Consider the following 55,238-nt stretch of genomic DNA (forward strand, 5'->3'; position numbering starts at 1 on the left):
TCAAAAGGTTAGGGGTTCGACTCCTCTCGGGCGCGCCATTAAGATCGGGAAGTAGCTCAGCTTGGTAGAGCACTTGGTTTGGGACCAAGGGGTCGCAGGTTCGAATCCTGTCTTCCCGACCATCTTTATGGGGCCTTAGCTCAGCTGGGAGAGCGCCTGCCTTGCACGCAGGAGGTCAGCGGTTCGATCCCGCTAGGCTCCACTTTTTAAAAGATTATTTTGATCATGGCGGTGTAGCTCAGCTGGCTAGAGCGTACGGTTCATACCCGTGAGGTCGGGGGTTCGATCCCCTCCGCCGCTATAAAGGACCTTTAGCTCAGTTGGTTAGAGCAGACGGCTCATAACCGTCCGGTCGTAGGTTCGAGTCCTACAAGGTCCACCATCTATACGGAGGAATACCCAAGTCCGGCTGAAGGGATCGGTCTTGAAAACCGACAGGGGTGTCAAAGCCCGCGGGGGTTCGAATCCCTCTTCCTCCGCCATATTTTTTAATACCCATATCATCGCGGGGTGGAGCAGTTCGGTAGCTCGTCGGGCTCATAACCCGAAGGTCGCAGGTTCAAATCCTGCCCCCGCAACCAAAATGGTCCGGTAGTTCAGTTGGTTAGAATGCCTGCCTGTCACGCAGGAGGTCGCGGGTTCGAGTCCCGTCCGGACCGCCATTTTCAAAAAGAATACTTGGCTCGGTAGCTCAGTTGGTAGAGCAACGGACTGAAAATCCGTGTGTCGGCGGTTCGATTCCGTCCCGAGCCACTTTTATAAAAAAATATTGACAGTATGGCGGTTGTGGCGAAGTGGTTAACGCACCAGATTGTGGCTCTGGCACTCGTGGGTTCGATTCCCATCAATCGCCCCATACATATTTTTGCGGGTGTAGTTTAGTGGTAAAACCTCAGCCTTCCAAGCTGATGTCGTGGGTTCGATTCCCATCACCCGCTCCATTTGTATATCCGTTCATGGGCCTGTAGCTCAGCTGGTTAGAGCGCACGCCTGATAAGCGTGAGGTCGGTGGTTCGAGTCCACTCAGGCCCACCATGATATTCCGCAGTAGCTCAGTGGTAGAGCTATCGGCTGTTAACCGATCGGTCGTAGGTTCGAGTCCTACCTGCGGAGCCAAATGGAGAAGTACTCAAGTGGCTGAAGAGGCGCCCCTGCTAAGGGTGTAGGTCGCGCAAGCGGCGCGAGGGTTCAAATCCCTCCTTCTCCGCCATTTATCTGGCCCGTTGGTCAAGCGGTTAAGACACCGCCCTTTCACGGCGGTAACACGGGTTCGAATCCCGTACGGGTCATGTTTAAAAGAGGTCTTGTCAAAGATCTCTTTTTTATTTTCTTCAAAAGGAAAGACCGCCATCATAGCGGTCTTTTTTTACATATTCATGGAATAGATCGTATAAGACAAGTATGTCGCAAAGAAGCCCCATAAGACATAAGGGATCAGTAAAATTGGAACGACTTTGCTTAGTTTACGCGAGACGATGACAAGTGCAAGTGCTGTCAGTGCTACAAGCAGGCAGTCGATCGTAGCGGCAAATAAATCTTTTTGTGTAAATTGAAAAAAGCTAAAGGCTTGATTAAATACGTAATTTAAAAGAAAAAGAATCCAAAATGGTAAAGTGATTTTTTGAAATCCGTACTTTCCATAAATGATCGCTGCAGACAACGAGATCAGAGCAAATAAGACAGCCCACACAGCACCAATTACACCACCACTTGGTGTCCATTCCGGTTTATTCAGTGCATCATACCACTCTCTGTCAATCGGAAACAAGAATCCGGCAATAGAGAATAATGCATATGTAATAAAGAAGACAACCACTGCCCAAATGATACTTTTTCTTGCCATTAAGAATCTCCTCCAATCAAATTCACTCTTAAAGTGATTTCCCAATCATTACATGATATAAACATAAAGCCCCCAATATGAGGGGACTAATGATTTTCTTCTGTATAAGGTTCTTCTTCGTACGGCTTCAAGTCACCAAATACCGTCATGACACCTTCTTCGTCTAATGCCTCTTCATAGGCTTCGTGGGCTTTATTTGGATATACCTTGCTTGCCTTGCCCTCAATATCAGCTGCTGCGAATCCTTCATAGTCCTCCACATAATCTTCATCTTCTGATTGCGTATACACATCATCGTATGTCAATGGAGGGAATTCCATATCGGACGGGGTATCAGAGTTTCCATAGCGTTCTACGTCTTGATATGCATCCTCTCCATCGTAGGCTGCGCTTTCTTCATTTTCAAATTGACCTGATGGCGGACTTAATAAATCCTCTTCAATCGGACGGTTTTGTGAAACGGTTTGTTCTTTTGAATGCTCTGTGCATGTGACGGCACTAGGCAAGGCTTCTAAGCGTTTCTTTGGAATAGGGGCCTTACAGACCTTGCACAGGCCATAAGAGCCGTCTGTGATGGCTTGAAGTGCCTCATTGATGTCTAACAAATGTTCATGTTCCAAACTGTTTAACGCAATATCTTTCCCGCGTTCGAATAGCTCTGTCCCTTGATCACCTGGGTGGTTATCATAGGCTGACAGTTCTCCGAGCGAATCATAAGGAAATGATACTTTTTGTTCATCGTCATGGCTTTTAGCTTCGAGTTCTTGCTTTTCATCGAGAAGTCGCTGCTTCAAATGATGTAATTCGTCTTTAGACAACAAAGCGATCATCCTTTCATATCAAACATAATGTTAGTATGAGCAATTTTGTCTGCAAGACTAGTTCCAATTTGAAGCAATTCCTCATGAAAAAACGCCTGCGGCTGCAGGCGTTCTTTGTTACGCAATATAGTATTGTAAGATCAAAGCGATTGTCAGCAGGAAACCGAAAAATGTATTGGTTTGAGCTGTAGATTTCATGGCATTCATTAATTCAATTGGTTTTTCTTTTTGCTTAAATTCTTTGATAGCTGTATATGCTTTTGGCACACTGAGTAAAACAAGAAGACTCCAAAGGCCGACAATATCTGTGAAGATATAAACAAAAATAAGTACATATGAGACCAAAAACATGGAAAGTAAAATGTTCACTGCAGCTTTTCGCCCAGCAAGGATTGCAAGTGTTTTTCGTCCATTTTCTTTATCGCCGTCTAAATCGCGGATATTGTTCGATAGTAAGATGGCACCAACTAAAATAGAAATTGGTAGTGAAACGAGAAAAGCTTTAGATGTCAGTGTGCCTGTTTGGATATAGAAACTAATCAAGATGATTCCTAGTCCCATAAAAGCACCTGACACAAGTTCTCCAAACGGCGTATATGCAATGGGTACAGGGCCGCCGGTATAGAAATAGCCTGCTGCCATACAAATGAGTCCTATCAGTGCAATCCACCAGCTAGACATCATGCAAATATACACCCCTAGTAGTAAAGAAAGCGCAAATAGTGCATAAGCGAGGCCGAGGACTGTTTTTGGCTTCACACCGTTTCTTACAATGGCTCCACCGATGCCAACAGATTTCTCATTGTCCAATCCGCGAACATAATCAAAGTACTCATTAAACATGTTCGTTGCGATTTGGATAAACATAGATGCCAACAGCATAGCTAAAAATAGCCCAACATGTATTTGACCACTTGGAAGTGCTAGAACAGTTCCTAAAGTAACGGGAATAAATGCCGCTGTTAATGTATGCGGTCGTAGTAAATTCCACCAAATCCGCCAGTTCTTATCAGGCTTAATCGGTGAAAGCTGATCTGATATCGATTGATGCTGCATAAAATATACTCCTTTAAATAAAAAAATACGTACACGTCCAAATTCCAGTTTAGCAAAGTTCAAAAAGGTGTCAATATATTGATGCGATGAAACCGGAAAAAGATGTTTGCTAATCGTTGCCATATCGAGAGAAAGCTTGATCTTAGAACAGGACTTGCCATTTTTCCTTTAGATGCTCTCGTTTCAAGAAGCAGGAGCGAAAAAATCTAGAAAGCGTGATATAATAAGGATTCGAGGTTTTAAAAGCTGTTTTCTTTACTAAGTTCATCTGTTAAGGTTTATAATAGAAAAGCAGGCCATTCGACATACTCGAATGTTCATGTATTTTTTCATTATGGTTTTATTTTTTTATGTTATTTCATGGATTTTGGAGGAATGTATCATGGTGACAACAGTGCAAAGTACTTTCCGGCAGGAAGCGCTTGCGACATTAGAAGAAGCGAATAACGTCAACCATGCTGTTTTGATAAGCTACTCCAGAAGAGTTGACGATCTGGATCCTCTTGCCTTTTTCCAAAGCGGCGAAGCGGATTTTTTAGGCGAGCGGTTTTTTTGGTCTGATCCAGAAAGCCAAATGATATTTTCTGGACTTGGCAGAGCGGCCGTCATTAAATCAACTGAGCAAGGCAAGGAACGATTTGATATAGTCCATCAAGAATGGGAACAGTTGAAGCAGCACATGTTCCATTTTCATGATGAGAAGGATTTAAGGCAAGCGGCTGTTGGTCCGCTTTTATTTGGAGGATTCTCATTTGATCCGTATGAAGAGAAGGCGCGTCACTGGGAAGCTTTTGGCGAGGCTCATTTTTTTGTGCCATCGATGATGCTCACTGTCTCGAAAGAAGGCACGTTTCTTACGATCAATGAATGGAAGCAGGTGGACGGGAATGTTCATCAGCTCATTCAAGAATTAGAACAAAAAGCCTCTCATTTCGAAACATTACCGCTCAGACATGATGGACAAGCTGAACTTGTTCATATGGAAGAACTAGATGTGAAGGAATGGATGAAGGCGATCCAAGAAGCGACAGACCGCATTCGTGCAAACGAATATGAAAAGGTTGTTTTAGCAAGAGAAGTCTTGCTTCACTATAAAAATCAAATTGAACTTGCTCCACTGTTAGCAGAATTATTAAAGCATCAAACAACGAGTTATGTATTTGCGGTTGAACAAGGAAGACAAGCATTTGTTGGAGCTACGCCGGAACGCTTAGTAAAAAAAAGCGGCGGCGAGGTCTTTTCATCTTGTTTAGCAGGTTCGATTGTTCGAGGAAAAGATGAAGCGGAAGATCGAGCATTAGGCGAGGAACTGCTGCATGATGAGAAGAATTTGATTGAACATCAAATTGTCGTCAATATGATTCAGCAAGCATTTGAGGCCAATTGCCTTCACGTGCACAAACCAAATCAACCTAGTCTTTATAAAACAAAAAACATTCAGCATTTGTTTACACCGATTGTGGGAGAAATTAAAAGCAGCTGTTCCCTCTTTTCATTAATTGAACAGCTCCATCCGACGCCAGCATTAGGCGGATATCCGAAGGAAAAAGCGGTTGAGGTCATTCGTGAAATCGAACCGTTGAAGCGTGGCTGGTACGCGGCGCCGGTGGGCTGGATTGACTCTCAGGATAATGGAGAATTTGCTGTCGCCATTCGGTCAGGTCTTATTGAGGAAGACCATGTTCGTTTATTCGCTGGCTGCGGCATTGTAGAGGATTCCCTTGCAAAGCAGGAGTACGAGGAAACGCAAGTGAAATTAAGACCAATGCTATCTGCTCTTGGAGGTCGTCCGATTGAATAATCAAATCATGACAACATATATTGGCAGATTGATGGATGAATTTGTACAAGGTGGTGTGAAGGAAGCGGTTGTCTGTCCTGGTTCCCGTTCAACCCCGCTTGCGATGCTGGCTCTTGCCCATCAAGACATCAATGTTCATGTATTAGTGGATGAACGGTCTGCTGCTTTTTATGCGCTTGGTCTTGCAAAAGCAAGTCAAGCACCAGTGCTGCTTATTTGTACATCAGGTACGGCAGCTGCTAACTTTTACCCAGCCATTGTAGAGGCACATTATTCCCGTGTACCACTTATTGTTTTAACTGCTGATCGGCCGCACGAATTGAGGGAAGTTGGGGCACCTCAAGCGATTGATCAGCAATTCTTATTCGGTAAGTTTGTTAAATGGTTCACAGACTTAGCATTGCCAGAAGAAAGTCAGACGATGTTACGCTATGTTCAGACGGCTGCGGCAAGAGCAAATCATATGTCAATGCAAGAGCCGAAGGGACCTGTTCAGATCAATGTCCCTCTGAGAGAACCATTGCTTCCTGATTTGTCTATTGATCCTTTTGAGCGAGAAGAAACAGGCCGAAAAAAGGTCATAGCTGCAGGACAGGCTTTCCCAAATGATGATGTGATGTCTGAAATCGTGACGGTCATGAACCATTCCAAAAAGGGACTGATTGTGTGTGGTGAACTTCATACGCAGGAAGAGAAAGAGGCAGTGTTACGTCTTTCGAAAGCCTTGCATATTCCGATTTTAGCGGACCCGCTTTCTCATTTGCGAAATGGTCATGAACATGCAGATCTTATTATTGATGCGTATGATTCATTATTGAAAGATGAAGCATTGCAGCAGCATCTATTGCCGGATATGGTCATTCGTTTTGGACCGATGCCTGTGTCCAAACCTTTATTCAAGTGGCTGGAAAAACATGTGGAAGTGAATCAGATTGTCGTTGATGCTGCCGGAGGTTTTCGAGATCCTGGATTGAGTGCTTCATACGTCATTGAAAGTGATGTGGCAACTTTTGTAGATGAAGTATTCAAGAGAGCGGATCAACGTGAGGATACAAGTTTTCTAAAACGCTGGCAGAATGTTAATTCTTCATTCAGAACGCATGCATCCCATTATTCTGATGAGAATCTGTCATTTGAGGGAAATGTGTACCGTCAGCTTCAGCATCTCTTGCCGAAGGAGAGTGTCCTTTTTATCGGAAACAGTATGCCGATTCGTGATGTGGATACATTTTTTGAAGCGCAATCGAAGCCTTTTCGGATGATGGCGAATCGAGGAGCCAATGGCATTGATGGCGTTGTGTCTACAGCACTTGGCACGTATGCGGCTTTGAAACAGCCAGTCACCTTAGTGATTGGAGATTTATCATTTTATCATGATATGAACGGTTTGCTTGCAGCTAAGCTGCTGGACATTCCGCTGACGGTTGTGTTGTTAAACAATGATGGGGGAGGCATCTTTTCTTTCCTTCCACAGGCGTCTGATGAACCGTATTATGAAAAACTCTTCGGAACGCCGACTGGACTGAATTTTGAGTATGCTTCGAAGCTGTATGGGGGAACCTATTCGAAACCGTCAACGAAACAAGAATTACATGATGTCTACATGGCGCATATAGAAGAGCCTGGACTTCATTTAATTGAAATTGAAACTGATCGGCATTCTCGTGTAAGCAAACATCGTCAAATGATGGATGACATATTGGAAGAAGTGAAAAAAGAATGTCTTCTTTCATAATACGGATGCGTGATGGTGTGGCGTACGAGGTGGTGGATCAGAATCCATTGGCTGAGAATGCCACGCTATGCTTACATGGCTTCACTGGAAGCGCGGCTTCTTGGACGTTCTTGAATGGTTATATGGTGAATACAAGATTGATTCAAGTCAACTTGCTTGGACATGGCCGCACGGACTCACCAGAAAGTATGAGAAGATATGCGATGTCGCATCAGCTGGCAGATCTTGCAGAGATTTTAAACCAATTAAAGCTTCACAAAGTGAATATTCTCGGATATTCTATGGGAGGACGTATTGCTTTATCATTTGCCTCTCGTTATCCAGATCGTGTCAACAAATTGGTCCTTGAGAGTACCTCTCCAGGGCTTCGCACTTTTAAAGAGCGGATGGCAAGACTCAAACACGATCATCAACTCGCTCAGAAACTTAGACATGAAGGTTTAGTGAAGTTTGTGGATTTTTGGGAGAGTATTCCACTGTTTGCTTCGCAGAAAACTTTATCAGCTGAAACGCAGGCTCAACTGAGAGAGGGAAGGCTGAAAGCCAATCCACTTGGACTGGCTCGCAGCTTAGAAGGCCTAGGAACAGGTTCGCAGCCCTCTGTTTGGAAGGCTTTAAAGCATATGAATTTACCTGTTTTGTTGATTTGCGGAGCGCTTGATGAAAAGTTCTGCAATATCGCCAAACGTATGCAGCAGGAGCTTGAAGGCAGTCAATTCATATTGGCTGAGCAGGCTGGGCATACAGTTCATGTGGAACAACCACATTTTTTTGGTAAAATAGTAAGTGAGTTTATTACGCAAGATTAGAGGAGGAACTATTGATGGCTATTGAATGGCAAACTGAGCGTCAATATGACGAAATTTTATATGAAACGTACAATGGGATCGCAAAGATCACGATTAATCGTCCACATGTACATAACGCGTTTACACCAAAGACTGTGAGTGAATTAATTGATGCATTTTCACGTGCTCGTGATAATTCAAATGTTGGTGTAATCGTACTTGCAGGAGCTGGCGGCAAAGCATTCTGTTCTGGTGGGGATCAAAAAGTACGCGGCCATGGCGGCTATGTAGGAGACGATCAAATTCCGCGTCTAAATGTATTAGACTTACAGCGTTTGATTCGTGTGATTCCAAAACCGGTGATTGCAATGGTTGCTGGTTATGCAATCGGCGGCGGGCACGTTCTTCACGTTGTATGTGACCTGACAATTGCAGCAGATAATGCGATTTTTGGACAAACTGGTCCAAAAGTAGGCAGCTTTGATGCTGGTTATGGTTCAGGCTACCTTGCACGTATTGTTGGTCATAAGAAAGCGAGAGAAATCTGGTACTTATGCCGTCAATACAATGCACAAGAAGCGCTTGATATGGGACTTGTCAATACAGTTGTACCATTAGAGCAGCTTGAAGAAGAAACTGTGAAGTGGTGTGAGGAGATGCTAGAAAAGAGCCCGACTGCTTTACGATTCTTGAAGGCTGCATTTAATGCAGATACGGATGGATTAGCTGGAATTCAACAATTTGCAGGAGATGCGACACTTCTTTATTACACAACAGATGAAGCAAAAGAAGGACGCGATTCCTTTAAGGAAAAACGCAAGCCTGACTTCGGTCAGTTCCCGCGTTTCCCTTGATTCAATCATATCGATGAAAAACAGCTTAGTGCATCAGACTAAGCTGTTTTCTTTTAAGAAGAGGAGGTGTCATGATGAAGCAACCTAATTGGCTGCTGTACCGTGCTTATTTAACGCCAGAAAGAGTCGCGCTCATTTATCAGGATAAAAAGTGGACATTTCGCGATTTAGCTGATGAAGTAAATGAGCTTTCTAATAGACTTGCAGATGCATCATTGAAAAAAGGGGAAACGGTTGGGCTTTTGATGAACAATCAGCCTCAAATGGTGATGCTTGTTCATGCTTGTTTTTCATTAGGATTAAAAATCGTGCTATTGAACAATAAGTTAACAAAAGCTGAGAGGCGCTATCAGCTTGAAGATGCAAAAGCAGCCGCTTTATTAACTGAACCTGTTTATGCCAGTGATCATAAAGGTGATCTCCCCGTTTATACAATGGAGACTTTACCTGAAGCAGGTCAAGATAATGAAAAGAAAATCGAGAGCGAATTTGATTTGAATGAAACAGCGACCATCATGTATACATCTGGCACAACAGGACGCCCAAAAGGCGTGGAGCAAACGTTTGGCAATCATTTTCATAGTGCCGTTTCCTCTGCACTCAATATGGGCATCAGAGAGGATGACCGCTGGCTTATTGCACTGCCTCTTTTTCATATTAGCGGGTTATCCGCTTTATTTAAGTCTGTGATCTATGGGATGACTGTCGTACTTCATGAGAAGTTTGATGTCGATGAAGTAAAGGATTCTATTGAACAGCATCGTGTGACGATGATATCTGTTGTTCAAACGATGTTATCCCGTTTATTAAGCAGACTGGAAGAATGCCCGTCTTCTTTGCGCTGTCTTTTATTAGGCGGAGGACCTGCGCCTTTTGCGATGCTTCAAGAAAGCAAAGAGAAAGGCTTCCCTGTGTTTCAATCGTACGGTATGACGGAAACCTGTTCACAAATTGTGACCCTTGCGCCTGAATTTAGTGTAGAGAAGCTTGGATCAGCGGGAAAACCCCTTTTTGGGTGTGAGCTGAAAATTCAAGATGGTACACGCACTTGTCGTCCTTTTGAGCATGGCGAAATTATGGTGAAAGGGGCAAATGTCATGAAAGGGTACCTTTACCGTGAAGAAGCAACCACAGCTGCCTTTGATCAAGGCTGGCTGAAAACGGGTGATATTGGCTATGTGGATGAGGAAGGGTTCTTATTTGTGCTTGACCGCCGTTCAGATTTAATTATTTCTGGCGGTGAGAATATTTATCCTGCTGAAATTGAAGCGGTTCTGTTAACACATCCGCATGTAAAAGAAGCCGGAGTAACGGGTATGTATGATGATAGATGGGGAGAGGTACCGGCTGCCTTTCTTGTCACAGACCATAAGATACCGGAGAATGAGCTCTATGCTTTATGTGAGTCGCATTTAGCAAAATATAAATGGCCCGCCGCTTTTCACTTTGTGGACGAGCTGCCAAGAAATGCGTCGAATAAATTGCAGAGGCACAGACTCAGGATCAAAGGGGTTTTTAGATGATTCAAATTGAACGAGTGATTTTATATCATGTCACGATGAAGCTCAAGCAACCATTTACAACAAGTCTTGGAACCATCTCAGAGCGTGAGTTTATTATTGTCGAGGTAAAAGATCAAACAGGATTGACTGGATGGGGAGAGGTGTCAGCCTTTTCTTCTCCATGGTATACAGAAGAAACCATTGAGACTTGCTATCATATGCTGAGAGCTTTCTTTATACCGAATGTACTGACACGCACCTTTACACACCCTTCAGAAATACCAGACAGCCTGTACCAATTTAAAGGTAATAGGATGGCGAAAGCGGGAATCGAAGCGGCTGTTTGGGATATTTATGCGAAGCGTGAGAATAAGTCGTTACGCGATGTATTAGGCGGCACCAAAGAGAGAATACCTTCTGGTGTTGTGGCGGGGTTAGGACCCATTGACGACATGCTGAAACAAATTCAGCAATATGTTGACCAAGGCTATCAGCGTGTGAAGGTGAAAATTAAGCCGGGACAGGATTTTGGACTTCTTAAAAAAATTAGAGAGTCTTTCCCTAACCTTCCATTAATGGCGGATGCAAACTCTGCTTATGAATTAAAGGATATTAGCAAGCTCAAGCAGCTCGATGACATTCGTTTATTAATGATTGAACAGCCATTAGCTGCAGATGATATCGTGGATCATCGCCATTTGCAAAAGCATTTAAAAACACCGATATGTTTGGATGAAAGTATTTGTTCTTTAGATGATGCTAGAAAAGCTGTAGAGCTTGGCAGCTGTCAAATTATTAATGTGAAGCCTTCACGAGTTGGGGGGCTGACAGAAGCCCTTAAAATCCATACATTCAGTAAGGAGCATCAAATTCCATTATGGTGCGGAGGGATGATTGAAACAGGCATTTCCCGCGCGCAGAACGTGGCACTTGCTTCCCTTCCTCAATTTATAATCCCAGGTGATATTTCAGCTTCATCAAAATATTGGGAGCAAGATATCATTTTTCCTGAAATCAAGGTTGAGAATGGTTTTATTGAGGTACCTCGTTCCCCAGGAATGGGCGTAGAAGTGGATTATCAAGCGCTTCGTTCTTTTTCAGATAAAATTGACGTGTTTACAAAACATGATTTTGTGATGTGAAAACGAGTGAATCACCTTTTGCACATCCAATAAAATCTATGTATAGTGAGAGAAAGTTTTTCCTTCCTGTCTCATCAAGAAAGAAAGAGCGGATCACCGCTCTTTCTTACTCTTCTACAAGCTCGCTGTCGTAAGCAAGCTGTCCGATATAGTGATTCATTTCATTGGGCATGTCTGCTGCATGGCCATATTCATAATCCCAAAGGTTTAAAAAGGAGTGAGCAGCCTGATAAAATGCGGCTTCGTCCGCGTCATGAATTTCGTCAAAAAACGTTTGAAGCAGCCGATCGTGTTTCAATGTGAAGCGCCTCCTTTAATGAGACTTAAAGATCTTGTGGTTTAAACGTTTTACAATCCGTTTCTTCACTTTTTTCAGCCGTATTTCCTGTGTGGCTGACGACATAGATTGCATCTGCCCCACAGCGGTTTCCAGCATTCCAATAGGAACAGTTATTGACTTCACAAAGGATTTTTTGACTCATACAGATGACCTCCTTTTGAGTATGTCTTTCTTCTATAATGTAACCGAAATGAACCTCGTCCATTCATGTTAATCTTCCTGACGAATATAGCGCTTATCCTTCATAAACAATTTCCAGAAGAAATAGAACCCAGGGAATAAGATGATAAAACCTACTATATAAGTGATAAACAATGCTCTAAATGTGACAGGGTCTGTAAATCCAGACATGATTGTAATATCTGGATAGGCCATATAAGGCAAATGGGCACGTCCGTACACGTAGCTTGCTAAAAAATATTGAATGGTAATCGCAATGACAGCTAAACGGGGCCGGCCTTTCCGCTGCTTAAACCGGCTGTTTGGTAAAAATAGAGCCAGTCCTGCTAGCAAAAACATCAGGAGTGATACAAGAAGAATAGGAATGTTCTGCATCATTTTTGTGAACAGCCAATTGGCCTCGCTTCTTAATGTCAGCATGATAAAAAAGGCCATCAAGAGTGAAAGCGGACCCGTAATGAGAGCCCCTCTTCTATAAATGCTGTAAGCTTCATCTTCATCAGCCACATTAGAGAAATCAGCTAAAAGCAAAGACGAAAGAAAAAGGGTGCTGAAAATGGCAAAGCCGACAAAAGAATAGACATTTGCACTCGTAAAGACCAGTCCAAGATCTAATGAGTAGACGTTGTTCTCCTGAAAGATAAATCCACCATGAGTAATCGGAAGAACCATGATCAGGATGGACGGAATGATAAAGCCGCTTATCCCTGAAATGTAAGTAACCGCTTTTCGGTATTTTTTAGGGAGTGAATGAGAAAACACGAGAAACCCGCTTCGCAGTGCAAGAAGTAACAATATGATGCTGCCGGGTATTAATAAAACGGTACCAAGTACAAAGGTCGCACCTGGAAACAAGCTAAACAATGCGACAACAATCGCCACAATGAAGACGTTTGTCACTTCCCATGTTGGAGAAAGATATTTATTTGCAATATTAGCGGCCTTTGTTTGTTCTCTATTCATATAAATCATCGACCAAAATCCTGCGCCGAAATCCATTGATGCCATCACTGCATAGATAAAAACGAATCCCCATAAGATGGTGATTGCAATGAGCGCATCAGTTGTAACATCCATTTGCATCTAGATCGCTCCTTTTTAAGATTCTGTTAACCGTAGGTCTTCTTCAATCGAATGTTTTCTAAAGTAGTACGTCAGTACAATAACGGTTGCTATGCCTAAGATGAGATAGACAATGGCAAAAAGGATAAAGAGCGTACCGATTGAACCGGATGATGTGACGACCTCTGAGGTTTTGAGCATTCGATAAATGACCCATGGCTGACGGCCTGTACATGCAAAGATCCAGCCGAACTCAATGGCCAAAAGACTAAGGGGCCCGCCGAATAAGTAAAGAAAAAGGAGCCACTTCGGATAATGTTCGCGTTTTAAAATTTTACGGTAAAGCAGTGCTAACACCGCAAACAAAATGAGGACTGAGCCAATGATAACCATGCCGTTAAATAATGTGTGAATAAATAAAGGCGGCCACTCGTCACGAGGGAAATCATTTAAGCCTTTGACCACCGTATCAAAGCTATTTCCTGCCAGAAAACTAAGCGCCCAAGGGATTTCAATTGCTCCTTTAATTTCCTGTGAATCGGCATCAGTAAAACCACCTATTGCAAGAGGCGCATGTGATTGTGTTTCAAATAAACCTTCAGCACCGGCTAACTTTTCAGGCTGATATTCATACAGAAGCTGAGCAGACTCATGACCATTTAAGGCCGTAAGAAATGAGAAAAGGCCTCCTACAATAAGTCCAAGAAAAAGGGCTTTTCGATGAAAAGTATAGAGTTTCTCATTTTTTCTTGTTTTGAGCATTTTAAAAGCGGCCACCGAAGCAATCACAAAAGCACCTGTTGTAAAAGCAGACAGCACGACATGTGTCGCAGTCACCACAAAGCTTGGATTGAAAAAGGCCTTCCAAGGCTCGATATTTGTAATCTCTCCATTGACCATTTGAAAGCCAGCAGGTGTTCCTTCAAACGCATGTACGTTTGTGATCAGAATCGCTGAAGCGGCTGCGCCAATCACGACAAAAATAACGGTAATGATGCGCATAGCAGGTGATAGGCGATCCGCTGCGTACACATAAATAGACATAAATAATGCTTCAATAAAGAACGCATAAATTTCAATCTGAAATGGCAGTGACATGACCTTTCCGATGACCTCCATAAAACCTGGCCATAGAAGAGCGAGCTGGGTACCAGCAATCGTGCCTGTTGGAATGGCGACACCTAACAAGACAGCCTGCGCTTTCGTCCACCGTTTGGCCATGACAGCATAGTGAGGATCCTTCGTTTTTTGGAAGATGAGTTCAGCTAACAAAATCATTAGCGGGATGCCGACGCCAAGCGAGGCATAAATAATATGAAAGCCCATGGTTGTGCCGAACAGGCTTCTAGCTAAAACGAGATCAGTCAATTTTTTCTCCGCCTTTCTTATCGCTTCTCTTTTTCATGATGTTATTATTCTCCACCATTTTTAGATTATTCTTCCTGACTAAGAAAGCTTGATTTTTGACAAGTTGTAAAAGAGGGAGTAAAATATAAATATAAAGCGTAATCATTACGTTTTGATAACGAAAGGAGTTTTGACATTGAAAAGAGATATTCATCCAACCTCACATGAAGTTGTATTTATGGACGTAAACAGCGGTTACCGCTTCTTGAGTAAATCGACAAAGACATCCAATGAGACAGTAGAATGGGAAGATGGGAAAACGTATCCTGTGATTAAAGTAGAAACAAGCTCTGATACGCATCCTTTTTATACAGGACGACAAAAATTCGGAGAAAAAGGCGGAAGAGCCGAGTTGTTTAAGAAAAAATATCAAATGTAATAAAAAGCACACCTACAATGGTGTGCTTTTTTGCAGCAAAAAACCCCGGATGATCACCCGAGGTTCTAGTAATTAATCATTTAAAGCGGTTTTTAAGGTCTTTAGATTTTGTTTCATTAAGCTGATGTAGCTTTCGCCATTTTTGGCATCATCTTCAGTAATAGATTCTAGATTTTTAAGTGTGAGGCTTTTTGCCCCAATTTCACTGCGGATTGTATCTGATACTTTGCTGCTGACGTTGTTTTCAAAAATCACATATTGAATGTGATGCTTTTCAGCTTTTTGTACAATGCTTTCGAGCTGCTTTTGTGAAGGCTCTTCAGAAGCGGATAATCCTAATACACTGATTTGCTCAATGCCATAGCGCTTTTCCCAATAACCGTAAGCTGCGTGAGAAACAAGGATTTCTTTATGTTTTGCTTTAGATAACGTTGTGTTGAACTCTTGATCTAGCGATTGCAAATCCTTTTTTAGTTTTTCATAGTTTTTTGTGTATTCGTCTTTATGATCTGGATCTAATGAAACGAGAGTGTCCTTAATGTTTTTCGCCATTTGCTGTGCATAAACTGGGTCTAACCATGCGTGAGGATCTTTATCTCCATGGTCGTGTTCATCATGGTCATGAGCTTCACTTTCATGGTCGTGATCATGGTCTTCGCCTTCTTCATGTGAATGCTCTTCTTTTGTCGATAACAATTTGATGCCTTCGGCTGCTTTGACTGTTTTCACGCCTTGGTCTTTTAACGTAGAAGCGGTTTTATCAGCGAATGCTTCAGCTCCTGTACCGCTGTAGATGAAGGCGTCACCTTCAGCCATTTCAACCATCGTTTTTGAACTTGGTTCAAAGCTGTGTGCATCTGCATTGGCAGGGTACACACTTTGTGCATGAACGTGAGAACCGCCAATTTTTTCAGTGAAATCTTGGATCGGGAAGATCGTGGTGTAAATGGTTAGTTTCCCGTCTGCCTTTCCTTTTGAAGCATTTGTCCCCGTACTGCTTGAGCAAGCGGCAAGACCGATCGCAAATAAAGCAGCTGTTAAAATATAAAAGATTTTTTTCATGTAGAAATGTCTCCTCTCAATCTATTAGATAGAAATGATTACGATTTAATGTCCTGAGTTATTGTATCGTAATAATTACGATTTGAAAAGAGGAAAATAAAAAAATTTCATCAGCAGATGTTTCCTTTAAAAAAATGCGCTGCAAAACGTGACGAAATTTCTCACATTGTGCTATATTTATTTTTAAAAAAGATAAAGGAATGGGCAAACGTATGAAACTTTTAGATGAAATCATCGAATATAATCAACAGTTTATTGAAGAAAAGAAATACGAAGAATTTACAACAACGAAGTTTCCACAGAAAAAAGCTGTCATTCTGTCATGTATGGATACAAGACTTGTCGAGCTGCTTCCGCGTGCAATGAACATGAAAAATGGAGATATCAAGATCGTTAAAAGTGCTGGTGCTCTTGTTTCTCATCCATTTGGAAGTATCATGCGAAGCATTTTAGTGGCTGTTTATGAATTAAATGCTGACGAGGTTTATGTCATTGGGCATCATGATTGTGGTATGAGCAAAATAGACAGTCAAACACTTTTAAACAAAGCCATTGAGCGTGGTATTCCAGAAAAGCGTATTGAAGTACTGGAATACTCAGGAATCGACTTTAAACAGTGGCTCAAAAGCTTTAGTTCTGTTGAAGAGAGCGTGAAGGACAGTGTGTCCGTTGTAAAAAATCACCCGCTTCTTCCATCAGATGTGCCTGTGCACGGTCTTGTCATTGATCCTGGAACAGGCAAGCTTGACTTAGTCGTCAACGGATATGAAGAAAAATAAGTTATTTTTCCTTTTTCGGCGGGACAGGATCGATGCCGCCAGGGTGGAGCGGATGACATTTTAAAATCCGTTTGATGGTGAGCCAGCCGCCTTTTAAAGCGCCATGCGTTTTGATCGCCTCTAGCCCATAGTTTGAGCATGTTGGGTAAAACCGGCAGCTAGGCGGTGTAAGAGGGGAAATACATTTTTGATAAAAGCGTATGAAGCCGATAAAAATTTGTTTCATAGAGGTTCCTCCTTGTCTGTCTTTCACAGTATAAGAAAAAAGGACAAGGAAGGAAAGTTTTATAAACTAAGCTGGTCGGAGAAATATGTTATAATATAGGAAATTGCAATTATAGGAGTGGTGATTATGCCTTCAGTTGAAAGCTTTGAACTTGATCATAATGCTGTAAAAGCGCCATACGTTCGTCATTGTGGCGTTCATAAAGTGGGATCAGATGGGGAAGTAAATAAATTTGATATTCGTTTTTGTCAGCCTAACAAGCAGGCGATGAAACCTGATACGATTCATACATTAGAGCATTTACTTGCGTTTAACATTAGAACACACTCAGAGAAATACGATCATTTTGATATCATTGATATTTCTCCAATGGGCTGCCAGACAGGCTACTATTTAGTGGTCAGTGGTGCACCTACTCCAAAAGAGATCGTTGAACTTCTTGATGCAACATTCAAGGATGCAGTTGAGGTAACAGAGATTCCTGCTGCAAACGAAGAGCAATGCGGCCAAGCGAAGCTTCATGACCTTGAAGGGGCAAAACGTTTGATGCGTTTCTGGCTTTCTCAAGATCAAGAAGAGCTCCTAAAAGTATTTGGTTAATAGATCATAAACCGGACATGTTGATGTCCGGTTTTTTGAATTCGATCATGAGATGTCAAAATAGGGGATATTTGTTAAAATGGACATGTCAGTAAAAGAAGGGGGAAACTCGGGATGCGAAAAATGTTGGGAATGATTTTGATGCTCATGTTACTAAGTGCATGTGGGAACTCTGCAGCAAATAGCGGCAAAGGGGAGGTGCCTGAGCTATTAGAAGTGAAGCTTACAGGACCTGAGCAAGTGGGGAAAAATGAAAGCGTTATAGTAAAAGCAGCTGTCACATATGGTGATACCCCTGTTGATGATGCAGACGATGTTCAATTTGAAGTGTGGAAAGATGGTGACAAAGATAACAGCAAGATGATTCAGCCAAAGAAAGAGAACAAAGGTGTATATGAATTGCATACAGCCTTTAAAAAAGATGGCCTTTATATCATACAAGTCCATGTGACAGCTAAACAGCAGCATAATATGCCGAAGACGAACATCCACGTAGGTGATGTGAAAAAAGAGAGTTCATCTACTGAAGCAGAAACCTCACATCATTAAGTGCGATTTATTTAGGGTTAGGACGTTGGTTTGGTTCAACATCCTGTGGTGAATCGATTTTATGCTTATATTCATAAGCCTTCGATGTTGTCCACAGTGATAAAAAGACAACGATTGAGATAATGATAAAGCTGATAATCCCAAGTAACAGCATCTAACTCCCTCCTTATTTCCATATTAACATATATTTCATGCAGTCAAAATAGAAGAAATTCATGGCAGGTTTCAGTATAATAGGAAAAGGGTATTCTCATACTATAAACGCAATTACATAAGGAGGAATGAACATGTCTGAAAAATTATTAAACGTCGTCAATAAACAAGTAGCTGATTGGACTGTGCTTTACGTGAAATTACATAACTATCATTGGTACGTAAAGGGAAAAGACTTCTTTACACTCCATGAGAAATTTGAGGAACTTTATACAGAAACAGCGACATACATTGATGATTTGGCTGAGCGTATGCTTGCGTTAAATGGACAGCCTGTTGCGACAATGAAAGAATGCTTAGAAATTTCTAGCATTCAAGAAGCTGAAGGCAATGAATCAGCGGAGCAAATGGTGAAAAATCTATATGATGATTTCTCCAATATCGCAGAGGAATTAAAGCAAGGAATGGAGCTGGCTGGAGAAGTTGGCGATGAAACAACAGGTGATATGCTGCTTGCGATACATCAATCTATTGAGAAACACAACTGGATGCTTAAAGCATTTTTAGGATAATACGAATGTGAAAGGAATGTCGATCATAAGATCGGCATTCTTTTTTGATGGATTTGTGACAGACAGCCCATTGAAATCATAGGGCTTTCAGCCGAAGAGAAAAGAGAAGGGAGGGGAGAAGATGTCTTCCATTGCAGGAATGATGAGTCAACAAGTCGCGAGCATTCAAAGAACACTCAATATTAGTTTGTTGAATTCACAGCTTGCTACGAATACAGCACAAGCTATGGTCATGCTGGATCAAGTTCAGCAGCAGCCTCAAGCTGTTCAGCCAAAGGATTCAGACGCTCGCTTTATTGATGTCAGAGTCTAAGAATGGAAGCCGCCGCACAAGGCGGCTTTTTTTCTTGTCATCACTCTGTCTGATTTAAAAGACGACGCCTTTATTTTTTGTCGTCCAAGCTATTGCGTGGATCCGGCATATACTATTGAGGTAAGGAGTTCCACTTTGAAAGGATGTTGATGCCATGTGAGCAAGGATTTAGGCATCTTTTCGTTGTTTACAGTCAGTTTGTCAGCGATGGGCTTTCTGTTTGGTGGAGCAGGATATTTACTGATGATATTAGTGACACTGATGGCCATCGAATTAATTTGTTCAAGCCTAAGAGAATCTTTGACTGGGCAGCTCACAATGAAACGTTTTTTTACACGGCTTGTTCGAAAGATTGTGACGGTCTCCTTAATATCGATGGCGCATTTCTTCGATGTCATGCTGAAGACAAATGGGATGATTAAGGATTTAGCGATCATCTTTTATATTATTTATGAATCTTACCAAATCGTCTCGACAGCCAATGCCCTCGGAATTCCCATTCCACAGTTGTTTATTGATGTGTTGGACATGTTGAAAAATAAATTACGCAAAAAGCCGTAATTTCTTCATATCTGGTCATACTAAAGGAAAAAGGATGAATCAGATGGCGAGACACACATATTATGTATCTGTACAGGATGGGTCGATATCGCAGCATAGAGATGCGGCGGCTTGGCAATTTCAAATAGAAGCAGATGATGATCAAATTTTGCAGCTGAGAGACTATTTCGATGAACAATATATGACAGATTGGAAAGGCTTCTTTCGAGCGCATGTTCCGTTTCTAGAATATCATTATGACAGTCCGAATGATGAAATGGATCGAAAAAGACAAGAGATTTACTCAATGATTTATGAGCTCGGGAATGAAGAGACAAAGAACTTTATTGAAACAAATGGATTAATGAATTGAAAAAGCATGTAGAGATTTTCTACATGCTTTATTTTCGCGGTTGTAAGATGCCTCCGATCAGGTCACTAAGCCCGCCTTTATTCTCTTGCTGTGATGTCTGTGAATTAGTGAAATCATGAGAAGAGCTCTGGCTTTGAGGCTTGTAGCGGTTATCATCTAAACCAACCCGTAAGCCAGATGTGCGCTCAGATGGCTGGATAATGACAATTTGGTCTTGTTCTTGAAACTCAAATAAGTAGGATTCACCAGATGTTTGTCCAATGAAGGTTTTCCAGTTCACATCTAATTTGACCTTCGGTGCTTTGCCTGTCCAAGCGACAATGGCGTCAGGATCTACACGGCAGGGGGCTTTTAAAATGAGCGGGTTTCCATTCGTTTTAATGGCGACCTGCGCTCCGTGGCCTTGATAGGAGAGCTTTGATGTAAACAGTCCTTTCTGTGATAAAATACCAACGCCTACTGGTGTCACGCCGTAATGACACTCCTCAGTAAAGGCAAGTAGATCTTCACTTTCTACACTTACATGCTGCCAAGGACCGCTCGGCTCAAGATTAATCACTGTCACGTGCTCGCTGGAATCAGCTAAATAACAAGTACCTTGTCCACTCACTTCCATCACCTCAAGGTTTTCACCTGTCAATTTTCTGCTGATGTGGTTAAATACTTGACTGACCATATTTCCTTTATTTGTCCCGAGTAGTCGTTTGCGGTATTGAAACGTTCCTTGATCGGCAATCATTGCGCCTTTTTTCGCAAAAAAGATTCCGCTGCCTTCTGCTTGTAAAGTGAGTTCTTCTATCGTGTTGAAATGAAATCCCATTGGTGCCGGCTCCTTTCCTGCGTCAAGATGTGAATCCGTAGATGCGGCATAAGTCATTTAAATCTAGCGTAGTTCCTTGCCCAGTCGCGATAATTTCCCATTCGTCCTCATCTCTTATGAGTTCAGCGCAAATGATGGAGGTACAATACGAATAATCTTCTGTTAATTGAAAGGTACAAATCTCTTGTTGCGAGATTTGATCAGTAAGATGCACGTAGGCGTTGGTCACTTGTCCAAAATGATGCTTGCGCTCGTGTGCATCATGTATTGTGGCTGTTACGACGATTTTATGAATATCAGGTGAGACTCTGCTTAACTGCATAATGATCATTTCATTGTCTCGATACCCGCCGCCAAATTGATGATCACCAAGATGACGAACAGCCCCGTCTAAGCTTTGCTGCTGATGATAATAGATCAGATGGCTTGGAGACAACAGCTTGTCCTCTTCATTTAAGAGAAACACTTGCGTATCTAAATCAATTGGCTGGCCAGCCAGATCCCAGCCAAGCCCGATATGAATTTGGTCAATATTTGGATTGTCTTTTGTTAAATCTAGCTTTTGTCCTTTGATGAGGTGTTTCTTGATCACCTCATGAGGTGCGTCTTCTTTCTCATTTTTCCTGAGCGGAAGCGCTTGATCTTTCTTTTGTTTTGACCCATTTGTTATACTCATGCTGTTTTCCTCCTCGTCGTGATAGGACAAACCCTTATTGATTTACGTCATCAAGGGATAAAAGGTTTCATGATTAAAATTGGATGAAGTTGGAGATGATAAAAAGGTTTTAGCAACAATAACCTCATTTTAAATACAGACGAGATGAAACCACTCGTTTGTTTCACTTTTGATAAAAATTCTTCAGAGAAATGTGATCTGTGGTATGATGTTTTACAAGAAGCAAGGACAGGATATGAGGGATTTCACATGCATGTATTTAAAGACTATTATCATAATACGGTCAAGCTCTCCTTTGAAGAGAAGCCTTTTTCAAGTCATCCAAAGCATGTTTGGGCCATCTGCCGCTACCAGGGAAAATGGCTGCTCACTGAACATGAGGATCGGGGCTATGAGTTTCCAGGAGGGAAAGTTGAGCCAAATGAAGAAGCAGACCAAGCCGCTATACGTGAGATTCAAGAAGAGACGGGTGCTGTTGTTCGTGAATTAACGTATATTGGCCAATATCAGGTGCTAGGCAGAGAAAAGGTCATCGTAAAGAATATTTATTTCGCTGATATTGAAAGGCTAGTGAAGCAGGACACGTATTTTGAAACGAAAGGACCTGTTCTTTTCGCAGACTTGCCAAGATCTATCGCAAAAAATAAGAATTTCAGTTTTATTATGAAAGATGATGTGCTAAGACAAAGTCTTGCTTATTTAGAAAAGAACGGTTTGATTCGTTAAAAAAAGCGCAGGGAGACCATCCCTGTGCTTTTTTTATTTTTGGAGAAAACGGCGTTCGAGCCATTCCACAAGCTGGTACATGATGGTAGCAAACACAGCAATAATGAAAAGACTTAAGAACACGAGTGTAAAGTTGAAGACTTGAAAGCCGTAAATAATCATGTAGCCGAGCCCTTTTGAGGATACAAGAAATTCCCCTACAATGACCCCAACCCAAGAAAGACCGACATTGACTTTGATGGCAGAAATCATCGTTGGAATACTGGCTGGCAACATGACCTCACGAAAGACGACGCCTTTTTTCGCGCCAAAGGTTTTCATCACCTTTAAATAATTCTCATCGACCTCTTGAAAGGCAGTGTAAATGACGATCGTTGTAATAATCACACTAATGATCGCACCCATCGCGACGATGCTGATCATGCCAGGACCAAGGGCAACAATTAAAATGGGGGCGAGGGCAACTTTCGGCATGGCATTTAAAATGACTAAATAAGGATCAAGAACGTTTGCTAATCGGGTGGACCACCATAAGGCGGCAGCGAGCAAAATGCCGCAAAAGGTACCAAGTAGAAAACCGAGCACCGTTTCAAATAACGTAATACTCATATGATTTACTAAAGAACCATCTGATATTTTTTGCACAAATAATTGGCAGACCGCAGATGGTGAACTGAAAATCAGCGGATCGATGAGCCTGAAATGACTGGCAAGCTCCCAAAGCGAAAAGAAGCTGGCGAATATGATGAACTGATAGATACGTGTGATACGTTTTTCCATTCGGTATTTTTTGCGATAGGCTTCATGTAAAAGGTCACTGTGTTTCAACTGTTTTCAGCTCCTTCCAAATCGTTTGAAAGAGCTCTTGGAAACGCGGGGTCTGTCTCGCTTCGAAAGGAGAGAGAGCCCTTATATCGTCTGGTACGGTAAAGATTCGCTGGATAGAGCCTGGATGCTTTGAGAATAAGAAAATGCGGTCACTCATCGCAATGGCTTCGCCGATGTCATGTGTCACAAGGACTGCTGTTTTTTGATAGTTTTTTAATGTGTGAAAGACGAGATCTTCTAATGTCAGTTTGGTTTGGTAGTCTAGCGCTGAAAATGGCTCATCTAGTAAAAGCAGACCGGGATCAACTGCAAGCGTTCGGGCGAGAGCCGCACGCTGCCTCATTCCGCCAGACAGCTCCTTAGGATATTTTTCCTCTACTTCATGCAGTCCAAACTTTGGCAGTAAATCAAGGGCAGCTGAGGTGGCCTCATGTGAATCTTGTTTCGCAATTTTTAACCCGAGAATCACATTTTCCTTGATGGTTTTCCAAGGAAACAAATAATCTTGCTGGAGCATATAGCCGATTTGATGCTCCTTTTGATTTGGTTCTTTTCCTTCGATTAAAATTCGACCTTCAGAGGGCGGCGTAATGCCTGCGATGATAGACAGCAAGGTGGTTTTTCCGCAGCCGCTGGGACCAATAAATGAGATGAATTCACCTTGGTCTATCTCCATATTGATGTGCTGTATAGCCGTTGTTTTTTCTTTTAAAGAGAAGTACGTGTGGGTCACATGGTCAATTTGAAGGAAAGACATGTGCTACCTCCTATTCTATTTGTGATCTGTGACCTTCTTTGCAATGGATGAATCGACAAGTTGTTTGTACGGGATAAATTCCGGCAATTCACCGCTCTCCTTCATGATTTCCTGCAATTTGTTCCATTCCTCTTCATTCAGAAGGGGATCTGTTGCATAGGAATCTTGCTGTTTGTAGCGTTTGATGGCAGTTGATAAGACATCAAGATCTGTATCAGGAAAATGAGATTGAATGGCCTTTGCGATCTCCTCAGGCTGCTTGGCTTCTACCCATTTCTGCGCTTTGTAAATGGCTCGGGTGAAGGCTTCAGCTGTCTCTTTGTTTTCCTCTAAGTAACTCTTCTTTGCCATGAAGGTAGTATATGGCACTTTGCCAGAAGCTTCTCCAAAGGAGGCGGTAATGTACCCTTTACCTTCTTTTTCAAGTAAGGAAGCGGTCGGTTCGAATAACTGCACAAAATCGCCAGTTCCAGAGGAGAACGCACCTGAAATGTTGGCAAAATCAATATTTTGAATCATGCGAAGATCCTTTTTTAAATCAATGCCTTCCTTTTTCAAGACATATTCACCGACCATTTGCGGCATGCCGCCTTTCCGCTGTCCTAAGAAGTCTTTCCCTTTTAATTGATCCCAAGAGAATTGGTTTATTTCCTCCCTTGAAACAAGAAATGTGCCGTCTGTTTGTGTCAGCTGTGCAAAGTTCATGACAGAGTCCTTTGTGTCTTGAGCCTCTACATAGATAGAGGATTCAGACCCGGTCAGGGCGATATCAGCACCGCTTGATAAGAGAGCTGTCATCGTTTTATCACCGCCCCAAGTGGTTTTCAGTTCAACCTCCAAGCCTTCTTCTTTGAAGAAATCCTCTGATAAGGCGACATATAGCGGAGCATAAAAGACCGAATGGGTCACCTCGGCTACTTGTACGGTCTGCTCTTGTTCTTTTTTACAGGCGACAAATGGAATAAAGAGCAGGACCACGACGATGAATGCCAGTCTGACTTTGATGGAACGATTCAAGAGTAATTCGCCTCCTTTGTTCTAGATCACTATTAAAGTATGTGAAAAGGGATTTTTGGTGAGTGCCTAGATGAAAATAAGAAGCGCATTGTTTATTTATAGAACGCGTCTTTTTTTCTATACTAGGGGAATGAATGCTTTCTTGAATTTGGCAGAAATAAAGGAGCGGTTTCGTGTATAAAGTGAGTTGGGTATTTGTTGGATGGTATTTAGTAGGTCTTATCTTAATGGTCTTTTTTGAAGTGCCAGCATGGCTTCAGTTTGCAAACGGAATCTTTCTTGTACTGTATGCCTGCTGCGTCATAGAGATTGGGCGACATATTTATGGCTCATGGGGGCTTGTGATCAAAAGGGCAGCCATTGTTGGGGTGCTTACATTTACGGTTGAGTGGGTAGGTATCACAACGGGGTTTCCATTCGGGGCCTATGACTATTATCCGACATTAGGTTTTCTAGTGGCAGGGGTGCCCTTAACCATTGCGTTTGCATGGGTTGGCGTGTTTTTAAACAGCCTTTTTTTATCCAGTCAGCAGTCAAAGTGGAGACGAGCCGTCGAAACGGGGATATGGATTGTCTTGCTTGACCTCATATTAGATCCAGTAGCAGCTGAGCGGAAGTTTTGGGTGTGGTATGACGGCGGTGGGTTTTATGGTATTCCTTTTGAGAATTTTATGAGCTGGGGTATGATTGGAGCAGGACTTTCATTTCTTTTCCCGCTTGTTTCAATTGATCAAAAGGCATTCAGCTGGACGAGCCGTATTTATCAGGCGATGGTGTTCTTTTTTGGTCTTTTGGCATTAAAGGGCGGACTCGATGTCATTTTTTATTTAGCACTGATCATTGTCATTTTGTGTGAAGGAAGGGTTCGATTTGAAAGAAAGCGACAAAAGCCGATCGTTTAGACGTATATTTTTACTTTATCTTGAGCGTTATTTACTCCATAAGCATTTCCGCTGTGTGATGATGAAAGGCTCGGTGGACCCGAAGGAGAAGCTGCCTGTTCTTTATCTCGCCAATCATAGCTCATGGTGGGATGGACTGATCATTTTTCTTTTAACAGAAAAAGCGTCTGAACTTGATCACTACATGATGATGGAAGAGAAGCAGCTGAAGCAATATGCTTTTTTCCGTAAGCTTGGAGCGTTTCCGGTTCATAAAGAGAACCTGAAAAGTGTCAAACAAGCATTGATGACAGCAAGAGAGAACATGCAGGCTGGCGGGGCTGTATGGCTTTTTCCACAGGGGAAAATTATGCATCAGGATATGCGGCCGCTTGAACTGGAAGGAGGGGCTTCTTTTTTAGTGAAGCAATTTGAGCAGGTCGTGGTGAAGCCTGTGACCTTGCAGTATACATTTAATCAATTTCAAAAGCCGACAGTTTCTGTTGTGTTCGGCGAAGATGCCTTAGTATCTGGCGGGGCACTACGAAGCAAGGACGTGACGCGTATGCTTGGAGATCTGCTTGAAACGCAGTTAAACCGACATCAAGCGCAGGTCATCGCTGATCCTGATCTTTCATTAAACGAAGAATTTAAACAGATGACAAGGACAAGTCAGTCAACAAGTGATGCGTTTGATTCTTTTAAAAAGTGGGTGAAAACATGGCGCTCTTCTTAACCGTGATCAGTGTGCTGCTGCTTTGTCAGTTTATGTTCACCATATGGAATATGAAGCAGTTTCCCGTGATAAAGTCCGCTTCTTTTTCGCCAGATGAACCCATTTCGTTATCGATACTGATTCCGGCTAGAAATGAGGAGAAGCGGATAGAAGCCTGTCTTCAGTCGATCGTTGATCAACGTCTTTATCCGAAAGAGCTCATTGTTCTTGATGATCATTCGACAGATCAGACAAGAGCGATTGTGGAGCGCTTTGCAGAAGCGTATCCGTGGATTCGTGTCCAGTCAGGCCAAGCGTTAAAGCAAGGCTGGCTAGGTAAATCATTTGCCTGTTCTCAGCTCGCTGAGGTAGCAGCTTCTGATTGGCTGCTATTTTTAGATGCGGATGTCCGGTTAAAAAGAGGGGCAATTGAAGCAGTGTATCAGCAGGTATGCACGCAAAATACGGGCATGCTGTCAGGTTTCCCAGAACAAAAAACAGGTACATTCTTTGAGCATCTTGTGGTTCCCATGATGATGTTTACCATAGGCTGTCATCTGCCAGTGAAGTGGGTAAGGAATTCAAGGAACCCCGCTTTTGCCGCAGCACATGGAGGCTTTATTGCCATTGAAAAGAATTGCTATCACGACATCGGCGGGCATGAAGCGATTAAGAATTCGCTAGTGGATGATATGGCCTTGGCTAGACGAGTGAAGGAAAAAGGCTTTCCGTTCACACTTGCAAGCATTCATCCATTTGTGTATATGAGAATGTATGAGAGTGGACAAGAGGTTTGGAAAGGCTACCGGAAAAATTTATTCCCAGGTGTCAATCGAAGCATTGCTTTATTAAGCAGCGTCTTTTGTTTATACACCATGCTTTATTTGGCTCCTGTCATTTGTGTGATGATTGCTTTGCTGCAGCTAGATGTGCTGAGTATATGCATAGCCATTCTTTGCTACGGGCTGGGTGTGTCGATCAAAGCGGCAATTGATATCGAGAACGGGAGAACATCTGCAATGGCCTTTTTATTGCCAGTCAGCATATTAAGTTTGATCGCCATAGGCTTTGCTTCTATGAAAATCGGGCTGAAAAAAGAAGGGTATGAATGGAAAGGGAGAAGGTACGAATGAAAAAAGTGATCATCATTGGAGGCGGGCTTGGCGGATTATCAGCAGCGATCCGCTTACAGTCACGCGGGGTTCAGGTCACCATATTAGAAAAAGAAGCGGCTTTAGGCGGGAAATTGCAGCGCCATCAGGGAGCTGGCTACTCTTTTGATCTAGGACCGAGTACCATTACAATGAAGTCATACTTTGAGGAAGTGTTTGCTTCCTGTCATAGACGGATGGAGGATTATGTCACATTTTATCCGATTTCTCCTCTGACCAAAAACGTTTTTTCAGATGGACATACGGTCGAATTTACGCCCAATTTTGAGCAAATGGAATCTCAAATTGCAGCATTCAGTCCTGAAGATGCGAAGCAATACCGTGCATTTTTACAGGAATCAAAGATGCTTTTTCAAAAGGCTGAGGAGCAGTTTTTAAATCGTTTGTTATTGACGTGGAAGGATAAGGCGGATGTAAAGCTCATGAAAGCACTTCTCTCAGTCAAACCGTTTACAACCGTTCAACGCCTGCTGCGTCAATATTTCCGTCATCCGCATACTTTGGCGATGTTTGGACGGTATGCTACATACATCGGCTCTTCTCCCTATGAGGCACCGGCTATTTTTAATATGATGGCGTATTTAGAAGGGGAGAAAGGGATTTATGGAATAAAGGGCGGTACATATCGTTTAGTTGAAGCATTTGAGACTTTGGCAAAGGAATTAGGCGTACAGATTCACCTCAATGAACAAGTCAACAAGATTCATGTGAAGGACCGGCGAATCAAAGGAGTAGAGACGGCTCAGCAGATGTATGAAGCAGATCAAGTTATTGCAGGGGCGGACGCGCTGACTGTTTACCGCCATCTGATTGATGAAAAAGACCGCCCGAGCTTTTTAAATCAAAAGCTGGCTAATATTGAACCGTCATTATCTGGCTTTGTTCTCTTATTAGGTGTACCTAAAGTCTATGAACAGCTGTCCCATCACAATGTGTTTTTCCCAGAGAATTATGAGCAAGAATTCAAAGATATTTTTCAGAAAAAACAACTGCCTCAGGATCCAACGCTTTACATATGTTATTCAGGTCATTCAGAACCAGCTTTAAGCGGAGGACAGGGAAGAAGCAACCTTTTTGTACTGACGAATGCGCCTTATGTGACAAAAGAGCAAGATTGGGGCATGCTAAAGGAGACGTATCGGCAGCATTTGAAAACAAAATTAAAGGAAAAGGGTCTCTTTGATATGGATGAGGTTGCCGAATATGAAGCGGTTCAAACTCCGCTTGATCTGCAGCAGAAAACAGGAGCATATCATGGCGCCATTTATGGCATGTCTTCCAACTCGTTCAAGCAGGCGTTCTTCCGAATCAATAATCAGTCAAAGGACATTGAAGGGCTTTGGTTTGTTGGAGGAACAACTCATCCAGGCGGCGGCACGCCGATGGTGACAAAATCAGGCCAGCTCGTCGCAGAAGCGATCATTTTAAGCACTTGACGTAAGAACAGATGAAAAGGAGAGAAATCAAGTGATTGTGGAAAAAAGAAGGTTTCCGTCCCCCCATCCGCATATTCACTTATTTACAGTGACCTATGAGGCAGATGGGCTTCGGATCAAAGGGCTGCTCGCTGAACCGGCCGGAGAAGGTTTCTATGACGGCTTTTTGTATTTACGAGGCGGCATTAAAAATGTGGGGATGGTGAGACCAGGCCGGATTGTGCAATTTGCAGCGCAGGGCTTTGTCGTATTTGCTCCCTTTTACCGAGGAAATCAGGGAGGCGAAGGGAACGAAGATTTTGCCGGAGAGGACCGGAAAGATGCTTTTGCTGCCTTTCAATTGTTAAAGCACCACAAAAAGGTGAAGCAGGATCGTATTCATATCTTTGGTTTTTCGCGCGGAGGGATTATGGGCATTTGGACCGCTGTTGAAATGAAACAAGAGGCGGCTTCCTTTGTGACATGGGGAGGCGTCAGTGATATGAAGCTCACCTACGAAGAGCGTGTGGATATGAGAAGAATGATGAAGCGTGTGATTGGCGGTCCCCCGCACAAGGTGCCAGAGGCCTATGAGGACAGAACGCCTTTAAATGATGTGGACAAAATTGAAGCGCCTGTTCTCATCATCCACGGAGAAGAGGATCAGAATGTATCGATTGAGCATGCGTATTTATTAGAAGATGCGCTGCGCCAGCACGGAAAGTCAGTGGAGACTTGGTATTTTCACGGATACAACCATTATTTCCCACCGCAGCATAATCGGGAAATTGTCAGAAGGCTGACGACATGGATGCACAGCCGGAAAAGCGGAAATGTGGTAAAATAAGCAGTATAACGAAATTTAGAAAGTAGGGGGATTTTCAATATGGGAATGCCTGTTGAATTTAATACAATGATTGTCACGAAGGGAAAAGAGACAAGAATTGAAGAAAATGTATTTGAGCTCATGAAGGAAGGGTACCGCATTTATCCATTAAATATTCCGCTTGAGGTGCGTAAAACGAAAGACGGAGAAAAAACAGGGACAGCACACGTTGAAAAGCTGGAGCTTACAGACAATGTCACAAAAGTGACTTACCGTCTTGTGTCCCTGCATTCAACGAACTAACAAAAAAAGCTGAGGGAATGATTCCCCTCAGCTTTTGTCATTTGATTATACGCGTGGTCCGCCTTTGGCTTCAATGTCACTTGCTGCGTGGCTGAATTTTTGGAAGTTCTTTTTAAATTCATTGGCAAGGAAGTGTGCTTTTTCTTGATAAGCCTCTTGGTCATCCCATGTTTTAGAAGGTTGAAGCACTTCATCTGGTACGCCAGGAATATGAAGCGGGATGTGTAATCCAAAGATGTCATCAGTGATCATTTCGGCGTTGTCGAGGTCACCTTCGATCGCTGCCTGCACCATTGCTCTAGTATGCGCTAGATTCATGCGTTTGCCTGTACCATAGCCTCCGCCAGTCCAGCCTGTATTCACAAGGAATACTTTTGCGCCGTGCTCATCAATTTTTTTGCCAAGCATTTCAGCATAGACGTGAGCTGGAAGCGGCAAGAACGGTGAACCGAAGCAAGTAGAGAATGTCGTTTCTGGTGATGTGACACCACGCTCAGTTCCTGCTAATTTACTTGTGTAACCGCTCAAGAAATGGTACATTGCCTGTTCTTTTGTTAAACGGCTGATTGGAGGTAAAACGCCAAATGCATCAGCTGTTAAGAAGACAATGGCAGAAGGATGTCCTGCGATACTTGGCTTCACGATGTTATCAATCATTTCGATTGGGTAAGCAGCGCGTGTGTTTTCAGTGAAGAATGTGTCATCATAATCCGCTTCACGTGTTTCTTCATCAAGCACAACATTTTCAAGAACTGATCCGAAGCTGATGGCTTTGTAGATTTGCGGTTCTTTTTCTTCGCTTAAGTTCACACATTTCGCATAGCATCCGCCCTCAATATTGAAGACTCCTGAGCCAGACCAGCCGTGTTCATCGTCACCGATCAGCTTGCGGCTTGCACTTGCAGAAAGCGTCGTTTTCCCAGTACCTGAAAGGCCGAAGAATAATGCGACATCGCCTTCTTGACCGACGTTTGCTGAGCAGTGCATGGATAAAATATCTTGCTCAGGAAGCAGGTAATTCATGACAGAGAAAATGGACTTTTTCATCTCTCCTGCATATTCTGTACCACCGATCAGAATGGTGCGTTTTTCAAAAGAAACGATAATAAACGTTTCAGAGTTTGTGCCATCTGTTTCAGGATCTGCTTTAAAATGCGGTGCAGATAAGATGGTGAATGGTTTTTCGTTTGAAGAAGGTGTTGATCCGTCAGGTCTGATGAATAGCTGCTTTGCAAAGAGATTGTGCCATGCAAATTCGTTTACCACTGTAATTGGCATACGGTATCTTTCATCAGCGCCGGCAAATCCTTCAAAGACGAATAGTTCATCACGTTCTTTTAAGTATGACACAACCTTTGTATATAAACGGTCAAATGCTTCTTTAGAGATCGGCTGGTTGACTTGACCCCAATCAATTTTATGTTCAGAGCTTTCTTCTTTGACGATAAATTTATCTTTAGGCGAACGTCCTGTGTAGGCACCAGTTGTAGCGCGGACAGCTCCTGTTGATGTTAAGACGCCTTCATCACGTGCCAAAATCTTTTCAACAAGTTTCGGAACAGATAAATTTTGGTGCGTATTTTCTAATGAGAACAATGACTGCAAATCTTCTTTTAAATCCACTGAGTTCATAAAAAAACCCTTCCTTTACCGTTGAATTTGTTTGTTTCGATTAGTATAACACATTGATAATAATAGTCTATACTATTTAAATATTTTTGTGTGTGTTTTTTCATTTCTGCTATGAAAATATGCTTTTTGGTGATGCTAAGGGTGAGGTAAAAAAAGAGGGGAGATAATTCTGATGAAGCATTGACATGATGCAAGGGTTTGAGATAAGATATCTTATTGAACGGATACTCTTATCCCGAGTTGGTGGAGGGACAGGCCCGATGAAGCCCAGCAACCGGTTTCTTGTGAAAAAGGCATGAATATGCTGAGAAACCAAGGTGCTAACCTGATGCAAGGTACAAGAACACCTTGAGCGATAAGAGTGAAAGGCATGCGATCTCAGACCCTTTCCTCGCAATGAAGGAAATGGTTTTTTTATTTTTGGGATATCATATGAACAAATTGCCAATAACATCTCTAATAGAAACGTTTTCAAATATAAGAGGGAACGAGTTCCGTATCATATTGGAGGCCTCATCTTGGGATGATGTGGTCTTGTACAGGAGGAAATAGCCATTATGAGTCAAAATCGTCGTTTATTTACTTCAGAATCAGTAACAGAAGGACATCCGGATAAAATCTGTGATCAAATTTCAGACAGCATTTTGGATGAAATTTTAAAGAAAGATCCAAATGCACGTGTTGCCTGTGAAACTTCTGTTACAACGGGTCTCGTATTAGTAAGCGGTGAAATTACAACGTCTACTTATGTCGATATTCCAAAGACGGTGCGTGACACGATTAAGGAAATTGGCTACACACGTGCGAAATATGGTTTTGATGCGGAAACATGTGCAGTGCTCACATCCATTGATGAACAGTCTGCTGATATTGCGCAAGGTGTAGACAAAGCGCTTGAAGCACGTGAAGGAACAATGACTGAAGAAGAAATTGATGCGATCGGTGCAGGTGACCAAGGATTGATGTTTGGTTTTGCCAACAACGAAACCGAAGAGCTCATGCCGCTGCCGATTTCACTAGCGCATAAATTATCTCTGCGTTTAACAGAAGTGCGCAAGGATCAAACACTTGCCTATCTTCGTCCAGACGGAAAAACACAAGTAACAGTAGAATATGATGAGCAAAATAAACCTGTTCGTATTGACACAGTGGTTATTTCTACGCAGCATGCACCAGAAGTGACGCTTGAACAAATTCAAAGCGACTTAAAAGAGCATGTCATCCGCCCTGTGGTTCCAAGCGAACTCATTGACGAAGAGACAAAATACTTTATTAACCCAACAGGCCGTTTCGTCATCGGTGGACCTCAAGGAGATGCTGGTTTAACTGGACGTAAAATCATCGTTGATACGTATGGCGGGTACGCTCGTCATGGCGGCGGTGCTTTCTCTGGGAAGGACGCAACAAAGGTTGACCGTTCTGCGGCATACGCTGCTCGTTACGTAGCGAAAAACATCGTAGCTGCCGGTCTTGCAGATTCTTGTGAAGTACAACTTGCTTATGCAATTGGTGTTGCACAGCCTGTATCGATTTCAATTGATACATTCGGAACAGGAAAAGCTTCTGAAGAAAAATTAATTGAAGTGGTTCGTGCGAACTTTGATCTTCGTCCAGCTGGCATTATTAAAATGCTTGACCTGCGTCGTCCGATCTATAAACAAACAGCTGCATACGGACATTTCGGCCGTCATGATTTAGATCTTCCGTGGGAAAAAACGGATAAAGCCGATACACTTCGTAAAGAAGCATTAGGACAATAACAACATAGAAAACCGCTTATTTTAAGCGGTTTTCCTTTTGATTAAAAAAAATTCTACAAAAAGTGAAAAAATGTGAAACAAAATCGGACAAAATACTGTCTAATTATAGGTCTACTTTTAAGAAATAACATAACGTGGAGGCAATAATATGTGTGGGTTTGTTGGTGTATTTAATCACCGTCCATTGTCCGAAACTACTGAGCAGGAAGAGTTAATTAAACAAATGAATCGTCTCATCGTTCACCGTGGTCCCGATGATGAGGGTTACTTTCATGACGAGCATGTAGGATTTGGATTTAGACGTTTAAGTATTATAGATGTTGAGCACGGAAAGCAGCCGCTTTCTTATGAAGATGAAAAGTATTGGATTATTTTCAACGGAGAAATTTATAACTATGTGGAGCTGAAGGAAGAGCTTGTGAAAAAGGGCTATACGTTCAGCACAGATTCTGATACGGAAGTACTGCTTGCCACATACCGTCATTATAAAGAAGAGGCGGCTTCTAAACTTCGCGGCATGTTTGCATTTTTAATTTGGGATAAAGAAGCGCAGCAATTATATGGCGCGAGAGATCCTTTTGGCATCAAACCGCTTTATTTTACACAAATGGATGAGCAAGTGTACTTTGCGTCTGAACGCAAAAGCTTGATGGCTGTGAACGAGAACATTTTATTTGATGAGACTTCATTGCAGCAGTACATGTCGTTCCAGTTCGTTCCTGAGCCAAATACACTTGATCAAAAGGTGCACAAAGTTGAGCCTGGTCATCAGTTTATTTTACGCCCAGGACAGGAGATCGAATTTAAGACATACTGGAAGGTTCAATTCAAGCCTGAACAAACACAAGAAGAGAAATTAATAGAAGAAGTACGCGATGCAATCTATGATTCTGTGAAAGTTCACATGAGAAGTGATGTACCTGTTGGTTCATTCCTATCAGGTGGTATTGATTCTTCCTTCATCGTGTCTGTCGCAAAGGAATTACACCCTGAGCTGAAGACATTCTCTGTTGGCTTCCAGCAGGATGGCTTTAGTGAAGTCGATGTCGCGAAGGAAACAGCTGATAAGCTAGGCTTACAAAACTTCAGTGCCGTCATTTCTCCAGAGGAATATATGAACGAGCTTCCGAAGATTGTCTGGCATTTAGACGATCCTTTAGCTGATCCGGCGGCGATTCCATTGTATTTTGTGGCAAAAGAAGCGAAGAAACAAGTGACGGTTGTTCTTTCAGGTGAGGGAGCGGACGAGCTGTTCGGCGGATATAATATTTACCGTGAGCCTCTTTCTCTTAAACCATTTGAATCTGTACCATCTATGCTGAAAAAGCTTCTTCTTCGTCTGGCGCGATTAATGCCAGAAGGAATGAAAGGGAAGAGCTTTATCGTTCGCGGCTGTACGCCATTAGAGGAACGTTATATCGGTAATGCGAAAATCTTTGAAGAGCCAGTGAAGAAAAATCTCTTAAAACATTATGATCCAAGCATCACGTATCGTGACGTAACGAAGACATACTTCGAGGAAAGCGCAGGCTACAGTGATATTAACAAAATGCAATATGTTGATATTCATACGTGGATGCGCGGAGACATCTTACTGAAAGCAGACAAGATGACGATGGCGAATTCTCTTGAGCTTCGTGTTCCATTCCTTGATAAGGTCGTTTTTGAAGCGGCTTCTAAAATTCCAGAAGAGCTGAAAACAAAAGATGGCACAACGAAATATTTATTGCGTAAAGCAGCAGAGGGCATTGTGCCTGACCATGTGTTAAACCGTAAAAAGCTTGGTTTCCCTGTGCCAATTCGTCATTGGCTGAAAAATGAGATGAATGCTTGGGCGAAAGACATCATCAAAAACAGTCAAACAGATGAATACATTAACAAGCAATATGTGCTTGATTTATTAAATGAGCATTGTGCTGGCAAAGCAGATCATAGCCGTAAGATTTGGACCGTCCTCATCTTTATGATTTGGCACAGCATTTATGTGGAGCGCAGCATTGATCCAGAGCAGTTGAATCATCAACCGAAAGAAGTCATCTTTAGTTAATGAAAAAAGGTTTTCAGCTTTGTGCTGAAAACCTTTTTTGTCATGATAGAAAGCAGTGGAAAAGGGTAAAATAACAAGCGGTTCATAGTTATTGCTTAATATCCTGAAAAAAACATGATAAAGTGAAGATACACGTATGATGTTAACGGGATAAAAGGGAACGATAGTATTGTCCTTTTTCTACATATTCTCTACGGATTCTGTCCATGTCTTGGATATCTTCATCTGTTAACTGACGGACGACCTTGGCTGGACGGCCAAAAGCGAGTGATCCTTTTGGAATAACCTTTCCTTGAGGGACAAGACTACCTGCACCGATAAAGGCACCTTCGCCAATTTCTGCACCATCGAGAATGATGGACCCCATACCAATGAGGGCATTTTTTCGAATGATTGAGCTATGTAATGTGACTTGGTGTCCAATGGTAGCACCATCTTCTATAAGAAGTGTTTTTCCAGGACTTTGATGCAGACAGGATAAATCTTGAATATTGACGTTTTTTCCAATTCTCACAGGAGCGACATCGCCTCTGATGACGGTTTGAAACCACACGCTCGAATATTCTCCAATCGTGACATCACCAGTAATGGTGACGTTATCTGCGACAAAGACCGATTCATGAATCTCAGGTGTAAACTGATGATATGGATAAATCACTTTTTCGACTTCCTTTCTTAATACAACATTTGTGAGGTGTTTACTTTGTGGACTTGGCATGCTGAAAGACCAGTTGGTACAATTGTAATTGTACATGGTGCGAGTGAATATCACGGCCGATATAAATGGCTGATCGAAATGTGGCGAAATGCAGGCTATCACGTCGTTATGGGTGACCTCCCTGGGCAAGGGACATCGACACGTGCGCGCGGCCACATTCGCTCGTTTCAGGAATACATTGATACAATAGATGAATGGATCGAACATGCGAAATCATTCAGGCTTCCTACTTTTTTACTTGGACACAGTATGGGTGGACTCATTTCAATTGAGTGGATCAAGCAGTATACCCATACGAAGATTGATGGCCTTATTTTATCATCACCTTGTTTAGGTCTGCAATTTAAACCGAAGAAGCTAATGGATTTTGCATCAAAAGGTCTAAATGTGCTGGCACCGTCCTTTAAAGTCGAGTCAGGGCTGTCGATTGAACTAGCCACACGGAATCAGGCTGTGATTGAGGCAGACTCAAATGATTCTCTTTACGTAACAAAGGTGTCGGTTCGCTGGTACCGAGAGCTGATCAAAAATATTGATGCGGCCATGCAGCCAACGAATGTCTTTAAATCGATTCCGCTCCTTTTAATGCAGGCGGGCGATGATAAGATCGTGGATAAAACGAGGGTGATCAAATGGTTCAATGGCATTGAATCAACCAATAAATCATACCGTGAATGGGAAGAACTGTATCACGAAATTTTTAATGAACCGGAAAGAGAAGATGTGTTTAAGGCAGCAAGAGCCTTTACAGATCAATATATTTGATGGTGAGCTTTAAGTTGGGGGTGGATTGATTTGTCAGTACCAGAGCGTCCTTTTGCACTGATGACAAAGGTGTATAAAGATATTTTTCCGCTTGTTCATCAGGAGCTGAAAAAGTGGCGGGCTCATGCAGAAATGATTGAAAATGAAGAACTGCGAACGCAGGCACTAGCGAGCATATCCAGTAAAACCTTTCACTGTGAAGGCGGAGGCATTTTATCTCTTCTAGCAGGTGAGGCGAAAGAAACGTGTATTGAATTCATTGTGGCGTATCAAACCATCAGTGATTACTTAGATAACCTATGTGACCGCAGCACGTCGCTGGATCCAAAAGATTTTCATATGCTGCATCAAGCGATGAGAGATGCGCTTGATATTCATGCTGAGCTCAAGCCTTACTATCAATTCCGTGATGATCAAGAGGATCATGGGTATTTACATGCGCTTGTCCGCACATGTCAAGACGTGCTTACGCGCCTTGAGCATTATCCAATCATTCAGCCATATTTACACACGCTGTGTGATTACTACAGTGATTTGCAAGTACATAAACACGTCGTTCCTCATGAGCGGGTCCCGCGGCTAGAATCGTGGTTTCGCCAGTATGAAAAGGATTTGCCTAAGATGGAATGGTATGAATTTTCAGCTTGTGCAGGATCAACGTTAGGGATTTTCTGTCTTGTGGCGTATGCGCTGCAGCCGGATTTTACAGAAAAGCAGGCGAAGCAAATTTACGAAAGCTATTTCCCTTATATCCAAGGTCTGCACATTTTACTTGATTATTTAATTGACCAAGAAGAAGACCGGCTTGGGGGAGATCTGAACTTTTGCTCCTACTATGCTTCTCATCATGAGATGATGGATAGACTTCAGCATTTTATTGAAAAAGCGGATGAGCAGCTGAAAGGCATTCCGCACGAAAACTTTCACAAATTGATTAACAGAGGGTTACTGGCAGTCTATTTGTCCGATGAAAAAGTGACAGCCCAAAAAGAGATGAATAAGCTGGCAAAACGGCTGATCAAATCAAGCGGGAAAACATCATTCTTTTTCTATATCAACGGAAGAGCTTACCGGACCTATCAGAAAATGCCTTGGATGAAATCCTCATAAAAAAGCTCAAATCCATTAGGATTTGAGCTTCAGCGCGCAGACAAACCCTCGCATTCTTTGTCAGTCCTGTGCGCCGGTACTCACGAATGTCAAATTCGCTCCGTTCCGGTGCTCGTTCTTCCTAGACTGCAAAGGTTTTCTATCACGCTGAAAGAAGACAAAGGGCTAAAATAAAAATCATTTTAGCCCTTTGTCAATAATCTGAGCTCAGATCATTAGGATTTGAGCTTTTTTTCAATGGCGACCACAAAAGGCGGGTCGTTTTGAATATTCATGTATTGATATGATAAAACTTGTGCCTCTTCATGAGGAAGTGATCTGCAATAGTCAAGAAGTACTTCTTTTTCTCTTTTTCCTTCGGAGTGTCCATGGTAAATCACAAGGACGATCAGACCGCCGGGTTTAAGCCAGTCGAGGAGCTGCTCGATGGCTTCGATGGTTGTATGAGCCTGAGTGGTGACGGCTTTATCGCCTCCGGGCAGGTACCCAAGGTTAAACACCGCACCAGAAATATGTCCATAAACATCCTTTGGCAGGTGATGAGCCAGTTTTTCATGCCCATCGTGGATCAGATGAACGTAAGGATATCCCTCGCCAAGCCTTTTTCTCGTCTGCTGTAGGGCTTCCTCTTGTACGTCGAATGCGAAAACTTGTCCATCATTTCCTACAAGATCAGCTAAATAGCGTGTATCGTGGCCATTTCCCATCGTTGCATCAATGACGATGTCGCCTTTTTGACAAGCCCGTTCTAACAGCTCTTTACTAAAAGGGAGCATGCGTTTCAAAATCATTTGGCTGCTTCTTCCAATCTAACGAAACGTTTGCCTTGGTAGCTGTTACGTCTTTCGAGCTCAGCATTAATGGCATTTAGTACTTCCCACTTGTTTACACTCCACATCGGACCAACCATTAATTCAATTGGGCCATCCCCTGTAATGCGGTGAATAATCATTTCTGGCGGCAGGATCTCCAGTTGATCACAAACAAGCTGAACATATTCTTCCTGGCTTAGAAACTCCAATTTGCCTTTTTCGTATTGCTTGACCATTGGGGTTCCTTTTAAAAGGTGAAGTAAATGAATTTTAATTCCTTGCACATCTAAATCTGCGACAGCTTTTGCTGTTTCCATCATCATGTCCCGGTTTTCTAGAGGCAGTCCGTTGATGATATGCGAGCAGACACGAATTCCGTGTTTTCGCAGTTTTTCTACACCTTCTACGTAGCATTCATAATCATGGGCACGGTTAATGAGCATCGCTGTACGTTCATGAACCGTTTGAAGACCAAGCTCTACCCAGAGATAAGTGCGCTCATTTAATTCGGCTAAATACTCCACCACGTCATCTGGCAGGCAGTCAGGTCTTGTCGCAATAGATAAACCAACCACTCCATCCAGATTCATGACGGTTTCAAATTTTTCTTTTAGAACAGGAAGCGGGGCGTGTGTGTTTGTATACGCTTGAAAATACGCCATATATTTTCCGTCTTTCCATTTTGTGTGCATCCGGTCTTTGATTTCGTTAAATTGAGTGATGAGATCATCAGCCCGGTTTCCTGCAAAATCACCAGACCCAGCTGCACTGCAAAATGTACAGCCTCCGTGGGCTACAGTACCATCACGGTTTGGGCAGTCAAAGCCGCCGTCTAAGGCCACTTTAAATACTTTATGACCAAAGTGCTCTCGCAAATGATAGTTCCATGTGTGATAGCGTTTTTCGCTGTTTGAATATAAAAAAGGGTTATGCTGATCCAAGTCAGTAACCTCCTTGCGTAATAATAGGCATCCTTAAAGTTTAACAAAAATCATGAAGGAGGACAATTGAATCTGTCCAACATTTTCTTTAGTGAAAAAGCTTTACGTGGGCAAAATAGGCGGGAGCAATGATGAAATGGAGGGAATGCAAGATGGCAACAAGGCAGTCGATCGATGAATTTATCCAAAAAAGTACTGAAACCCTTGAGTTTGCAAATGAGCAATTTGATTTGAACTTACGCCAAGAGCATTATAATGAGGACGAATTTTCTAAGGCGCAGCTTATGCTTGAAGATGCGGTGAACGAATTAGAAAAATTAAAAGATGTCGCCAATGATCAGCAAAGAGAGCGATTAGACAGGGCGCGTGTTCAAATTCAAAGCTTGCAAAATCAAATGATTTTAGGTATTTCTTACGACAACGAATGATGAACAGATCCTTTTTTTAAGGGTCTGTTTTTTATTTTTTAAAAGGCTATTGACTTTTTGGCTGAGTGTCTTTATTGTGTTAAGTGTACTACAACAACTAATACACTAAAGACACTTAAAAAGTGAAGAAAGGTGTTCAACCATGAAAAAAGAAAAAAAACCAATCAATTTGAAGTGGATGGTGCTGGCTGTTGCGTTAGCATGTACATTTTTTTTCGTTCTCGTTTTCATTGGTTTTGAAGTTCAAAAAGATTTGATACCTAATTCAATCCCTTTAATGCAAGGGCATGAACAAGCGATAGGACTGCAAAAGCATGAATGAGGAAAGAGGGAGCCATCATGATTCAAATAGATCCACGAAGCGCTGCGCCATTATATGAACAAATCATTGAGCAGTTGAAAATTTTATGTCTAAAAGGTGTAATGAAACCTGGTGACAAACTGCCCTCTGTCAGAGAGCTCGCCACCATTATCATCGCCAACCCAAACACCGTCAGTAAAGCATATAAAGAGCTTGAGCGGGAAGGGATTATTGAAACACTAAGAGGCCGCGGTACGTATGTAACAGAAGGGGCTCAGTTAAAGCTGAATGAAGGGAAGGTGTTGGAGATGAAGGAGCAATTAAAACAACTCATTATAGAAGCTCATTATGCCGGTATTGATATTCAACAACTGAAGGAATGGATAGAAGAGATCGGCTCAAGTCTTGAGGGAGGAAAACAAGTTGATTGAGGTTAGAAATGTATCAAAGACATTAAATGGACGTGAAGTACTCAGTAACGTTTCCTTCAAAATAGGCGAAGGTGAGATCTTCGGTCTGCTTGGCAGGAATGGCTCAGGAAAAACAACACTTCTCCGCTTGATTCAGCAAATTCTTCTTCCAGATGAAGGAGAGATTTATTTTAAAGACGTGCTTGTGAAAGACCACCCGTTAGTGAAGCAAAATATTGTGTATATGCCAGTCGTAAATCCCTACTTTGACAGATACAATTACGGACAGCTTGTTCAGCTGTTAAAGCATATTTATCCGAAGTTTGACGTGACATATGCTAATGAGCTTGTGAACCGCTATGAAATTCCGGAAAAAGTGAAATATCGTGAACTATCGACAGGGTTAAAAAAACAGCTGTCATTAATTTTAAGCTTTGCGATCAAGCCAGCGGTGATTTTGTTAGATGAACCGACAGATGGAATTGATGCCGTCACAAGAAATGATGTTCTTCAGCTCATGATCGACGAGGTAGCGGAACGTGAAACATCAATTCTCATTACATCACACCGATTAGAGGATATTGAGCGTATGTGTAACCGAATCGGGTTTTTAGAAGGAAATCAGCTTACAAGTGTCATGGATCTAGATGAGTTAAAGAATGATTATGTCAAAATACAGATGGCTTTTGAAGAAGATATGAACTTGAGTATACGAAAAAATGGCGTTGCTATATTAGATCAAGCGGGCATTTTTTATACAGCGCTTGTTCTTAAAACCGATGTAGAGGCTAAAGAGTACTTGAAGTCGCTGCAGCCAAAAGTATGGCATGAACTGCCTGTGAATTTAGAAGAAGTATTCATTGCAAAGTTTGGAGGGAAACGGAGATGGTAAAGCGGCAATTATTATATAAGGAGTGGAAGCAATCAGAGCTGACATTTATTTTAGTGATGCTGGTTGCGGCGCTTGCGACGCCCTTATCCCTCCTAATGGGATATTCATCCTTTCAAACATGTTTAAAGGATCCCACATGTATTTTGGATACATCACATTTTTCCTATAGTTTTAAGAAAGATGCTTTTCTCGCTCTTTCATGGTTAATGGGAATCCTTTTTGCCATAATTCAGCTTGGCTTTGAGAGAAATAAAGGGCAAATGGATTTCACCTTAGCCTTGCCTTTTAGTAGAAGTACCATCTATCAGACAAAATTTTTCTTGGGTGCCGGGAACATTGCACTCATTCATGCATTCTCATATGCCTTAACTTACTTACTTATATTAGGCATCAAACCTGTTGAGACACCTGGATTTAACAGTATGTATTTATATGCTTTGGTGTCATCCTTGATGATATATGCCCTGTTTTTTGCAGCAGGCACTTTAACAGGAAGTGCAATTGCCCAAGCAATCGTTGCATTCAGTACAGCCATTTTACCTTTTTTACTAATTGGTCTACCATTGGTTCATTTAGAATTTATATTGAGAACAAATGGGGAGTGGGTTGATCAGTGGCTTAATCATATTATCTTGGCAATTTCTCCAATCACTTATATAGCTGAATTTAATCAGTATGAATATACGATTTGGTTCAGCGGTGAAGAATTCATCGTACCAATTGTCATGATGATTTTATTTTATTTCATTGGTTTGTTCAGCTTCATCAAACATCCAATTGAACGAAGTGGCCGTTTTTTCCTTTACCCAAAAATGGATAGGCCTATTCAAATTATGGTCATTGCTTTTGGTGTTTTAGGTTTTGGCTGGGGTGGATTCTCCTCAGACAATTCCATGTTTGGTTATATCGCTGGCATGATAATCGGCGGTGCTGTAGGCGCACTAACGAGTTATTTCTTAATATATCGAAAAAGATAAACAGAGAGTAGGGGAGTAGAGATGATTCAGGTTCAAGCGTTAGATCATGTGTTTAAAATTGGTAAAAAGGGCAGAGAGAATGAGATTCCTGTGCTGAAAGGGATTGACCTATCCATCAAAAGAGGCGATATTGCTTGTATTGTGGGACGGAGTGGTTCGGGGAAATCTACCCTATTGAACTTAATTTCAGGATATATTACGCCAACGAGCGGACAAATTGTCATTGATGGAACCGATGTGACCGGTTTTAATGAAAGAGAATGGGCGGACTTCCGCTTAGATCACTTTGGCTTTATCTTTCAAAGCTTTCAATTGATCGGGAGCTTAACGACGTATGAAAATGTTGAACTTCCGCTCACTTTAAAAGGTGTGAAGCCGTCTGAACGAAAGGCGAAAGTAAAAGAAATGCTGAAGCGAGTAGGCCTCGAACATCATGCAGGGCATTACCCGAATGAGTTGTCCGGCGGGCAGCAGCAGCGTGTGAGTATTGCAAGAGCCTTGATTTTAAATCCATCTATTATTTTAGCGGATGAACCAACAGGCAGTCTAGATTCAGAAACCGAAGGAGAAATCTTAGCATTTATCCAGCAGCTCAATCGTGAAAAAGGAATCACGTTTGTCATCATTACACATGACGATGAAGTCGCTTCAATCGCAGATACAACGTTCCAGCTTCATGATGGTGTATTAAAGAAAGGGGAACAGACCATTGAAATTTAGAGATCAGGTAAAATTCATTAGAAGAAACATGAAGAAAAATAGATTGCGTGTGTTTATGACCATTCTTGCGACGACAATGGCATGCTCTTTCTTAATCGTTCTAGCATCTGTCGGTTTTGGTTTGCAAAAATCGGCGCAAGATGAAATCATGAAACAGCAAATCATCACAGAAGTGAAAGTGTTAGGCAAGGAAAAAGGTGACGTCAAGGTTGATGATTTAAAGAAATATGATCATGTGAAATCTGTCGTCTCAAGAACAGCGATCAATCCATCGGTTAACGTCGAGCTCGATGACCGCTCAAGTGAAACGCAGGCTGCTCTGACCGATATGAAAGAGGAAAAAGAAGCAGGGCTTGAACTAGACAGAGGGAAAGTCCCAACATCAGCAAACGAAATTGTGGTTGGGTACCATATGGCAGAACAACTGTGGACAAAAAAAGAGCGCAAAGCCTATGAAAAAGAATTAAATCAAACGTCAAACGGTGAAGAAGAACCAAAAGAGCCAAAAGGCTACACGAAAGATATTTTAAATAAAGTGATTCAAATCAAGGTACCAAAACTCAACGAAGAAAATGAAGTCGTCAAAGAAAAAACATTTGATTTCCGTGTAGTAGGAGTCATGAAAAAGCCAAATTTGGAGTGGCAGCAGGATCATAAAATTCTCATTCCGAATGCGTATGAAAAGGAATTTGGTCAAATACTTGATCTATCTCCTGAAGCAGGAAATGTCGAGAAAATGACCTCTGTCTATGCAGATAAATTCGACAATGTCGGTGCACTCACGAATAAGCTGACAGATGAGGGCTACCAAGTCATCTCTGTGACGAATCAGCTCGAAGGTATGGATATGTTCTTTACTGTCTTCAAAATTGGACTCATTTTTGTCGGCTGTATCGCAGTCATTATTTCTGCAATTGGTATTTTTAATACGATGACAATGGCAGTAACAGAGCGAACACAAGAGATTGGGATTATGAAAGCCATTGGTGCGAATCCATCGATTATCAAGCGAATGTTCCTCATGGAAAGTGCTTATATTGGGGTGATTGGGTCGATCATCGGTATTATCATCTCATATATCATTAGTTTCGCCGTCAATTTAATCATTCCAGCCATTTTGTCGTCCATGTCAGAGGGAGGGTCAAGCGATCAATTCTCGATCACCTTCTCCTATATTCCGCTCAGCCTTGTGATCACAGCAACAGTGATTAGCGCAGGGGTAGCGATCCTTTCAGGGCTCAACCCAGCACGCAAAGCAACAAAAACGAATGTATTAGCAGCATTAAGAAGAGAAATCTAATAAAAGAACCTCCTTAGACACCCGATGGGGCTGACAGGAGGTTCTTTTTTTCGTGACACATGGCTATTGCTTAGGTGCCCGGTACCCTGCACGCTCTGCTTCTTCTACGGAGCAAAACAATTTGGTTACATTTTTGGTTCTAGAGTAGTATCTGCTGCTCGGTGTGTGATAAATACCGTTGACACTTCCTTTGATGTTACAGGCTGCAGATTCTTTTTTTGTTTCCTTCTGTGATTCATGACCGCCTGTACTATTTCCTTCATCTTTAGGAGCGGAGCGCTGAACAGTGGAAGACTTCGTATCGCTGCTGCTTTTCTTGTTCTCTTTTTTGAGTGTTTCATTGCTTGAGGCAAGCTTGTCTATTTTCTCTTCAAGCACTTGAATGGTCTTTTCTTGCTTTTTGACTGTTTCTTTTTCTGAGGTGATGGTTTCTAGCTTTTTAGCTAGTTTTTCTTTATCCTTTGTGGCGTCCTCTAAAGAGGCGGTAAGCTCCTCTTTATCAGCTTTTAAGCGCGTTATGTCAGATGTGAGCTGCTTTTGATCCTTTAACAGCTGTTCTGAAGATGGATCTGCTTGTGCCTTCGGTGCATCTGTGGCAGCAAACGGTAATGACATAATGGAAAAGACGAGACCGAAGATCAAAAAAGGATAAAATAGTTTCTTTGAAAAGATATGCTCGTTCTGGTGTTTGAGTAATAAGAAATTGACGGCATATCCTATGGCGAAACAAACAAATAAAAGACCTATGATGAGTAACATCATCATCTAGAAGCCCCCCTAAATCTTTATTTACTCCTATCATACCTCATTTTTCCATTTTTAGGGGCGGTTTAACTAAAAAAGCCCTGTTTACACAGGGTTTTCAGCTAATGTTAATCCTTTGATTGCTTCCTTAACCGTCAAATATGTGATCGTATCCTGGAAATCTGTATCCAAGTCTTTCATTTTCATCGCAAGCTGCGGTTTGATCCCTGTGATGATCAGTTCGGTTCCAGTTAAACTGAGAAGATGATGCAGCTTGAAAATGCGTCCTGCAACGGAATCATCGACATCGATTAAGCCAGAAAGATCGACAATTAAATAATCATCCTTTGAATCATCTAATATACAAGTTAACTTCGCAACAATGGCATCAAAGCGTTCTTCAGATAGTTTTCCAATGAGTGGTAGAGCAGATACACCATTTTTGATTGGGACGATTGGCGTCGAAAGAGAGGTGACTTCCTGTAAGGAATCTTCTAGGAGTTGTTCATATTCTTTCTGTTTCGTAATATCCTTTTGAAAGCCAATGAAAAATGTTTTATCATCTTGTTCAATGTATAGAGGATCTATATTGAGTTCATTCCAAAAAAAAGTACCGTCTTTTTTATAATTTTTTAGCTGTGTGGTAATAGGTATTTTATTCTGTATTCCATGACGTATTAAATCAAGCTGCTCTTGATCTGTGTCTTTTCCTTGAAGGAATCGACAATTACGCCCAAGAATCTCATCTGGTTTGTATCCAGTCATGTGTGTAAAGCCATGGTTCACATAAATGATAGGGTTATCCTCTAAAGAAGGGTCTGTAATGACAACACCGATCCGCGCATGATCTAGCGCTTTTTTTATGAGTTCAAGCTGTTTTTGCAAGCCGAAGATGTTCGAGCTGACCATATTACCCTCCTTTGCTGCTACTAGCAGACATATCAAATGGCTGTCTTTTCAACCAAAAGTATTCCTTAATAACGTAACATAACATATGTTCTGTTTCAATGATTGCAATGGCTTTGTTAAATTTGTCATCATAGTTTGTCCTCCATTAGAATATAGTAAGTAAGGAGACTTTTCTTTAGAAAAAGAAGGAATCAATTGCTCATAATTCATAAAATGACAAAAATAGTTAATATGGATTAGGTAAAAATGATTCCAATGCATCAAGATTGTTTTTGGGTCATTCACATATAATGGAAGAAACAAGCTTTTTTTCTTCGTTAGAGAGAATAGACCTTTTACATGGATTATGACGGAACAGCAGAATGGCATTACAGGGGGCTGGACAGCCTGAAGTCGCTTTACTATTCTAAGGGCTTTAGGAAGGTGATGAAAATGCTGCAACAAGTCATTATTGCTTGCGCCATTGGAGGGGTCATGGGCATTCTCGGTCACGTAAAGAAAAAAGGCAGGCTAGAGAAGCCCAGAATGACAAAAAAGTTTATTTATTTAGGGTTTATTGAAGATTGGCTCGTTGGGATGATTGCCGCTACACTGCTTGTCTTATCCTCAAATCCCGATTCTAGTCTGCACTTGGTCATCTTATCAATTATTTCAGGTTACGGAGGAGAAGCAGTTCTGCGAAGCTTTGATTTTGTAAGAGAACAGCGTTCACAGGATGCAGACTCCAACCGTCATAACCGATCTCCACACGAATAATATCCTCTACTTTACCCTGATCTAGGGTACATTCCCATTGTATACAAACCTGCTTGCACTTATGATCATAATTCTATAAAATACTACTTAGATGACGGTTACGATAAGAACAGTGAAGAGGAGTAGTAGGAAAGCAGTATTTGTCTTTAGAGAATTGACGGCTGGTGAAAGTCAATCAAATCTGCTTCTGAACTCGCCTCAGAGTTGCAGTTGCGTTAAAGCTTCTGTCGCATGTCTGCGTTAAAGATATTAAGTGAGCGTACAAACAGAAAGTGACGCTAACAAGGGTGGTACCGCGGGAACCAAAAAATCTCTCGTCCCTTTCCAGGGATGAGGGTTTTTTTGTTGATTTTAGAAAAATCTGAATTCTTGCAGTGGTCATCTGAGCAGATACAGCCGTACATATTAAAGGAGGTTTTCACATTGAGTTTTCAGCATCGGGAAATTGAAAAGAAGTGGCAGGATTATTGGCTGACACATAAAACATTCGCCACATCTGACTCGGAAGATAAACCAAAGTTCTATGCGCTTGATATGTTTCCATACCCATCAGGAGCAGGGCTTCATGTCGGGCACCCTGAGGGCTACACAGCAACGGATATTTTATCACGCATGAAACGTATGCAGGGATATGATGTTCTTCATCCAATGGGATGGGACGCATTTGGTCTTCCAGCAGAACAGTATGCACTAGATACAGGGAATGATCCAGCGGTCTTTACAGAAGAGAACATCAATAACTTCCGCCGCCAAATTCAATCACTAGGATTCTCATATGATTGGGATCGAGAAATCAACACGACTGATCCGAATTATTATAAATGGACACAATGGATTTTCTTGAAATTGTACGAAAAGGGATTGGCGTATATCGATGAAGTACCAGTGAACTGGTGCCCGGCGCTTGGTACAGTTCTTGCAAATGAAGAAGTCATTGATGGAAAAAGTGAACGCGGAGGGCATCCAGTTGAAAGACGTCCGATGAAGCAATGGATGCTGAAGATTACGGCATATGCGGACAGGCTGTTAGAAGATTTAGAAGACATTGATTGGCCTGAAAGCATCAAAGATATGCAGCGTAACTGGATCGGACGTTCAGAAGGTGCACACGTTCATTTCGAAGTAGAAGGACATGACGAACAGTTTACTGTTTTCACAACGCGTCCGGATACATTATTTGGTGCAACATATGCGGTACTTGCACCAGAACATGCACTTGTTGAAAAAATTACAACAGCTGCTCAAAAAGAAGCAGTCGAAGCATATATCAAAGAAATTCAATCAAAGAGCGACTTAGAGCGGACAGATCTTGCAAAAACGAAGACGGGTATTTTCACAGGCGCTTATGCCCTCAATCCATTAAATGGTGAAAAGATGCCGATCTGGATTGCAGATTACGTGCTGGCTACTTATGGAACAGGCGCGATTATGGCGGTACCTGCCCATGATGAGCGTGACTATGAATTCGCCAAAACATTTGATCTTCCAATCAAGGAAGTTGTAGAAGGCGGAGACATTGAAAAAGAAGCTTACACAGGTGATGGAAAACACATTAACTCTGATTTTCTCAATGGATTAGGAAAAGAAGAAGCGATTGAAAAAGCCATTGCATGGCTTGAAGAACATCAAAAAGGTGAAAAGAAAGTCACCTATCGTTTAAGAGACTGGCTATTTAGCCGCCAGCGTTACTGGGGTGAGCCAATTCCAATTATTCATTGGGAGGACGGAACTTCTTCAGCCGTTTCAGAGGAAGAGCTTCCACTGATTTTGCCTAAAACCACTGAGATTAAGCCAAGTGGTACAGGTGAATCACCTTTAGCCAATATCAAAGAGTGGGTTGAGGTTGTAGATCCTGTAACAGGTAAAAAAGGACGCCGTGAAACCAATACAATGCCGCAATGGGCAGGCAGCTGCTGGTATTTCTTACGTTATATTGACCCGCATAACTCAGAAGAGCTTGCATCTCCTGAGAAGCTAAAGAAATGGCTTCCTGTTGATGTATATATCGGCGGAGCAGAACATGCTGTACTGCATCTTCTATATGCGCGCTTCTGGCATAAGTTCTTGTATGATATCGGTGTTGTTCCTACAAAAGAACCTTTCATGAAATTGTTCAACCAAGGAATGATTCTTGGAGAAAATAATGAAAAAATGAGTAAATCAAAAGGGAACGTTGTCAATCCAGATGATATCGTAGAATCTCATGGTGCGGATACATTACGACTTTATGAAATGTTCATGGGACCTTTAGATGCATCAATCGCTTGGTCTGAAACAGGACTTGATGGTGCTCGCCGTTTCCTTGATCGTGTATGGCGTCTATTCACAAATGAAGATGGCACAATCAGTGATAAAGTGACGGAGCAAACTGGAGGAGCATTAGAACGCAGCTATCATGAAACCGTGATGAAGGTAACGGACCATTATGAAGGCCTGCGCTTCAATACAGGGATCTCACAATTAATGGTGTTTATCAATGATGCCTACAAGGCTGATACACTGCCGAAAGAATATGCGGAAGGCTTTGTGAAACTTCTTTCTCCAATTGCACCGCATTTAGCGGAAGAGCTTTGGAATAAACTTGGTCATGAAGAGTCTATTTCTTATGAAGCATGGCCGCAATATGACGAGTCAAAGCTTGTCGACGATGAAGTAGAAATTGTCGTACAGTTGAATGGAAAAGTGAAAGCAAAATTAACCGTTCCTGCTGATGCAACAAAAGAACAGTTAGAAGAGCTTGCGAAAAATGATGCACGCGTAAAAGAACAGCTTGAAGGGAAAACCATTCGCAAAGTGATTGCGGTTCCTGGGAAGCTTGTCAATATTGTTGCGAACTAATGATGACACCCATCGGTATGAACCGGTGGGTGTTCTTTATTTCCCGGGACATAATTTTGTCGAAAACAAGGTGATTACTTCATCGACCTCGTATTTTAACAGGTGATCAAGAAAATGAGGAGTGACGTGAATGGAAAAGGAAAGCAAACGTGAACAACTGCTCAGTCTGTTAGGAGAAATGCCAGAACGCCATCGCGTGGAGGCATATACGTTAAAGATCGAGGAACGTGAATCGTATGTAGTCGAAACACTCATTCTTTCGATTCATGGTGTAGAGGAAGTGCCCGCTTATTTTGTAAAGCCAAAGGATACGGTGAAAAAAAGACCTGTTGTGCTGTTCCAGCACTCTCATGGCGGGAACTACGTGGATGGGAAGGAAGAGCTGATCAAAGGTGCTCATTATTTGCAAGCGCCTTCATATGCGAAAGAGTTCACATCAAAAGGCTATAGTGTCCTGGCTATCGATCATGCAGGGTTTGGTGAGAGAAGAGGAAGAACAGAAAGTGAAATTTTTAAGGAGATGCTTTTAACAGGAAAAGTGATGTGGGGCATGATGCTGTATGAAAGCATGTGTGCGATTGATTATGTGCTGTCTCGATCTGATGTGCTGCCGGACCGGTTAGCTGTTTTTGGAATGTCAATGGGAGGGCTTCTTTCCTGGTGGACTGCTGCGCTTGATGAGAGGGTCAGTGTGTGTATTGATCTTTGCGCACAGGTCGATCATCACACATTAATTGAAACGAACAATTTAGACAGGCATGGCTTTTATTACTATGTACCAAGCTTAGCAAAGCACTTTACAGCAGCTGATATTCAGGAAATGATTTTTCCAAGGCCGCATTTAAGCTTAGTGGGAAAACTTGATCCACTCACGCCTGCTGAAGGCGTCGGACGCATTCAAAAGGGATTGAGCCAAACCTATCAAACTGCTTCATTGAAAGAACGGTATCAGCTTGTTGGTCTTCATGCAGGTCATTTTGAAACAGCGGCTATGCGTCACGAGGCCACTCGATTTTTGAAAAAGTGGCTGTAATCCATAAAGGCTTGGACATACTACGTCAAAAGAAAGGAGGAGACAGATGAAAAAGATCACGATCATTGGCGGATGCGGTGTGATAGGCCGTATATTAACAAAAGCGCTCTCTTCTGAGTACGAGATCACCATCATTGATCAAACGAGTTGTGTAAAAGGAGCCATTTTAGCAGATGCAGCGAATGAACAGGAATTATATGAGGCGATTCCGAGAGATACAGATGTCATCATGCACCTTTTAAACATGGATATGACGCATGATGTGATGAATCTTGAGGAGTTTGAAAAAATGAATGATATTTTTTGGAGGAGCTCCTATTATATGTTTCGATCAGCTGTACGTCTCGGCATACGAAAAGTCATTTTTGCAAGCAGCAATCATGTGACCGATCGTTATGAAGAGGGTGGCCGCTCCTTACTAGGGCGAAATATTACAACAGACGATGTGCCAGCGACTAAAAATGTCTATGGTATTTTAAAATTTGCTTCAGAACAGCTAGGCCGTTTGTTCCACGATCAAACGGGAATGTCTGTTATCAATTTACGGATTGGAACGGTTGTGACAGATGAGATGGAGGCATTACACAAGAAACGAAGAACGAAACGAACACTTCTGTCACATGAAGATCTTATAGGGATGACAAAGGCAGCGATTGAAACGACCGTCCCCTTTGGGACATATTATGCCGTATCAGAAAACGAAGAAAAGCCCTGGTCTACGGAAAAAATAAAGCAGGAGTTAGGCTACAGACCTGATGTGAATACGACGGAAATCCTAGAAGAAAATGATCAGGCATAGGGCATAATCATGTCATTAGCTGATGATCTTATTCTTTTGTTTCATGAGCATAAAAGCACGATTGACATGATCCATTCAGTTGGTCTGTCAAGATGATTATAGACGCTTTCTTCCCCCGTTTGTTACATTTTAATCACGATATCGTCACAGGCTGCAGCTTATTTTCGGACGAAATGATAACGCTTTCAAAGAAAGGGCGTGATGAACATAGATCGTTCTATTAAAGGCCGATTGTTCAACTTATTTAATTACTCTTTTCTACTCATGTTCGCATTAATATGTGTGCTTCCGTTCATCCATGTCATTGCAGCCTCTTTTGCTACAGTAGAAGAGGTCATCACGAAGAAGTTTATCTTGTTCCCGACCACGTTTTCTTTAGAGGCCTATCGATATATTTTCTCTACGGATATTGTGTATCGCAGCCTCATTGTGTCCATTCTTGTGACGCTCGTTGGAACAGCTGTCAGCATGTTTTTGTCCTCACTCATGGCATATGGGCTGTCTCGTCAGGAGCTAAAAGGCCGGAGAACATTGATGTTTCTCGTTGTCTTCACGATGTTGTTTAGTGGAGGTATGATTCCGACGTTTATTGTGGTGAAAACACTTGGTCTGCTTGATACCTATTGGTCACTTATTCTACCGGTTGCGATCAATGCGTTCAATTTAATCATTTTGAAAAACTTCTTTCAAAACATCCCGGCAAGCCTTGAGGAATCAGCGAAGATGGATGGCTGTAACGATTTAGGGATTTTCTTTAAAATTGTGCTGCCACTTTCTTTGCCAGCTATTGCGACCATTTCACTTTTTTATGCTGTGACGTATTGGAATACGTACATGACCGCCATCCTGTATTTAAATGATTCAGTGAAATGGCCGATTCAGGTGCTGCTAAGGCAGATTGTCATTGTCTCAAGCGGAATGCAGGGAGATATGTCGGATATGGGATCATCCACACCACCGCCAGACCAAACGATTAAAATGGCTGTCATTGTGGTAGCGACCATTCCAGTTCTGCTTGTCTATCCATTTATTCAAAAGCATTTTAACAAAGGGGCATTACTAGGTTCTGTAAAAGGTTAAAAAGATGGAACAACGGAGGGATCTTATGGGGAGAAAGAAATTATGGTTGATTGCGTTTGTCCTGTTATTTGCAGCAAGCGGTATTCTATCCGCATGTTCAAGCAAAGGAACAAGTTCATCAGATGAAAAGGTTGATTTAGATAAAAAGGTAAAGCTGACCTGGATGGCTATTTTGTATCATCAGCAGCCGCCGAAGGATTCCGTCATAAAAGAGATTGAGAAGCTCACAAATACAGAGCTTGATATTACATGGGTGCCTGATGCCGTGAAGGAAGACCGTTTAAATTCCGCACTTGCCGCAGGGAATCTGCCGCAGATTGTCACGATTCAAGATATTAAGAATTCGTCTGCTATTAATGCGTTCAGATCAGGCATGTTCTGGGAAGTCGGTCCGTATTTAAAGGATTATCCAAATTTAAGTAAGATGAACGAACTGATTAATAAAAACGCCTCTATAGACGGTAAGCTTTATGGCATTTATAGAGAGAGACCACTTTCAAGACAAGGAATTGTCATTCGAAAGGATTGGCTTGAAAATTTAAATTTGGATACACCAAAAACACTGGATGATCTTTATGAGGTAGCTAAAGCTTTTACTGAAAAAGATCCGAATCAAAACGGAAAAGCGGATACAATTGGCTTTACGGATCGGAACGATTTGATTTATGGGGCATTTAAAACACTCGGTTCATATGAGGGAATGCCGACAGACTGGAAAGAAGAAAACGGCAAATTCACGCCAGACTTCATGACAGATGAGTACATGAATACAATGAAATACATGAAGAAACTGCGTGACAATGGCTATATCAACAAAGACTTCCCTGTTACAAGCAAAACACAGCAGCAGGAATTATTCTCACAAGGAAAAGCAGGGATCTATGTTGGGAATATGGTAGACGCAGTGAACTTGAGAGATGACGCGACAGATAAAAACATGGAAGTAGATATCATCAACCGAATCAAAGGCCCAGATGGTAAAGAACGTGTGTGGGCATCAGGTGGTCATAATGGCATCTTTGCATTCCCTAAAACAAGCGTGAAATCAGAGGCAGAATTAAAACGGATTTTGGCCTTCTTTGATCGCATTGCAGAAGAAGATGTATATGGTCTCATGACGTACGGTATTGATGGCGAGCATTATAAGAAAGAAGAAGGGAATACATTTGTCAGAGAAGAAAGCCAAGTGAAAAGCTGGCAGACAGACGTACAGCCGCTTGTCAGTCTAGTAGGAATTGATAAACGTTACTTGAAAAATAAAGGAGATGCGGTTCGTACAAAATATGAAGAGCTAGAAGAAGACAATCAAAACATCATCGTCGCCAATCCTGCTGAAAGCCTGTATTCAGAAACAGCCTCAGAGCGAGGAAACGAATTGAAAAAAATCATCGATGATGCGACCTATAAGTTCATTCTTGGAGACATCAGTGAAGATCAATTTAAGAAAGATGTAGAGAAGTGGAAATCAAACGGTGGTCATAAAATCATAGAAGAATATGAAGCTTCCTTTAAAAAATCAAAATGATCAACATAAACACCCCCGCACAGTTAAAAAGCGGGGGTGTTTTTATTAAAAGTCAAAGTTGTCTGGGTCTGGACCGATACGTTTGTTTTCATTTAAGTCAGAAAGGCGCTTCATATCCTCATCAGATAAGGCAAAATCAAATATGTCTGCATTTTCTTTTAAACGATGGGCTTTCGTTGATTTTGGAATGGTGATGACGCCTTTTTGCACATCCCAGCGCAAAATAATTTGAGCAGGTGTTTTGCCGTATGTGTCCGAGAGCTCTTTGATCACCGGATGATGAAGCAGTTCCCCCTGCATTAGCGGTGACCAAGCTTCCATTTGAATGCCATGTGTGTTCAAATACGTAAAGAGTGTTTCCTGCGTCAGTTTTGGGTGAAACTCCACTTGATTGATAGCTGGTTTAATGTCTGCATCTTTTAATAGCTCGTCTAGGTGATGCGGCTGGAAGTTGCTCACTCCGATGGCTCTGACTTTTCCTTCACGATACAAGGTTTCCAGTGCACGCCAAGCTTCTTTGTATTTTCC

The 55,238-nt window shown here is 42.0% G+C and carries 60 protein-coding genes, 14 tRNA genes, 1 riboswitch and 1 other annotated feature (1 of these 76 running past the window's edge); of the genes, 52 read left to right on the plus strand and 22 right to left on the minus strand.

The features are described from left to right. The first annotated feature begins 45 nt into the window (after positions 1–45). The 14 genes from C6Y02_RS18105 (at position 46) to C6Y02_RS18170 (ending at position 1,289) form a co-directional block, all read left to right on the plus strand. Positions 46–122: transfer RNA gene (locus C6Y02_RS18105), tRNA-Pro, on the plus strand. A gap of 7 nt (positions 123–129) precedes the next feature. After that, positions 130–202 (plus strand) — tRNA-Ala (locus C6Y02_RS18110). 25 nt (positions 203–227) lie between these two features. After that, positions 228–301 (plus strand) — tRNA-Met (locus C6Y02_RS18115). Between the two features lie 4 nt (positions 302–305). Then, positions 306–382 (plus strand) — tRNA-Ile (locus tag C6Y02_RS18120). A gap of 7 nt (positions 383–389) precedes the next feature. Further along, positions 390–482, plus strand: a tRNA-Ser gene (locus C6Y02_RS18125). Positions 483–504: 22 nt separating this feature from the next. Further along, positions 505–581, plus strand: a tRNA-Met gene (locus C6Y02_RS18130). A 4-nt stretch (positions 582–585) separates the two neighbouring features. Next, a tRNA-Asp gene (locus tag C6Y02_RS18135) sits at positions 586–662 on the plus strand. Positions 663–680: 18 nt separating this feature from the next. Beyond that, positions 681–753, plus strand: a tRNA-Phe gene (locus C6Y02_RS18140). A 27-nt stretch (positions 754–780) separates the two neighbouring features. Beyond that, positions 781–856 (plus strand) — tRNA-His (locus C6Y02_RS18145). Between the two features lie 11 nt (positions 857–867). Continuing rightward, positions 868–941 (plus strand) — tRNA-Gly (locus C6Y02_RS18150). A 17-nt stretch (positions 942–958) separates the two neighbouring features. Then, positions 959–1,035 (plus strand) — tRNA-Ile (locus C6Y02_RS18155). A 6-nt stretch (positions 1,036–1,041) separates the two neighbouring features. Then, a tRNA-Asn gene (locus C6Y02_RS18160) sits at positions 1,042–1,116 on the plus strand. A gap of 3 nt (positions 1,117–1,119) precedes the next feature. After that, positions 1,120–1,210: transfer RNA gene (locus tag C6Y02_RS18165), tRNA-Ser, on the plus strand. 7 nt (positions 1,211–1,217) lie between these two features. Next, positions 1,218–1,289 (plus strand) — tRNA-Glu (locus C6Y02_RS18170). A 77-nt stretch (positions 1,290–1,366) separates the two neighbouring features. On the opposite strand, the gene C6Y02_RS18175 is transcribed toward C6Y02_RS18170, so the two are convergent. The 3 genes from C6Y02_RS18175 to C6Y02_RS18185 all read right to left on the minus strand — a co-directional run bounded on the left by C6Y02_RS18175 (position 1,367) and on the right by C6Y02_RS18185 (position 3,720). Further along, on the minus strand, positions 1,367–1,843 hold the full coding sequence (locus tag C6Y02_RS18175) for a TspO/MBR family protein (RefSeq protein WP_034620862.1): 477 nt from the start codon (positions 1,841–1,843) through the stop codon (positions 1,367–1,369). A gap of 86 nt (positions 1,844–1,929) precedes the next feature. Next, positions 1,930–2,664: a TraR/DksA C4-type zinc finger protein gene (locus C6Y02_RS18180; RefSeq protein ID WP_106031911.1), complete on the minus strand. Its 735-nt coding sequence runs from the start codon at positions 2,662–2,664 to the stop codon at positions 1,930–1,932. Between the two features lie 117 nt (positions 2,665–2,781). After that, on the minus strand, positions 2,782–3,720 hold the full coding sequence (locus C6Y02_RS18185) for a 1,4-dihydroxy-2-naphthoate polyprenyltransferase (RefSeq protein WP_034665260.1): 939 nt from the start codon (positions 3,718–3,720) through the stop codon (positions 2,782–2,784). Between the two features lie 382 nt (positions 3,721–4,102). Between C6Y02_RS18185 and C6Y02_RS18190 the strand changes: the two genes are divergently transcribed. The 6 genes from C6Y02_RS18190 (at position 4,103) to menC (ending at position 11,542) form a co-directional block, all read left to right on the plus strand. Further along, positions 4,103–5,521 (plus strand): isochorismate synthase, encoded by a 1,419-nt coding sequence (locus tag C6Y02_RS18190; protein ID WP_106031912.1) that lies wholly within the window; start codon positions 4,103–4,105, stop codon positions 5,519–5,521. Beyond that, positions 5,514–7,256: a 2-succinyl-5-enolpyruvyl-6-hydroxy-3-cyclohexene-1-carboxylic-acid synthase gene (menD, locus tag C6Y02_RS18195; RefSeq protein WP_034665266.1), complete on the plus strand. Its 1,743-nt coding sequence runs from the start codon at positions 5,514–5,516 to the stop codon at positions 7,254–7,256. The genes C6Y02_RS18190 and menD overlap by 8 nt, the downstream gene beginning before the upstream one ends. Beyond that, the gene (gene menH / locus C6Y02_RS18200; protein ID WP_106031913.1) at positions 7,241–8,065 is read left to right on the plus strand and encodes a 2-succinyl-6-hydroxy-2,4-cyclohexadiene-1-carboxylate synthase; all 825 of its coding nucleotides are present in this window, start codon (positions 7,241–7,243) and stop codon (positions 8,063–8,065) included. Before menD ends, menH begins: the two co-directional genes overlap by 16 nt. 14 nt (positions 8,066–8,079) lie before the next feature. Continuing rightward, the gene (menB, locus tag C6Y02_RS18205) at positions 8,080–8,898 is read left to right on the plus strand and encodes a 1,4-dihydroxy-2-naphthoyl-CoA synthase (RefSeq protein WP_034665273.1); all 819 of its coding nucleotides are present in this window, start codon (positions 8,080–8,082) and stop codon (positions 8,896–8,898) included. A 71-nt stretch (positions 8,899–8,969) separates the two neighbouring features. Next, on the plus strand, positions 8,970–10,421 hold the full coding sequence (locus C6Y02_RS18210) for an o-succinylbenzoate--CoA ligase (RefSeq protein WP_223250512.1): 1,452 nt from the start codon (positions 8,970–8,972) through the stop codon (positions 10,419–10,421). Beyond that, entirely contained in the window at positions 10,418–11,542 is a 1,125-nt protein-coding gene (menC, locus tag C6Y02_RS18215) for an o-succinylbenzoate synthase (protein WP_106031915.1), read from the plus strand. Before C6Y02_RS18210 ends, menC begins: the two co-directional genes overlap by 4 nt. A 106-nt stretch (positions 11,543–11,648) precedes the next feature. Here menC and C6Y02_RS18220 read toward each other — a convergent pair whose 3' ends face one another. From C6Y02_RS18220 to C6Y02_RS18235, 4 genes are all read right to left on the minus strand, one after another. Then, a complete protein-coding gene (locus C6Y02_RS18220; protein WP_034665287.1) occupies positions 11,649–11,840 on the minus strand; it encodes a hypothetical protein in 192 nt (63 codons plus the stop codon). A 25-nt stretch (positions 11,841–11,865) separates the two neighbouring features. Further along, positions 11,866–12,024, minus strand: a complete 159-nt coding sequence (locus C6Y02_RS18225) for a DUF1540 domain-containing protein (protein ID WP_008360682.1) — start codon at positions 12,022–12,024, stop codon at positions 11,866–11,868. A 68-nt stretch (positions 12,025–12,092) separates the two neighbouring features. Beyond that, positions 12,093–13,139: a cytochrome d ubiquinol oxidase subunit II gene (locus C6Y02_RS18230; RefSeq protein WP_181185487.1), complete on the minus strand. Its 1,047-nt coding sequence runs from the start codon at positions 13,137–13,139 to the stop codon at positions 12,093–12,095. 21 nt (positions 13,140–13,160) lie between these two features. Beyond that, positions 13,161–14,492: a cytochrome ubiquinol oxidase subunit I gene (locus tag C6Y02_RS18235; protein ID WP_034665295.1), complete on the minus strand. Its 1,332-nt coding sequence runs from the start codon at positions 14,490–14,492 to the stop codon at positions 13,161–13,163. A 175-nt stretch (positions 14,493–14,667) separates the two neighbouring features. Here C6Y02_RS18235 and C6Y02_RS18245 point away from each other — a divergent pair, with 175 nt between their 5' ends. After that, positions 14,668–14,910: a type B 50S ribosomal protein L31 gene (locus C6Y02_RS18245; RefSeq protein ID WP_034665302.1), complete on the plus strand. Its 243-nt coding sequence runs from the start codon at positions 14,668–14,670 to the stop codon at positions 14,908–14,910. Between the two features lie 72 nt (positions 14,911–14,982). Here the strand turns inward: C6Y02_RS18245 and C6Y02_RS18250 are convergent, their stop codons facing one another. Continuing rightward, the gene (locus C6Y02_RS18250; protein WP_106031916.1) at positions 14,983–15,972 is read right to left on the minus strand and encodes a metal ABC transporter substrate-binding protein; all 990 of its coding nucleotides are present in this window, start codon (positions 15,970–15,972) and stop codon (positions 14,983–14,985) included. A 212-nt stretch (positions 15,973–16,184) separates the two neighbouring features. Here C6Y02_RS18250 and C6Y02_RS18255 point away from each other — a divergent pair, with 212 nt between their 5' ends. Continuing rightward, on the plus strand, positions 16,185–16,751 hold the full coding sequence (locus tag C6Y02_RS18255) for a beta-class carbonic anhydrase (RefSeq protein ID WP_034665310.1): 567 nt from the start codon (positions 16,185–16,187) through the stop codon (positions 16,749–16,751). 1 nt (position 16,752) lies between these two features. Here the strand turns inward: C6Y02_RS18255 and yidD are convergent, their stop codons facing one another. After that, positions 16,753–16,977 carry a membrane protein insertion efficiency factor YidD gene (gene yidD / locus C6Y02_RS18260; protein WP_106031917.1) on the minus strand — a complete coding sequence of 75 codons (225 nt, stop codon included), beginning with the start codon at positions 16,975–16,977 and terminating at the stop codon, positions 16,753–16,755. 126 nt (positions 16,978–17,103) lie between these two features. Between yidD and C6Y02_RS18265 the strand changes: the two genes are divergently transcribed. Continuing rightward, positions 17,104–17,577 carry an S-ribosylhomocysteine lyase gene (locus C6Y02_RS18265; RefSeq protein WP_003217624.1) on the plus strand — a complete coding sequence of 158 codons (474 nt, stop codon included), beginning with the start codon at positions 17,104–17,106 and terminating at the stop codon, positions 17,575–17,577. A 114-nt stretch (positions 17,578–17,691) separates the two neighbouring features. Then, the gene (locus C6Y02_RS18270; protein ID WP_106031918.1) at positions 17,692–18,126 is read left to right on the plus strand and encodes a FixH family protein; all 435 of its coding nucleotides are present in this window, start codon (positions 17,692–17,694) and stop codon (positions 18,124–18,126) included. 7 nt (positions 18,127–18,133) lie between these two features. On the opposite strand, the gene ytzI is transcribed toward C6Y02_RS18270, so the two are convergent. After that, on the minus strand, positions 18,134–18,280 hold the full coding sequence (gene ytzI / locus C6Y02_RS18275) for a YtzI protein (RefSeq protein ID WP_106031919.1): 147 nt from the start codon (positions 18,278–18,280) through the stop codon (positions 18,134–18,136). Positions 18,281–18,413: 133 nt separating this feature from the next. Here ytzI and C6Y02_RS18280 point away from each other — a divergent pair, with 133 nt between their 5' ends. The 4 genes from C6Y02_RS18280 (at position 18,414) to C6Y02_RS18295 (ending at position 20,077) form a co-directional block, all read left to right on the plus strand. After that, entirely contained in the window at positions 18,414–18,851 is a 438-nt protein-coding gene (locus C6Y02_RS18280) for a Dps family protein (protein ID WP_003217576.1), read from the plus strand. 121 nt (positions 18,852–18,972) lie between these two features. Then, the gene (locus C6Y02_RS18285) at positions 18,973–19,164 is read left to right on the plus strand and encodes a hypothetical protein (RefSeq protein ID WP_034665322.1); all 192 of its coding nucleotides are present in this window, start codon (positions 18,973–18,975) and stop codon (positions 19,162–19,164) included. Between the two features lie 156 nt (positions 19,165–19,320). Beyond that, positions 19,321–19,725 carry a phage holin family protein gene (locus C6Y02_RS18290; protein ID WP_060597096.1) on the plus strand — a complete coding sequence of 135 codons (405 nt, stop codon included), beginning with the start codon at positions 19,321–19,323 and terminating at the stop codon, positions 19,723–19,725. A gap of 43 nt (positions 19,726–19,768) precedes the next feature. Beyond that, on the plus strand, positions 19,769–20,077 hold the full coding sequence (locus C6Y02_RS18295; RefSeq protein ID WP_034665329.1) for a hypothetical protein: 309 nt from the start codon (positions 19,769–19,771) through the stop codon (positions 20,075–20,077). A gap of 28 nt (positions 20,078–20,105) precedes the next feature. Here the strand turns inward: C6Y02_RS18295 and C6Y02_RS18300 are convergent, their stop codons facing one another. Continuing rightward, positions 20,106–20,897, minus strand: a complete 792-nt coding sequence (locus C6Y02_RS18300) for an AIM24 family protein (RefSeq protein ID WP_034665541.1) — start codon at positions 20,895–20,897, stop codon at positions 20,106–20,108. Positions 20,898–20,919: 22 nt separating this feature from the next. Further along, positions 20,920–21,573, minus strand: coding sequence for a TerD family protein (locus C6Y02_RS18305; protein WP_106031920.1), 654 nt, complete (start codon positions 21,571–21,573; stop codon positions 20,920–20,922). A 249-nt stretch (positions 21,574–21,822) separates the two neighbouring features. Between C6Y02_RS18305 and ytkD the strand changes: the two genes are divergently transcribed. Then, positions 21,823–22,299 carry an RNA deprotection pyrophosphohydrolase gene (ytkD, locus tag C6Y02_RS18310; RefSeq protein WP_034665337.1) on the plus strand — a complete coding sequence of 159 codons (477 nt, stop codon included), beginning with the start codon at positions 21,823–21,825 and terminating at the stop codon, positions 22,297–22,299. Between the two features lie 33 nt (positions 22,300–22,332). On the opposite strand, the gene C6Y02_RS18315 is transcribed toward ytkD, so the two are convergent. The 3 genes from C6Y02_RS18315 to C6Y02_RS18325 are packed head-to-tail and all read right to left on the minus strand — an operon-like array spanning position 22,333 to position 24,901. Next, positions 22,333–23,079 carry an ABC transporter permease gene (locus C6Y02_RS18315; RefSeq protein ID WP_370876318.1) on the minus strand — a complete coding sequence of 249 codons (747 nt, stop codon included), beginning with the start codon at positions 23,077–23,079 and terminating at the stop codon, positions 22,333–22,335. Between the two features lie 34 nt (positions 23,080–23,113). Then, entirely contained in the window at positions 23,114–23,884 is a 771-nt protein-coding gene (locus C6Y02_RS18320) for an ABC transporter ATP-binding protein (RefSeq protein WP_034665342.1), read from the minus strand. Positions 23,885–23,899: 15 nt separating this feature from the next. Continuing rightward, on the minus strand, positions 23,900–24,901 hold the full coding sequence (locus C6Y02_RS18325) for an ABC transporter substrate-binding protein (protein WP_106031921.1): 1,002 nt from the start codon (positions 24,899–24,901) through the stop codon (positions 23,900–23,902). Between the two features lie 173 nt (positions 24,902–25,074). Here C6Y02_RS18325 and C6Y02_RS18330 point away from each other — a divergent pair, with 173 nt between their 5' ends. The 6 genes from C6Y02_RS18330 to C6Y02_RS18355 are packed head-to-tail and all read left to right on the plus strand — an operon-like array spanning position 25,075 to position 30,213. Beyond that, the gene (locus tag C6Y02_RS18330; RefSeq protein WP_106031922.1) at positions 25,075–25,803 is read left to right on the plus strand and encodes a carotenoid biosynthesis protein; all 729 of its coding nucleotides are present in this window, start codon (positions 25,075–25,077) and stop codon (positions 25,801–25,803) included. Then, entirely contained in the window at positions 25,772–26,518 is a 747-nt protein-coding gene (locus tag C6Y02_RS18335; RefSeq protein WP_060597063.1) for a lysophospholipid acyltransferase family protein, read from the plus strand. The genes C6Y02_RS18330 and C6Y02_RS18335 overlap by 32 nt, the downstream gene beginning before the upstream one ends. Then, on the plus strand, positions 26,503–27,630 hold the full coding sequence (locus C6Y02_RS18340; protein ID WP_106031923.1) for a glycosyltransferase family 2 protein: 1,128 nt from the start codon (positions 26,503–26,505) through the stop codon (positions 27,628–27,630). The genes C6Y02_RS18335 and C6Y02_RS18340 overlap by 16 nt, the downstream gene beginning before the upstream one ends. Beyond that, positions 27,627–29,105 (plus strand): phytoene desaturase family protein, encoded by a 1,479-nt coding sequence (locus tag C6Y02_RS18345; RefSeq protein WP_106031924.1) that lies wholly within the window; start codon positions 27,627–27,629, stop codon positions 29,103–29,105. Before C6Y02_RS18340 ends, C6Y02_RS18345 begins: the two co-directional genes overlap by 4 nt. Positions 29,106–29,136: 31 nt before the next feature. Next, positions 29,137–29,931 (plus strand): alpha/beta hydrolase family protein, encoded by a 795-nt coding sequence (locus tag C6Y02_RS18350; RefSeq protein WP_060597060.1) that lies wholly within the window; start codon positions 29,137–29,139, stop codon positions 29,929–29,931. A 39-nt stretch (positions 29,932–29,970) separates the two neighbouring features. Continuing rightward, entirely contained in the window at positions 29,971–30,213 is a 243-nt protein-coding gene (locus C6Y02_RS18355; RefSeq protein ID WP_003217584.1) for a DUF2584 domain-containing protein, read from the plus strand. A 45-nt stretch (positions 30,214–30,258) separates the two neighbouring features. On the opposite strand, the gene pckA is transcribed toward C6Y02_RS18355, so the two are convergent. Further along, positions 30,259–31,845 (minus strand): phosphoenolpyruvate carboxykinase (ATP), encoded by a 1,587-nt coding sequence (pckA, locus tag C6Y02_RS18360; RefSeq protein WP_060597059.1) that lies wholly within the window; start codon positions 31,843–31,845, stop codon positions 30,259–30,261. A 227-nt stretch (positions 31,846–32,072) separates the two neighbouring features. After that, positions 32,073–32,207, plus strand: a riboswitch (SAM riboswitch). A gap of 195 nt (positions 32,208–32,402) precedes the next feature. Here pckA and metK point away from each other — a divergent pair. Continuing rightward, the gene (gene metK, locus C6Y02_RS18365) at positions 32,403–33,605 is read left to right on the plus strand and encodes a methionine adenosyltransferase (RefSeq protein ID WP_034665356.1); all 1,203 of its coding nucleotides are present in this window, start codon (positions 32,403–32,405) and stop codon (positions 33,603–33,605) included. A 148-nt stretch (positions 33,606–33,753) separates the two neighbouring features. Next, on the plus strand, positions 33,754–35,652 hold the full coding sequence (asnB, locus tag C6Y02_RS18370; protein ID WP_060597058.1) for an asparagine synthase (glutamine-hydrolyzing): 1,899 nt from the start codon (positions 33,754–33,756) through the stop codon (positions 35,650–35,652). A 142-nt stretch (positions 35,653–35,794) separates the two neighbouring features. Here asnB and C6Y02_RS18375 read toward each other — a convergent pair whose 3' ends face one another. Then, entirely contained in the window at positions 35,795–36,310 is a 516-nt protein-coding gene (locus tag C6Y02_RS18375; protein ID WP_106031925.1) for a gamma carbonic anhydrase, read from the minus strand. Between the two features lie 45 nt (positions 36,311–36,355). On the opposite strand from C6Y02_RS18375, the gene C6Y02_RS18380 reads away from it, so the two are divergent. Continuing rightward, positions 36,356–37,135: an alpha/beta hydrolase gene (locus C6Y02_RS18380; protein ID WP_034665364.1), complete on the plus strand. Its 780-nt coding sequence runs from the start codon at positions 36,356–36,358 to the stop codon at positions 37,133–37,135. 30 nt (positions 37,136–37,165) lie between these two features. Beyond that, positions 37,166–38,245: a tetraprenyl-beta-curcumene synthase family protein gene (locus C6Y02_RS18385; RefSeq protein ID WP_060597057.1), complete on the plus strand. Its 1,080-nt coding sequence runs from the start codon at positions 37,166–37,168 to the stop codon at positions 38,243–38,245. A gap of 215 nt (positions 38,246–38,460) precedes the next feature. Here C6Y02_RS18385 and mnmM read toward each other — a convergent pair whose 3' ends face one another. Together mnmM and mnmL are read right to left on the minus strand one after the other, a co-directional pair. Then, complete coding sequence (gene mnmM / locus C6Y02_RS18390) at positions 38,461–39,036, minus strand: tRNA 5-(aminomethyl)-2-thiouridylate-methyltransferase MnmM (protein WP_060597056.1); 576 nt, start codon at positions 39,034–39,036, stop codon at positions 38,461–38,463. After that, positions 39,033–39,998, minus strand: a complete 966-nt coding sequence (gene mnmL, locus C6Y02_RS18395; RefSeq protein ID WP_003217704.1) for a tRNA modification radical SAM protein MnmL/YtqA — start codon at positions 39,996–39,998, stop codon at positions 39,033–39,035. The genes mnmM and mnmL overlap by 4 nt, the downstream gene beginning before the upstream one ends. 152 nt (positions 39,999–40,150) lie before the next feature. Here mnmL and C6Y02_RS18400 point away from each other — a divergent pair, with 152 nt between their 5' ends. From C6Y02_RS18400 to C6Y02_RS18430, 7 genes are all read left to right on the plus strand, one after another. Then, entirely contained in the window at positions 40,151–40,426 is a 276-nt protein-coding gene (locus C6Y02_RS18400; protein WP_034665376.1) for a YtzC family protein, read from the plus strand. Between the two features lie 142 nt (positions 40,427–40,568). Next, the gene (locus C6Y02_RS18405) at positions 40,569–40,748 is read left to right on the plus strand and encodes a hypothetical protein (protein ID WP_034665379.1); all 180 of its coding nucleotides are present in this window, start codon (positions 40,569–40,571) and stop codon (positions 40,746–40,748) included. A gap of 17 nt (positions 40,749–40,765) precedes the next feature. Beyond that, positions 40,766–41,158, plus strand: a complete 393-nt coding sequence (locus C6Y02_RS18410; protein ID WP_034665384.1) for a GntR family transcriptional regulator — start codon at positions 40,766–40,768, stop codon at positions 41,156–41,158. Next, positions 41,151–42,029 (plus strand): ATP-binding cassette domain-containing protein, encoded by an 879-nt coding sequence (locus tag C6Y02_RS18415; protein ID WP_003217564.1) that lies wholly within the window; start codon positions 41,151–41,153, stop codon positions 42,027–42,029. The genes C6Y02_RS18410 and C6Y02_RS18415 overlap by 8 nt, the downstream gene beginning before the upstream one ends. Further along, positions 42,023–43,006, plus strand: coding sequence for an ABC-2 transporter permease (locus C6Y02_RS18420; protein WP_106031926.1), 984 nt, complete (start codon positions 42,023–42,025; stop codon positions 43,004–43,006). Before C6Y02_RS18415 ends, C6Y02_RS18420 begins: the two co-directional genes overlap by 7 nt. Before the next feature lie 21 nt (positions 43,007–43,027). Beyond that, on the plus strand, positions 43,028–43,726 hold the full coding sequence (locus C6Y02_RS18425) for an ABC transporter ATP-binding protein (RefSeq protein WP_106031927.1): 699 nt from the start codon (positions 43,028–43,030) through the stop codon (positions 43,724–43,726). Continuing rightward, entirely contained in the window at positions 43,716–45,026 is a 1,311-nt protein-coding gene (locus tag C6Y02_RS18430) for an ABC transporter permease (RefSeq protein WP_106031928.1), read from the plus strand. Before C6Y02_RS18425 ends, C6Y02_RS18430 begins: the two co-directional genes overlap by 11 nt. 63 nt (positions 45,027–45,089) lie before the next feature. Here C6Y02_RS18430 and C6Y02_RS18435 read toward each other — a convergent pair whose 3' ends face one another. Next, positions 45,090–45,791 (minus strand): coiled-coil domain-containing protein, encoded by a 702-nt coding sequence (locus C6Y02_RS18435; protein ID WP_106031929.1) that lies wholly within the window; start codon positions 45,789–45,791, stop codon positions 45,090–45,092. Between the two features lie 84 nt (positions 45,792–45,875). After that, a complete protein-coding gene (gene ytvA / locus C6Y02_RS18440) occupies positions 45,876–46,679 on the minus strand; it encodes a YtvA family blue-light photoreceptor (protein ID WP_034665400.1) in 804 nt (267 codons plus the stop codon). Between the two features lie 426 nt (positions 46,680–47,105). Here ytvA and C6Y02_RS18445 point away from each other — a divergent pair, with 426 nt between their 5' ends. The 6 genes from C6Y02_RS18445 (at position 47,106) to C6Y02_RS18470 (ending at position 54,710) form a co-directional block, all read left to right on the plus strand. Then, the gene (locus C6Y02_RS18445) at positions 47,106–47,435 is read left to right on the plus strand and encodes a DUF4257 domain-containing protein (RefSeq protein WP_223249904.1); all 330 of its coding nucleotides are present in this window, start codon (positions 47,106–47,108) and stop codon (positions 47,433–47,435) included. 103 nt (positions 47,436–47,538) lie between these two features. Further along, positions 47,539–47,760: a binding site (T-box leader), on the plus strand. Between the two features lie 98 nt (positions 47,761–47,858). Further along, a complete protein-coding gene (gene leuS / locus C6Y02_RS18450; RefSeq protein ID WP_106031930.1) occupies positions 47,859–50,273 on the plus strand; it encodes a leucine--tRNA ligase in 2,415 nt (804 codons plus the stop codon). Positions 50,274–50,403: 130 nt separating this feature from the next. Then, positions 50,404–51,306 (plus strand): dienelactone hydrolase family protein, encoded by a 903-nt coding sequence (locus C6Y02_RS18455; RefSeq protein ID WP_066030522.1) that lies wholly within the window; start codon positions 50,404–50,406, stop codon positions 51,304–51,306. A 46-nt stretch (positions 51,307–51,352) separates the two neighbouring features. Next, positions 51,353–52,105, plus strand: a complete 753-nt coding sequence (locus C6Y02_RS18460) for an NAD-dependent epimerase/dehydratase family protein (RefSeq protein WP_066030523.1) — start codon at positions 51,353–51,355, stop codon at positions 52,103–52,105. Between the two features lie 219 nt (positions 52,106–52,324). Beyond that, positions 52,325–53,185, plus strand: coding sequence for a carbohydrate ABC transporter permease (locus C6Y02_RS18465; protein ID WP_087976618.1), 861 nt, complete (start codon positions 52,325–52,327; stop codon positions 53,183–53,185). Between the two features lie 25 nt (positions 53,186–53,210). Further along, positions 53,211–54,710: an extracellular solute-binding protein gene (locus C6Y02_RS18470; RefSeq protein WP_106031931.1), complete on the plus strand. Its 1,500-nt coding sequence runs from the start codon at positions 53,211–53,213 to the stop codon at positions 54,708–54,710. A gap of 45 nt (positions 54,711–54,755) precedes the next feature. Here the strand turns inward: C6Y02_RS18470 and C6Y02_RS18475 are convergent, their stop codons facing one another. Next, positions 54,756–55,238: the 3' portion of an aldo/keto reductase gene (locus C6Y02_RS18475; RefSeq protein ID WP_106031932.1), read on the minus strand. 357 nt of this gene lie beyond the right edge of the window; the window shows 483 of its 840 coding nt (coding positions 358–840); its start codon lies beyond the right edge, outside the window — the gene reads right to left on this strand; its stop codon occupies positions 54,756–54,758.

The organism is Bacillus sp. NMCC4 (assembly GCF_002998555.1).
Lineage (GTDB): Bacteria > Bacillota > Bacilli > Bacillales > Bacillaceae > Bacillus.

What these genes read in the sequence shown, in the direction of transcription:
- C6Y02_RS18175 (WP_034620862.1), bottom strand. Translation starts at nt 1,843, where the DNA reads ATGGCAAGAAAAAGTATCATTTGGGCAGTGGTTGTCTTCTTTATTACA.
- C6Y02_RS18185 (WP_034665260.1), bottom strand. Translation starts at nt 3,720, where the DNA reads ATGCAGCATCAATCGATATCAGATCAGCTTTCACCGATTAAGCCTGAT.
- C6Y02_RS18190 (WP_106031912.1), top strand. Translation starts at nt 4,103, where the DNA reads ATGGTGACAACAGTGCAAAGTACTTTCCGGCAGGAAGCGCTTGCGACA.
- menH (WP_106031913.1), top strand. Translation starts at nt 7,241, where the DNA reads ATGTCTTCTTTCATAATACGGATGCGTGATGGTGTGGCGTACGAGGTG.
- menB (WP_034665273.1), top strand. Translation starts at nt 8,080, where the DNA reads ATGGCTATTGAATGGCAAACTGAGCGTCAATATGACGAAATTTTATAT.
- C6Y02_RS18210 (WP_223250512.1), top strand. Translation starts at nt 8,970, where the DNA reads ATGATGAAGCAACCTAATTGGCTGCTGTACCGTGCTTATTTAACGCCA.
- menC (WP_106031915.1), top strand. Translation starts at nt 10,418, where the DNA reads ATGATTCAAATTGAACGAGTGATTTTATATCATGTCACGATGAAGCTC.
- C6Y02_RS18225 (WP_008360682.1), bottom strand. Translation starts at nt 12,024, where the DNA reads ATGAGTCAAAAAATCCTTTGTGAAGTCAATAACTGTTCCTATTGGAAT.
- C6Y02_RS18230 (WP_181185487.1), bottom strand. Translation starts at nt 13,139, where the DNA reads ATGGATGTTACAACTGATGCGCTCATTGCAATCACCATCTTATGGGGA.
- C6Y02_RS18250 (WP_106031916.1), bottom strand. Translation starts at nt 15,972, where the DNA reads ATGAAAAAAATCTTTTATATTTTAACAGCTGCTTTATTTGCGATCGGT.
- C6Y02_RS18255 (WP_034665310.1), top strand. Translation starts at nt 16,185, where the DNA reads ATGAAACTTTTAGATGAAATCATCGAATATAATCAACAGTTTATTGAA.
- yidD (WP_106031917.1), bottom strand. Translation starts at nt 16,977, where the DNA reads ATGAAACAAATTTTTATCGGCTTCATACGCTTTTATCAAAAATGTATT.
- C6Y02_RS18265 (WP_003217624.1), top strand. Translation starts at nt 17,104, where the DNA reads ATGCCTTCAGTTGAAAGCTTTGAACTTGATCATAATGCTGTAAAAGCG.
- C6Y02_RS18270 (WP_106031918.1), top strand. Translation starts at nt 17,692, where the DNA reads ATGCGAAAAATGTTGGGAATGATTTTGATGCTCATGTTACTAAGTGCA.
- ytzI (WP_106031919.1), bottom strand. Translation starts at nt 18,280, where the DNA reads ATGCTGTTACTTGGGATTATCAGCTTTATCATTATCTCAATCGTTGTC.
- C6Y02_RS18280 (WP_003217576.1), top strand. Translation starts at nt 18,414, where the DNA reads ATGTCTGAAAAATTATTAAACGTCGTCAATAAACAAGTAGCTGATTGG.
- C6Y02_RS18285 (WP_034665322.1), top strand. Translation starts at nt 18,973, where the DNA reads ATGTCTTCCATTGCAGGAATGATGAGTCAACAAGTCGCGAGCATTCAA.
- C6Y02_RS18295 (WP_034665329.1), top strand. Translation starts at nt 19,769, where the DNA reads ATGGCGAGACACACATATTATGTATCTGTACAGGATGGGTCGATATCG.
- C6Y02_RS18300 (WP_034665541.1), bottom strand. Translation starts at nt 20,897, where the DNA reads ATGGGATTTCATTTCAACACGATAGAAGAACTCACTTTACAAGCAGAA.
- C6Y02_RS18305 (WP_106031920.1), bottom strand. Translation starts at nt 21,573, where the DNA reads ATGAGTATAACAAATGGGTCAAAACAAAAGAAAGATCAAGCGCTTCCG.
- ytkD (WP_034665337.1), top strand. Translation starts at nt 21,823, where the DNA reads ATGCATGTATTTAAAGACTATTATCATAATACGGTCAAGCTCTCCTTT.
- C6Y02_RS18315 (WP_370876318.1), bottom strand. Translation starts at nt 23,079, where the DNA reads ATGGAAAAACGTATCACACGTATCTATCAGTTCATCATATTCGCCAGC.
- C6Y02_RS18320 (WP_034665342.1), bottom strand. Translation starts at nt 23,884, where the DNA reads ATGTCTTTCCTTCAAATTGACCATGTGACCCACACGTACTTCTCTTTA.
- C6Y02_RS18340 (WP_106031923.1), top strand. Translation starts at nt 26,503, where the DNA reads ATGGCGCTCTTCTTAACCGTGATCAGTGTGCTGCTGCTTTGTCAGTTT.
- C6Y02_RS18345 (WP_106031924.1), top strand. Translation starts at nt 27,627, where the DNA reads ATGAAAAAAGTGATCATCATTGGAGGCGGGCTTGGCGGATTATCAGCA.
- C6Y02_RS18355 (WP_003217584.1), top strand. Translation starts at nt 29,971, where the DNA reads ATGGGAATGCCTGTTGAATTTAATACAATGATTGTCACGAAGGGAAAA.
- pckA (WP_060597059.1), bottom strand. Translation starts at nt 31,845, where the DNA reads ATGAACTCAGTGGATTTAAAAGAAGATTTGCAGTCATTGTTCTCATTA.
- metK (WP_034665356.1), top strand. Translation starts at nt 32,403, where the DNA reads ATGAGTCAAAATCGTCGTTTATTTACTTCAGAATCAGTAACAGAAGGA.
- asnB (WP_060597058.1), top strand. Translation starts at nt 33,754, where the DNA reads ATGTGTGGGTTTGTTGGTGTATTTAATCACCGTCCATTGTCCGAAACT.
- mnmM (WP_060597056.1), bottom strand. Translation starts at nt 39,036, where the DNA reads ATGATTTTGAAACGCATGCTCCCTTTTAGTAAAGAGCTGTTAGAACGG.
- C6Y02_RS18400 (WP_034665376.1), top strand. Translation starts at nt 40,151, where the DNA reads ATGGCAACAAGGCAGTCGATCGATGAATTTATCCAAAAAAGTACTGAA.
- C6Y02_RS18405 (WP_034665379.1), top strand. Translation starts at nt 40,569, where the DNA reads ATGAAAAAAGAAAAAAAACCAATCAATTTGAAGTGGATGGTGCTGGCT.
- C6Y02_RS18410 (WP_034665384.1), top strand. Translation starts at nt 40,766, where the DNA reads ATGATTCAAATAGATCCACGAAGCGCTGCGCCATTATATGAACAAATC.
- C6Y02_RS18420 (WP_106031926.1), top strand. Translation starts at nt 42,023, where the DNA reads ATGGTAAAGCGGCAATTATTATATAAGGAGTGGAAGCAATCAGAGCTG.
- C6Y02_RS18425 (WP_106031927.1), top strand. Translation starts at nt 43,028, where the DNA reads ATGATTCAGGTTCAAGCGTTAGATCATGTGTTTAAAATTGGTAAAAAG.
- C6Y02_RS18435 (WP_106031929.1), bottom strand. Translation starts at nt 45,791, where the DNA reads ATGATGATGTTACTCATCATAGGTCTTTTATTTGTTTGTTTCGCCATA.
- ytvA (WP_034665400.1), bottom strand. Translation starts at nt 46,679, where the DNA reads ATGGTCAGCTCGAACATCTTCGGCTTGCAAAAACAGCTTGAACTCATA.
- C6Y02_RS18445 (WP_223249904.1), top strand. Translation starts at nt 47,106, where the DNA reads ATGAAAATGCTGCAACAAGTCATTATTGCTTGCGCCATTGGAGGGGTC.
- C6Y02_RS18455 (WP_066030522.1), top strand. Translation starts at nt 50,404, where the DNA reads ATGGAAAAGGAAAGCAAACGTGAACAACTGCTCAGTCTGTTAGGAGAA.
- C6Y02_RS18460 (WP_066030523.1), top strand. Translation starts at nt 51,353, where the DNA reads ATGAAAAAGATCACGATCATTGGCGGATGCGGTGTGATAGGCCGTATA.
- C6Y02_RS18470 (WP_106031931.1), top strand. Translation starts at nt 53,211, where the DNA reads ATGGGGAGAAAGAAATTATGGTTGATTGCGTTTGTCCTGTTATTTGCA.